This window comes from Pseudomonas sp. GW822-FHT02G04 (genome assembly GCF_058802085.1).
On sequence record NZ_JBXANU010000007.1, the window covers coordinates 115034 to 172704 of the forward strand.

Annotated in this window: 47 protein-coding genes (2 of these 47 running past the window's edge); 19 read left to right on the forward strand and 28 right to left on the reverse strand. The window is 59.3% G+C overall.

Going from position 1 to position 57671, the window contains the following annotated elements; translation table 11 throughout:
- Both AC1RO5_RS12275 and AC1RO5_RS12280 read left to right on the forward strand, forming a co-directional pair.
- Positions 1 to 1302, forward strand: partial view of a PTS fructose-like transporter subunit IIB gene (locus AC1RO5_RS12275; protein WP_493175079.1) — the 3' portion only. 450 nt of this gene lie to the left of the window's left edge; the window shows 1302 of its 1752 coding nt (coding positions 451–1752); its start codon lies beyond the left edge, outside the window; it ends in the stop codon at positions 1300 to 1302.
- A 94-nt stretch (positions 1303 to 1396) separates the two neighbouring features.
- Positions 1397 to 2938 carry an alkaline phosphatase D family protein gene (locus AC1RO5_RS12280; protein WP_493175081.1) on the forward strand — a complete coding sequence of 514 codons (1542 nt, stop codon included), beginning with the start codon at positions 1397 to 1399 and terminating at the stop codon, positions 2936 to 2938.
- A gap of 137 nt (positions 2939 to 3075) precedes the next feature.
- On the opposite strand, the gene AC1RO5_RS12285 is transcribed toward AC1RO5_RS12280, so the two are convergent.
- Positions 3076 to 5604, reverse strand: coding sequence for a PepSY domain-containing protein (locus AC1RO5_RS12285; RefSeq protein WP_493175083.1), 2529 nt, complete (start codon positions 5602 to 5604; stop codon positions 3076 to 3078).
- Positions 5605 to 5753: 149 nt separating this feature from the next.
- Positions 5754 to 8012 (reverse strand): TonB-dependent receptor, encoded by a 2259-nt coding sequence (locus AC1RO5_RS12290; RefSeq protein WP_493175084.1) that lies wholly within the window; start codon positions 8010 to 8012, stop codon positions 5754 to 5756.
- A gap of 206 nt (positions 8013 to 8218) precedes the next feature.
- On the opposite strand from AC1RO5_RS12290, the gene AC1RO5_RS12295 reads away from it, so the two are divergent.
- Together AC1RO5_RS12295 and AC1RO5_RS12300 are read left to right on the forward strand one after the other, a co-directional pair.
- A complete protein-coding gene (locus tag AC1RO5_RS12295; RefSeq protein WP_493175086.1) occupies positions 8219 to 8899 on the forward strand; it encodes a Fe2+-dependent dioxygenase in 681 nt (226 codons plus the stop codon).
- Positions 8896 to 9657, forward strand: a complete 762-nt coding sequence (locus AC1RO5_RS12300; protein ID WP_493175088.1) for a tetratricopeptide repeat protein — start codon at positions 8896 to 8898, stop codon at positions 9655 to 9657. The genes AC1RO5_RS12295 and AC1RO5_RS12300 overlap by 4 nt, the downstream gene beginning before the upstream one ends.
- On the opposite strand, the gene AC1RO5_RS12305 is transcribed toward AC1RO5_RS12300, so the two are convergent.
- From AC1RO5_RS12305 to AC1RO5_RS12335, 7 genes are all read right to left on the reverse strand, one after another.
- Positions 9654 to 10655 carry an alpha-xenorhabdolysin family binary toxin subunit B gene (locus AC1RO5_RS12305; RefSeq protein WP_493175089.1) on the reverse strand — a complete coding sequence of 334 codons (1002 nt, stop codon included), beginning with the start codon at positions 10653 to 10655 and terminating at the stop codon, positions 9654 to 9656. The two genes, AC1RO5_RS12300 and AC1RO5_RS12305, sit on opposite strands and share 4 nt — an antisense overlap.
- 39 nt (positions 10656 to 10694) lie before the next feature.
- Positions 10695 to 11804 (reverse strand): alpha-xenorhabdolysin family binary toxin subunit A, encoded by a 1110-nt coding sequence (locus AC1RO5_RS12310; RefSeq protein WP_493175091.1) that lies wholly within the window; start codon positions 11802 to 11804, stop codon positions 10695 to 10697.
- A 168-nt stretch (positions 11805 to 11972) separates the two neighbouring features.
- Complete coding sequence (locus AC1RO5_RS12315) at positions 11973 to 13136, reverse strand: type III PLP-dependent enzyme (RefSeq protein ID WP_493175093.1); 1164 nt, start codon at positions 13134 to 13136, stop codon at positions 11973 to 11975.
- A 408-nt stretch (positions 13137 to 13544) separates the two neighbouring features.
- The gene (locus tag AC1RO5_RS12320; RefSeq protein ID WP_493175095.1) at positions 13545 to 14702 is read right to left on the reverse strand and encodes an osmoprotectant ABC transporter ATP-binding protein OsmV; all 1158 of its coding nucleotides are present in this window, start codon (positions 14700 to 14702) and stop codon (positions 13545 to 13547) included.
- Positions 14699 to 15352, reverse strand: a complete 654-nt coding sequence (locus AC1RO5_RS12325; RefSeq protein WP_493175097.1) for an ABC transporter permease — start codon at positions 15350 to 15352, stop codon at positions 14699 to 14701. The genes AC1RO5_RS12320 and AC1RO5_RS12325 overlap by 4 nt, the downstream gene beginning before the upstream one ends.
- A 13-nt stretch (positions 15353 to 15365) precedes the next feature.
- Positions 15366 to 16259 (reverse strand): glycine betaine ABC transporter substrate-binding protein, encoded by an 894-nt coding sequence (locus AC1RO5_RS12330; RefSeq protein ID WP_493175099.1) that lies wholly within the window; start codon positions 16257 to 16259, stop codon positions 15366 to 15368.
- A 20-nt stretch (positions 16260 to 16279) separates the two neighbouring features.
- Positions 16280 to 16996 carry an ABC transporter permease gene (locus AC1RO5_RS12335; protein WP_493175100.1) on the reverse strand — a complete coding sequence of 239 codons (717 nt, stop codon included), beginning with the start codon at positions 16994 to 16996 and terminating at the stop codon, positions 16280 to 16282.
- A gap of 399 nt (positions 16997 to 17395) precedes the next feature.
- Here AC1RO5_RS12335 and AC1RO5_RS12340 point away from each other — a divergent pair, with 399 nt between their 5' ends.
- From AC1RO5_RS12340 to AC1RO5_RS12350, 3 genes are all read left to right on the forward strand, one after another.
- Positions 17396 to 18979 (forward strand): peptide chain release factor 3, encoded by a 1584-nt coding sequence (locus AC1RO5_RS12340; RefSeq protein ID WP_493175101.1) that lies wholly within the window; start codon positions 17396 to 17398, stop codon positions 18977 to 18979.
- A 214-nt stretch (positions 18980 to 19193) separates the two neighbouring features.
- Positions 19194 to 20432 (forward strand): MFS transporter, encoded by a 1239-nt coding sequence (locus tag AC1RO5_RS12345; RefSeq protein WP_493175103.1) that lies wholly within the window; start codon positions 19194 to 19196, stop codon positions 20430 to 20432.
- A gap of 146 nt (positions 20433 to 20578) precedes the next feature.
- A complete protein-coding gene (locus tag AC1RO5_RS12350) occupies positions 20579 to 20794 on the forward strand; it encodes a hypothetical protein (protein WP_258672356.1) in 216 nt (71 codons plus the stop codon).
- Positions 20795 to 20906: 112 nt separating this feature from the next.
- Here AC1RO5_RS12350 and AC1RO5_RS12355 read toward each other — a convergent pair whose 3' ends face one another.
- From AC1RO5_RS12355 to AC1RO5_RS12395, 9 genes are all read right to left on the reverse strand, one after another.
- Positions 20907 to 21887 carry a peptide ABC transporter ATP-binding protein gene (locus AC1RO5_RS12355; protein WP_253416812.1) on the reverse strand — a complete coding sequence of 327 codons (981 nt, stop codon included), beginning with the start codon at positions 21885 to 21887 and terminating at the stop codon, positions 20907 to 20909.
- A complete protein-coding gene (locus AC1RO5_RS12360) occupies positions 21887 to 22855 on the reverse strand; it encodes an ABC transporter ATP-binding protein (RefSeq protein ID WP_007941106.1) in 969 nt (322 codons plus the stop codon). Before AC1RO5_RS12360 ends, AC1RO5_RS12355 begins: the two co-directional genes overlap by 1 nt.
- A 10-nt stretch (positions 22856 to 22865) precedes the next feature.
- On the reverse strand, positions 22866 to 23777 hold the full coding sequence (locus AC1RO5_RS12365) for an ABC transporter permease subunit (protein WP_493175106.1): 912 nt from the start codon (positions 23775 to 23777) through the stop codon (positions 22866 to 22868).
- 11 nt (positions 23778 to 23788) lie between these two features.
- Positions 23789 to 24799, reverse strand: a complete 1011-nt coding sequence (locus AC1RO5_RS12370; protein ID WP_493175108.1) for an ABC transporter permease subunit — start codon at positions 24797 to 24799, stop codon at positions 23789 to 23791.
- A gap of 73 nt (positions 24800 to 24872) precedes the next feature.
- Complete coding sequence (locus tag AC1RO5_RS12375) at positions 24873 to 26468, reverse strand: ABC transporter substrate-binding protein (protein ID WP_493175111.1); 1596 nt, start codon at positions 26466 to 26468, stop codon at positions 24873 to 24875.
- A 77-nt stretch (positions 26469 to 26545) separates the two neighbouring features.
- Positions 26546 to 27979: an OprD family porin gene (locus tag AC1RO5_RS12380; protein WP_493175114.1), complete on the reverse strand. Its 1434-nt coding sequence runs from the start codon at positions 27977 to 27979 to the stop codon at positions 26546 to 26548.
- Positions 27980 to 28150: 171 nt separating this feature from the next.
- The gene (locus AC1RO5_RS12385; RefSeq protein WP_493175117.1) at positions 28151 to 29752 is read right to left on the reverse strand and encodes an ABC transporter substrate-binding protein; all 1602 of its coding nucleotides are present in this window, start codon (positions 29750 to 29752) and stop codon (positions 28151 to 28153) included.
- Between the two features lie 302 nt (positions 29753 to 30054).
- On the reverse strand, positions 30055 to 31680 hold the full coding sequence (locus tag AC1RO5_RS12390) for an ABC transporter substrate-binding protein (protein ID WP_493175122.1): 1626 nt from the start codon (positions 31678 to 31680) through the stop codon (positions 30055 to 30057).
- A 258-nt stretch (positions 31681 to 31938) separates the two neighbouring features.
- Positions 31939 to 33549, reverse strand: a complete 1611-nt coding sequence (locus tag AC1RO5_RS12395) for an ABC transporter substrate-binding protein (RefSeq protein WP_493175124.1) — start codon at positions 33547 to 33549, stop codon at positions 31939 to 31941.
- 194 nt (positions 33550 to 33743) lie between these two features.
- Between AC1RO5_RS12395 and AC1RO5_RS12400 the strand changes: the two genes are divergently transcribed.
- Positions 33744 to 34094 (forward strand): NIPSNAP family protein, encoded by a 351-nt coding sequence (locus tag AC1RO5_RS12400; protein ID WP_493175127.1) that lies wholly within the window; start codon positions 33744 to 33746, stop codon positions 34092 to 34094.
- A gap of 251 nt (positions 34095 to 34345) precedes the next feature.
- Here the strand turns inward: AC1RO5_RS12400 and AC1RO5_RS12405 are convergent, their stop codons facing one another.
- Positions 34346 to 35065 (reverse strand): SIMPL domain-containing protein, encoded by a 720-nt coding sequence (locus tag AC1RO5_RS12405; protein ID WP_493175129.1) that lies wholly within the window; start codon positions 35063 to 35065, stop codon positions 34346 to 34348.
- A 394-nt stretch (positions 35066 to 35459) separates the two neighbouring features.
- Here AC1RO5_RS12405 and AC1RO5_RS12410 point away from each other — a divergent pair, with 394 nt between their 5' ends.
- From AC1RO5_RS12410 to AC1RO5_RS12425, 4 genes are all read left to right on the forward strand, one after another.
- The gene (locus AC1RO5_RS12410) at positions 35460 to 36722 is read left to right on the forward strand and encodes an ATP-binding protein (RefSeq protein WP_493175131.1); all 1263 of its coding nucleotides are present in this window, start codon (positions 35460 to 35462) and stop codon (positions 36720 to 36722) included.
- Entirely contained in the window at positions 36715 to 37275 is a 561-nt protein-coding gene (locus AC1RO5_RS12415) for a response regulator transcription factor (protein WP_017336511.1), read from the forward strand. The genes AC1RO5_RS12410 and AC1RO5_RS12415 overlap by 8 nt, the downstream gene beginning before the upstream one ends.
- Positions 37276 to 37371: 96 nt before the next feature.
- Complete coding sequence (locus AC1RO5_RS12420) at positions 37372 to 39099, forward strand: ABC transporter ATP-binding protein/permease (RefSeq protein ID WP_493175134.1); 1728 nt, start codon at positions 37372 to 37374, stop codon at positions 39097 to 39099.
- A gap of 106 nt (positions 39100 to 39205) precedes the next feature.
- Entirely contained in the window at positions 39206 to 39955 is a 750-nt protein-coding gene (locus AC1RO5_RS12425; protein ID WP_493175136.1) for a FadR/GntR family transcriptional regulator, read from the forward strand.
- A 59-nt stretch (positions 39956 to 40014) separates the two neighbouring features.
- Here AC1RO5_RS12425 and AC1RO5_RS12430 read toward each other — a convergent pair whose 3' ends face one another.
- Together AC1RO5_RS12430 and AC1RO5_RS12435 are read right to left on the reverse strand one after the other, a co-directional pair.
- Positions 40015 to 40206, reverse strand: a complete 192-nt coding sequence (locus tag AC1RO5_RS12430) for a hypothetical protein (RefSeq protein WP_493175138.1) — start codon at positions 40204 to 40206, stop codon at positions 40015 to 40017.
- A 14-nt stretch (positions 40207 to 40220) separates the two neighbouring features.
- Positions 40221 to 41552 (reverse strand): phospholipase, encoded by a 1332-nt coding sequence (locus AC1RO5_RS12435; RefSeq protein WP_493175142.1) that lies wholly within the window; start codon positions 41550 to 41552, stop codon positions 40221 to 40223.
- Between the two features lie 235 nt (positions 41553 to 41787).
- Here AC1RO5_RS12435 and kdgD point away from each other — a divergent pair, with 235 nt between their 5' ends.
- From kdgD to garD, 4 genes are all read left to right on the forward strand, one after another.
- On the forward strand, positions 41788 to 42699 hold the full coding sequence (kdgD, locus tag AC1RO5_RS12440) for a 5-dehydro-4-deoxyglucarate dehydratase (protein WP_493175144.1): 912 nt from the start codon (positions 41788 to 41790) through the stop codon (positions 42697 to 42699).
- 73 nt (positions 42700 to 42772) lie between these two features.
- Positions 42773 to 44218 (forward strand): aldehyde dehydrogenase family protein, encoded by a 1446-nt coding sequence (locus AC1RO5_RS12445; RefSeq protein WP_493175146.1) that lies wholly within the window; start codon positions 42773 to 42775, stop codon positions 44216 to 44218.
- 183 nt (positions 44219 to 44401) lie between these two features.
- Positions 44402 to 45769 (forward strand): MFS transporter, encoded by a 1368-nt coding sequence (locus tag AC1RO5_RS12450; protein WP_096481114.1) that lies wholly within the window; start codon positions 44402 to 44404, stop codon positions 45767 to 45769.
- Positions 45770 to 45780: 11 nt separating this feature from the next.
- Positions 45781 to 47334, forward strand: coding sequence for a galactarate dehydratase (garD, locus tag AC1RO5_RS12455; RefSeq protein WP_477813785.1), 1554 nt, complete (start codon positions 45781 to 45783; stop codon positions 47332 to 47334).
- A 117-nt stretch (positions 47335 to 47451) separates the two neighbouring features.
- Here the strand turns inward: garD and mksF are convergent, their stop codons facing one another.
- From mksF to mksB, 3 genes are read right to left on the reverse strand one after another with little or no spacing between them, the layout of a single operon-like run.
- Positions 47452 to 50292 carry an Mks condensin complex protein MksF gene (gene mksF, locus AC1RO5_RS12460; RefSeq protein ID WP_493175148.1) on the reverse strand — a complete coding sequence of 947 codons (2841 nt, stop codon included), beginning with the start codon at positions 50290 to 50292 and terminating at the stop codon, positions 47452 to 47454.
- Complete coding sequence (gene mksE / locus AC1RO5_RS12465) at positions 50289 to 50990, reverse strand: Mks condensin complex protein MksE (protein WP_493175150.1); 702 nt, start codon at positions 50988 to 50990, stop codon at positions 50289 to 50291. The genes mksF and mksE overlap by 4 nt, the downstream gene beginning before the upstream one ends.
- On the reverse strand, positions 50980 to 52257 hold the full coding sequence (gene mksB, locus AC1RO5_RS12470) for an Mks condensin complex protein MksB (RefSeq protein WP_493175152.1): 1278 nt from the start codon (positions 52255 to 52257) through the stop codon (positions 50980 to 50982). The genes mksE and mksB overlap by 11 nt, the downstream gene beginning before the upstream one ends.
- 220 nt (positions 52258 to 52477) lie before the next feature.
- Between mksB and AC1RO5_RS12475 the strand changes: the two genes are divergently transcribed.
- Both AC1RO5_RS12475 and rimI read left to right on the forward strand, forming a co-directional pair.
- Complete coding sequence (locus tag AC1RO5_RS12475) at positions 52478 to 53224, forward strand: energy transducer TonB (protein WP_493175241.1); 747 nt, start codon at positions 52478 to 52480, stop codon at positions 53222 to 53224.
- Entirely contained in the window at positions 53217 to 53669 is a 453-nt protein-coding gene (gene rimI, locus AC1RO5_RS12480; protein ID WP_018929537.1) for a ribosomal protein S18-alanine N-acetyltransferase, read from the forward strand. The genes AC1RO5_RS12475 and rimI overlap by 8 nt, the downstream gene beginning before the upstream one ends.
- 22 nt (positions 53670 to 53691) lie before the next feature.
- On the opposite strand, the gene AC1RO5_RS12485 is transcribed toward rimI, so the two are convergent.
- The gene (locus AC1RO5_RS12485) at positions 53692 to 54096 is read right to left on the reverse strand and encodes a serine kinase/phosphatase (protein ID WP_493175154.1); all 405 of its coding nucleotides are present in this window, start codon (positions 54094 to 54096) and stop codon (positions 53692 to 53694) included.
- Positions 54097 to 54279: 183 nt separating this feature from the next.
- Between AC1RO5_RS12485 and can the strand changes: the two genes are divergently transcribed.
- A complete protein-coding gene (gene can / locus AC1RO5_RS12490; protein ID WP_493175156.1) occupies positions 54280 to 54924 on the forward strand; it encodes a carbonate dehydratase in 645 nt (214 codons plus the stop codon).
- Between the two features lie 7 nt (positions 54925 to 54931).
- Here can and AC1RO5_RS12495 read toward each other — a convergent pair whose 3' ends face one another.
- The 3 genes from AC1RO5_RS12495 to AC1RO5_RS12505 form a co-directional block, all read right to left on the reverse strand.
- Entirely contained in the window at positions 54932 to 55456 is a 525-nt protein-coding gene (locus tag AC1RO5_RS12495) for an SET domain-containing protein-lysine N-methyltransferase (RefSeq protein ID WP_493175158.1), read from the reverse strand.
- A gap of 181 nt (positions 55457 to 55637) precedes the next feature.
- Positions 55638 to 56810, reverse strand: a complete 1173-nt coding sequence (locus AC1RO5_RS12500; protein WP_493175161.1) for a hypothetical protein — start codon at positions 56808 to 56810, stop codon at positions 55638 to 55640.
- 117 nt (positions 56811 to 56927) lie between these two features.
- Positions 56928 to 57671, reverse strand: partial view of an acid phosphatase gene (locus tag AC1RO5_RS12505; protein ID WP_493175163.1) — the end only. The gene runs 954 nt beyond the window's last position; the window shows 744 of its 1698 coding nt (coding positions 955–1698); the start codon falls outside the window, past its right edge — the gene reads right to left on this strand; the stop codon is at positions 56928 to 56930.

A 57671-nucleotide genomic window follows, 5' to 3' on the forward strand; every position in this document is an offset into this window, starting at 1 on the left:
AAACGTCTGGGTTACGACCTGCAAGTGGAAACCCAGGGTTCGGTCGGCGCACGCAATCCACTCAGCGCAGCGGCGATTGCCGATGCTGATGTGGTGCTGCTGGCGGCCGATATCGAAGTCGCCACCGAGCGTTTCGCCGGCAAGAAAATCTATCGTTGTGGTACTGGTATCGCCCTGAAACAGGCCGAAGCGACGCTGAACAAAGCCCTGGCCGAGGGCAAGCAGGAAAGCGCTGCGACCGGCGCCAAAGGCCCGGCGAAGCAAGAGAAGACCGGCCTCTACAAACACCTGCTGACCGGTGTCTCGTTCATGTTGCCGATGGTGGTGGCGGGCGGTCTGATGATTGCCTTGTCCTTCGTGTTCGGCATCACTGCGTTCAAGGAGCAAGGCACGCTCGCGGCGGCGCTGATGCAGATCGGCGGCGAGACCGCGTTCAAACTGATGGTGCCGCTGCTGGCGGGTTACATCGCCTACTCGATCGCTGACCGTCCGGGCCTGGCGCCGGGGATGATCGGTGGTTTGCTGGCAAGCACCCTGGGCGCCGGTTTCATCGGCGGGATCATTGCCGGTTTCATCGCTGGCTATGCAGCCCAGGCGATCAATCGCTATGCGCGCTTGCCGCAAAGTCTTGAAGCGCTGAAACCGATCCTGATCATTCCGTTGCTGGCGAGCCTGTTCACCGGTCTGGTGATGATCTACGTGGTCGGCAAACCGGTGGCCGGGATGCTCGCGGGGCTCACCCACTTCCTCGACAGCATGGGCACCACCAACGCGATTCTGCTCGGTGTGCTGCTGGGCGGCATGATGTGCGTCGACCTCGGCGGGCCGATCAACAAGGCGGCTTACGCGTTTTCGGTGGGGCTGCTGGCATCGCAGAGTTATGCACCGATGGCCGCGACCATGGCCGCCGGCATGGTGCCGCCGATCGGGCTGGGCATCGCCACGTTCATTGCCCGGCGCAAGTTCGCCCAGACAGAACGCGAGGCCGGTAAAGCGGCGCTGGTGCTGGGGCTGTGCTTTATCTCCGAAGGGGCGATTCCGTTCGCGGCCAAAGACCCGTTGCGGGTGATTCCGGCGAGCATCGCTGGCGGCGCGCTGACCGGTGCGTTGTCGATGTACTTCGGCTGCAAACTGATGGCGCCACACGGTGGGTTGTTCGTGATGCTGATTCCGAATGCGATCAACCATGCGCTGTTGTATCTGCTGGCGATTGTCGCCGGGAGTTTGCTGACGGCGGTGGTGTATTCGGTGCTCAAGCGGCCAGAAACAGTGGAACTGGCGCTGGAGCCGGCTAACGCTTAAAGGCAAAAAATCGACCCTGTGGTGTTGGTTGATTTTTGTGTCATACCTGCTTCATGCGGCCATGCTTTAGTTTTCCTTTTTCAGGGAGAGCACCATGAGCGAATTCGACCTCGGCCGCCGTCGTGTCATACAAGCTGTCGGGGCCGGGCTATTGCTGCCCGGCCTGGCGCCGGCGGTGATTGCTTCGGTCAATGATCGGCCGCAACTCACCGACGGTGTGCAGTCCGGCGATCTGTTGGGCGACCGGGCGATGATCTGGAGCCGTAGCGACCGTGCGGCGCGGATGGTGGTGGAATGGGACACGCGCAGCCTGTTCAGCAACCCTCGTCGATTCGTCTCGCCATTGGCCGATACCCGCACCGACTTCACCGCACGGGTCGAACTCACCGGTCTGCCCGCCGATCAGGCGATTTTCTACCGCGTGACGTTCGAAGACGCCCAGAGCGGTGTCGCCAGTGAACCCTGGTTCGGCCATCTGCGCAGTGTGCCAAGCGCTCGGCGGGATATTCGGTTCGTCTGGAGTGGCGATACCGTCGGCCAGGGCTTCGGCATCAACCCGGACATCGGCGGCATGCGCATCTACGAAGCCATGCGTCTGCGCCTGCCGGACTTTTTTATCCACAGCGGCGACACCATCTACGCTGACGGCCCGGTGCCGGCGCAACTGACCACCGAAAGCGGCCGGGTGTGGCGCAACATCACCAGCGAAGCCAAGAGCAAAGTTGCCGAAACCCTCGACGAGTATCGCGGCAATTACCGCTACAACCTGATGGACGAAAACGTCCGCCGCTTCAACGCCGAAGTGCCGCAGATCTGGCAGTGGGACGACCACGAAGTGGTGAACAACTGGTCGCCGGGCAAGCAACTGGATGATCGCTACAAGAGCAAAGATATCCACAGCCTGGTGGGCCGTGCGCGGCAGGCCTGGCTTGAATACGCGCCGATGCGTTTGCAGAGCGCCGATGCTGGCGGGCGGATTTATCGCAAGCTGAGTTATGGGCCGATGCTCGATGTGTTCGTGCTCGACATGCGCAGTTATCGCGGTGCCAATGACGACAACCTCGGTGCCGCGAAACCGTTCCTCGGTCGAGAGCAATTGGATTGGCTCAAACGTGAATTGAAAGGCTCCCAGGCCCAATGGAAAGTCATCGCCGCCGACATGCCCATCGGCCTCGGTGTACCCGATGGCGAAGTCAGCCCCGGTGTGGCGCGTTGGGAAGCTGTGGCCAACGGTGATCCGGGCCCGGCTCAAGGCCGTGAGCTGGAGATCGCTGAATTACTGGGCTTTCTGCGGGCGCAGCAGGTACGCAATTTCGTCTGGCTGACGGCGGATGTGCATTACTGCGCGGCGCACCATTATCACCCGGAGCGTGCGGCGTTCCAGGACTTCGAACCGTTCTGGGAGTTTGTCGCGGGGCCATTGAATGCGGGGAGCTTCGGGCCTAATGCGCTGGATAAAACTTTCGGCCCCGAGGTGGTATTCCAGAAGGCACCCGCGGCGCAGAACACTTCGCCGTTTGCCGGGTTTCAGTTTTTTGGCGAGGTGAACATCGATGGGCAGTCGGGGGAGTTGAGTGTCGTGCTGCGGGATCTGGATGGGGTGGGGGTGTTTGAGCGTAAGTTGCAGCCGGTTTGAGGGCTTGATGCTTGATCGTTCCCACGCTCTGCGTGGGAATGCCTCAACGGACGCTCCGCGTTCGGCTCTGGAAGGGACGCGGAGCGTCCCAGGCTGCATTCCCACGCGGAGCGTGGGAATGATCATGTACCGCGCTATTAGTAGACGTCGCGGCGGTAGCGGCCTTGTTCGATCAGGCGCTCGACTTCATCCGCACCCAGCACTTCATTGAGCACTTGGTCCACCCCTGACGCCATCCCCTGCAAACTGCCGCAGATGTAAATTACGGCGCCATCGGCCAGCCATGTCTTCAACTCATCGGCAGACTCGCGCAGGCGATCCTGCACATAAACCTTCTCGGACTGATCGCGGGAAAACGCCAGGTCCAGACGCGCCAGATCACCGTTGATCAACCACTCTTCCAGCTCCGCACGGCACAGGTAATCGTGTTCCCGATGACGCTCACCAAACAGCAGCCAGTGACGCTGCTGCCCATCGGCAATCCGTGCCTTGAGCAAGCTGCGCAACCCGGCCAGGCCGGTGCCGTTGCCCAGCAGGATCATCGGCACCGGTTCGTTCGGCAGATGGAAACCACTGTTGCGCCGCACCCGCAGGCTGATGTGGTTACCCACGGGGACGTGTTCGGTCAACCAGCCGGAACCGATGCCCAGACTGCCGTCTGGGTGCAGTTCCTGACGCACGATCAATTCCAGTACGCCGTCGGCGGCGATCGAGGCGATGGAGTATTCGCGCAGGGCCAGCGGCACCAACGCGCTCACCAGCGCTTGCGCGTGCAGGCCGACCAGATGAGCGCGGTTCTCGGGCAGTTGGCGGCTGGCCAGGGCTTGTTCCAGAGACTGCGCCAAGCCATCGAGTTCAACCGTGGCCCGACCGTCAATTCCCAAGCCGTCGAGGAAATGCTCGATCGCCCACGCACCATTGCGCGGCAGCACTTCTACCAGATCACCGGCCAGCCAACTGCTGGTAGTGGGGGCGGTGAGGCCCAGCAAATACACGGGCGAACCGCTGCTGTCCGGGTTCATCAGCTCGCGACGGGCCAGGGTCCAGTTGTCGTAACTTGGCGCTTGCCAGGTGTCGACCGGTGCCTGGCCCGTCAGCAGACCGAGTTGCTGTTGCCAGTGACGCAGGGCGTAAGGGTCGCCACCGTCGACTTCAACCGGGGCGAACAAGGTCTTGCCGCCGTGCTCGCCCAGCCAGGTGTGCAAGCGGCGGGCGAAGCCGCAGAAGTGTTGATACTGGCGATCGCCGAGGCCGAGCACGGCATAGTTCAGGCTTTCGAGGCTCGGCGCACGCCCCAGCACTTTGCGTTCGAAACCACGGGCGCTGTCCGGCGCTTCGCCGTCGCCAAAGGTGCTGACCACAAACAGTGCGTTGCTGGAATCTCGCAGGTCCTGTTCGCTGACATCGGCCAGCGGCTGAACCTTCACCGGTAATCCGGCAGCCTGCAATTGCCCGGCAGTCTGCCAAGCCAGTTGTTCGGCAAATCCGCTTTGACTGGCGAAGCCGATCAGCCATGCCGGTGCGTCGCTACCCGGTTGCTCAAGGCCTTTACGGGCATTCTTGATCTGACGTTTCTTGCGTCGACGGTCCAGGTACAGCAACCAGCCTGTGACGAAAAACAGCGGCATGCTCAGCGCGGCGATGGTCAGGATGATCCGCCCGATCAGCCCGAAATAACTGCCGACGTGCAGTGCATAGATGCTGGTCAGCAGTTGCGCCTTGAGACTCTTGTCGCTGTAACGGTCATGACGGCTGACCGCGCCGGTCACCGGATCGAGGGTGATCTGGTTCCGCGCCTGGTCGTGGGGCGAATCTTTCAGCAGGTAGAACACGGTTGCCGGTTGCCCGGCCACTGGCGGCATCCGAACGTTGTAGGACGAAAGACCAGGGCCGGCGGCGCTGTAGATGCTGCTCCACATCGCGGCGTAATCGGCGGTGGGGGCCGGGCCGCTTGGCGCAGGGCCGCGACCACCACGAGCTCGCTCGTTTTGTGGCGAATCGGAAAGTAGCCTGGTCAGCCCTTTGTTGTACCACTCGTACGACCAGGACAACCCGGTCAACGCCGCCAAAAGGTAGAACACCAGGCACCAGGTACCGGCCACCGAGTGCAGGTCCCAGTTGAAGCTGCGACCCTTTTTCTTCCAGTCCAGCGTCAGCCAGGCGCGCCAGCTCTTCCACTGGCGCGGCCAGCGCAGGTACAGGCCGGACAGGCAGAAGAACACCAGAATCAGCGTACAGGCGCCGGTGATTTGCCGGCCGACATCACCCATGGCCAGGACCCGGTGCAGTTGCAGCATCAGGCCAAAGAAGTCCTGGCCCGTGGCGTCGCCCATGAACTCGGCGGTGTACGGGTTGAAATAACGCATCTGCCCGCGACGTTCGCCTGGCGGCGCTGTGAAGATCACCCGCGCAGCGTTGCCACTGTCGATCTCGACCCAGAGCATCGAGACGGTCTTGCCCGAAGCGCCTTCGATTTTTTCCACCAGTTCGGCCGGTGGCAGCACGCCGGCGATCTGCTTCTCGACGTGCAGTACAGAGGGGTTCAGCGCCCGCAGGATTTCATCCTGAAACGATACTGCCGCCCCGGTAATGCCCATCAGGGCCAGGACCAGTCCGGCGCTGATGCCGAAAAACCAGTGCAACTGGAACAGGGATTTCTTCAACACGTCGCTCGCCTTGTTCGTTCAAATGTCATCATCACGGCGCGCATTATGCCGTGAGTTGTCGAGAAGCATTCTTTTTTACACACAAAAGCCCCGTTCACATTGATGAACGGGGCTTTTACCTGAGCGCTTTGGTCTTCACGCTTCTGTTATCAGAAGTGGAAGTTGGCACTCAGCAGAGCAGTGCGGCCCGGCGCCACGTGGGCGTAGTGCGTCTGGAATACCTGGTCGAAGTAACGCTTGTCGGCCAGGTTTTGTACGTTGAGTTGCAGGTCGACGTTCTTGGTCAGGCGGTAGCTGGCCATCGCGTCGTAACGCCAGTAGGACGGGATCTCCACCGAGTTGGCGACGTTGCCGAACTGGGAATCGACGAAGGTCGCACCGGCACCGACGGTCAACTTGTCCGGCACCAGGTCGTAGGTCGACCAGAACGTGAAGTTGTTCCGTGGGGTGCTTGGCATGTGGTTGCCTTCATCGGCGGCGAGGGTGGTTTTGACCACTTCGCTGTCCATGTAGGTGTAGCCACCGAAGACTCGCCAATTGCGGGTCAGCTTGCCGGTGTAGGTCAGTTCCAGGCCATTGACCTGCTGTTCGCCGTCCAGCACTTGGGTAGCGCCGCCATCCGGATCGTTGATACGCGCGTTGGTTTTCTCGGTGCGAAACAGCGCGGCGGTCAGCGACAGGTCGTCACCGAAGAAGTCCCACTTGGTGCCGATCTCGTAGTTGCGGTTCTTTTCCGGGTCCAGACTGCTGTTGTTCGCAGCCAGTTCCAGGCCACCGTTGCCGCTGGTTTCGCCAGCCGGGTTGCTGGACGTCGAGTAGGCGGCATAGATGCTGCCGTTTGGCAGCGGGTTGTAGACCACGCCGATCTGGTAGTTCACCAGGTCGCTGGTGTTCTGACGGGAGAAACTGCCCGCGGGAGCCGTGCTGCTGGCGTTGGCGAAGCCGCTGGATTCGACCTGGTAGTTGTCATAACGCAGGCCCAGGTTCAGGGACCATTGCTCGTTGAACTTCAGGGTGTCGAACACGTAGGCCGCGGCGGTCTTGGTGTCTGTGTCGGTGAAGGCTTTGCCGTCGGTGATCGTGCCGTTCCAGTTATCCCCAGGCGTCGGGTTGTACAGGCTGGTGCAGTCGCCGGAGTTGAACAGGGCACGGTTGCACCGGGTGCCGCTGGCGCTGGAGGTCAGGAGGTACGGACGGTTGTGGGTGTCCTGATAGGAAAACTCCAGGCCGGTCACCAGGCTGTGCTCGATGGCGCCGGTGTTGAATTTGGCGCTCAGGTCGGTCTGGTTGATCCAGCCGCTGGACGTCGAGTTACGGCTCTTCGCGCCACGGTAGGCGCTGCCGTTAGCCACGTTGCCCTTGCTGTCGTCAGGGTTGGTGACGATGTAGTCCAGGGTCGAACGGGACATGCGGAAGCTGTTCGACACGGTCAGGCTATCGTTCAGATCGTGTTCGAGCTTGATCGTGCCGCTGTCGTTGCTGGTCTGGCGATAATCGCGACCGGTGAGGCCGTAGAAGTTATCGCGGTTAACGTTGGCCGGCTTGTCGACGTTGTACTTGCTGCGGTTGGGGCTCGAGGTCAACGGGATGCCGTAGTCGGGCATGTCGTCGGTTTCGACGTGGTAGTAGCCGACGGTCAAGCGGGTATCGGTGCCCAGGCCGAAGGCAAAGGAAGGTGCCACGCCCCAGCGGCTGACGTCCACGGCATCACGCCCGGCAACGTTGGCTTCGTGCTTCATCAGGTTCAACCGGAACGCTGAGGTGTCGGTTATCTGCTGGTTCAGATCGAGGGTGGTGCGCTTGGTCTGGTCCGAGCCCCAGGTGAAGCCGCCGTTGTAGGCGTTGCCCAGCTTGGCGGTCTTGCTCACCAGGTTCAGGCTGCCACCGGTGGAACCGGCGCCGGTGAAAGCTGACCCCGGGCCTTTGCTGACTTCGATCGATTCAACGTTGAAGATCTCGCGGCTCTGGGACGCCACGTCGCGCATGCCGTCGATTAACACGTCGCTTTCGGCGTTGAAGCCGCGAATGATCGGACGATCGCCGGCCGGGTTGCCGCCCTCGCCGGCACCAAAGGTGATACCCGGGGTGGTGCGCAGGGCGTCGACCAGGCTGGTGGCGCCGGTGTCGCGAATCACTTGTTGCGGGATCACGGTGACGCTTTTCGGTGTCTCGCGCAGTGGCGCGGTGTACTTCTTGGAGGCCGAGGTATCGGTCTTGTAGGAGGTGTCATCCTGCTCGCCTACAACGCTGGTCGCGTCCAGGGATATGGCATTGCCGGGTGCTTTTTCGTCGGTCTTTTCTGCCGCGAAAACCATGTGGCCCGCGGAGCCTGCAGTGATCGCCACGCCAATTGCTGACGCGAGTAAACGCGGTGAACTGACCGTTGATTGTGGTTGTTGGCGTGACATGTGAATTCCCCTCCCCAAGGATTTGAGGCCGCGGAATGTAGAGTAAATACGTATTTGTATCAATTGCGAAACGTTACTATTCGCGACAAATTTACATTCTTTACAATTTGCCTTTACGGTTTTTGCGGTTTCATTCGTCTCTCGGGTTTTACATCGGCAATAAGAATCAATACCATTAGCGCTCCTTTGCCTTCAGGTGTCTTTCCATGTTGCTGCACATTCCCGGCGTGTTCGCGAAAGAAGAGGTGCCGCGCATTCGCGAGGCCCTGGCGCAGGCGGATTGGGCTGATGGCAAAATTACCGCCGGTTACCAGTCGGCGAAGGCCAAGCACAATCTGCAATTGCCTGAAGGGCATCCGTTGGCCAAGGAAATCGGTGCCGCGATGCTCGAACGGTTGTGGAAAAATCCGCAGTTCATGTCGGCGGCGCTACCGCACAAGGTCTTCCCTCCATTACTGAACTGTTACACGGCCGGTGGCAGTTTCGACTTCCACATCGACAACGCTGTGCGTCAGCCCAAGGGCAGTATCGAGCGGGTGCGCACCGACCTTTCGGCGACGCTGTTCTTCAGTGAGCCGGAGGACTACGACGGCGGCGAACTGGAAATCCAGGACACCTTCGGCACCCAGCGCGTGAAGTTGCCGGCCGGCGACATGGTCCTGTATCCCGGCACCAGCCTGCACAAGGTCAACGCCGTTACTCGTGGCGCGCGGTATGCGTCGTTTTTCTGGACCCAAAGCCTGGTCCGCGATGACAGCCAGCGCGCCTTGCTGTTCGAGATGGACGGGGCGATTCAGCAGCTGACCCAGGACATGCCCGACCATCCTTCATTGATCCGCCTGACTGGCACTTACCACAACCTGTTGCGTCGCTGGGTCGAGGTATGAGTTATCAATTGCGCCGCGAGGAAGTCCTCGACGGTGATCGCCTCAAATCGATGCTCGAAGAAAGCCCAGCGCGGGCGGCCCAGGCGATTCTGATTGCTGCTCGCGAAGGCGTACTCGATGCCCAGGCATTGCTCGGGCAGATTCTGCTGGACGGGCAGGGCATCGAGCAGGACCAACCGCTGGCCGTGCGCTGGTTCGAAATCGCCGCACGGCGTGGGCATCTGATGGCGCGTAATATGCTCGGCCGTTGCCATGAACATGGCTGGGGTTGCGTCGCCGATGCCTCGATAGCCGCGGGGCATTATCGTGTCGCAGCTGAAGCCGGGCTGGATTGGGCGATGTACAACTACGCCAATCTGCTGGCCACCGGACGCGGGGCGATCGAGGATCAGGCGCAAGCATTGAATCTCTATCGGCGTGCCGCTGAACTGGGCCACGCGAAATCGATGAACCTGCTGGGGCGTTATCTGGAAGAAGGCGAGTCTTGCCTCGCCGACCCTCTCGCGGCGCGACTCTGGTATCGACGATCTGCCGAAGGCGGGGATTTTCGAGGTCAGTTCAGTTATGCGGCACTCCTGGCCGATGAGGGGCATGTTGACGAAGCGCTGTCCTGGTTACGTCGGGCATTGGCCACCGGTAACCAGAACTTTTTGCGGGTAAGTGGGGCGGCGCTGAATAACGCCCCCCACCTCAGGATTCGAGAGATGGCTGGGGAATATCGGCAGCGTGCGTCCGATCTCGCTCAACCGTTGGGTTAGCCGCGCAGCCACTGGCCTTTAAGGTTTTCCAGGTAGCGCTTGAAAGGCTTGGCCTGCGCGATCAGCTTTTGACCCTTTTTGAAGATGTCGTTTCCAGCACCCTCGGTGATGGTTTCGAGAAACAGTGACACGGCTTCGACAATGCTGCTCGTTTCATCCGCATACGAGTCGCGCGGTTCGATCACCTTTTTCGTGTCGTTCAGCTGTTTGACTTTCTTGTCGATGTCGCTCATTTGGGTAACGAGAGAGTCCAGGCGACCTTGTCGATCTTTAAGGCGAACCCGCAGTGTGGTTCGAGCTTTAATCAGGTCCTGGTATTTGATCAGTTCGTTTGCTTCATCAAGAAACTTGTTCGCGACCACAATGCCAGCTTTCAACGCGGCGGATTGAGGCGTTTCAGGTTGATTGCCGATCATCCCTGTCAGTTGCTCCAGCAGAGGTTTCAGGCGATCAATGAAACTGAGGCTTTCAAACAAGCTGATCGCTTCGCTCAAGACCTTTTCATCTTCGAGCAGCTTATCCACGGGTGGCTTTTCTTTGTCCAGCTCAATGGTCAATGCCTCGCGAACTTGCGCCAGTTCGGCAATCTTGAATCGATTATTGCTGATGGAGGAATACCGGACACTGTGGATAGCGTCGCTGAGTTCTGTCTGAGCTTCATTAAGCTTGTTAGTGCACATCGAGATCAATTGTGTGGCTATTTTGGTATAGGACTCAATGGCGTTTTTGGTTTGTGCATTCATTTCGCCGGCTGACAGAACGGTCAGCGCTTCCAGCGTCTCGTTGAGTGCCGTGGTTTCCAGGCTGATGATTGCAGAAGTTAATGTCTTGGACGTGACCAGATCTGTCTCGGTGATTTGAGCATTAAGCTTGATCAGCTCATTGCGCAGGGCTTCGATATACAGGTCAGCGGAGCCGATAATGGCCTGATAGCGAATGATTTCTCGGCTATCGCGAATAATCGACATGTCAGGTGCGGTATACGATGGGGTGGTCATAAATATCCTTATTTATAGTGTGGTAAATTGGCTTTGGTATCAGTCGAATGCTTTGGTTAACGCTTTGGCGTTGGATTCAATATTTTTCCAGTTGCTGAGCACAACTTTAAGGCTCGAAACAAAGGACCTGAGTGTGAGGAATTCGTGAATGCCATCAATTTTGTTTTTTGACGAGTCGATGTATTCGGAAATCGTGATCCACAGAGTTTCTAGAAGTGCAGTACTTTCCACCGCTCCGATGATGTAAGAGTCGACGCTGTACAAACGGTCGTGGAGGGCTAACAAGGTGCCCGTCAAAACATTTTTCTTGCGTACTTGCTCGGTGAGCTCATCCCGGCTTCGGATCAAGGGAGCTACATGGGCATCTCGCAGTATGGCTTTGACTCTTAAATATTGGGATCCCAGCGGGTCGGTGAAAGCCATGAAGTAATCGAAGAAGTTGGGTTCGTTTTCTTTGGTTTTTTCATCGACCAAGCGTTGAGCTTCATCAATTTCAGCATTGAGTTTAGTGATCTCGGCATTCAATTCGTGGTTGCCGGCAAGCTTGAGCTTTTCTCCGATCAATACCGCGACCACATTCGTCAGTTCGGTTTTGAAGAGTTTCAGGCGAAGCTGGATGTCAGTGCTGCTGGTTTTCTTTTGTTCGATGGAGCTGGCAATGAACTGGATAGAGTCCTTGATGGACGGAAATCTGTTTTTCTCGTCTCGCCCAATTTTAAGTTCAGGAAGTCTGGCAACCTCTTCGTCAGTCAGGCCTTCAATTGTGCCAATGTAATTTTGGTAGCCGGGCATTGTTTCAATGGCGGCGATAATGTCGTCTCCGAAATACCGCAGGTCTTCAGAAAATGTCTGGAGGCTGCCAGCGACTCTTTTCATCGACAACTCGATGTCGTTCCAGCTATTGGCATTAGTGACGATTTTGGCACAGGCATTTGCAATGTCATAAGGCTCCAGTCCCGCGATGCCAGTATGTTCGCTTTTTAACAGGGTTTTAACGTCGTCAATGTTCACTGGAAGTGACTTGGCGGCAGTAATATATTCTTTGATCCGTTGGATGTCTTTTTTGTCAACAATTGGCGGAGAAGTGCTAAAGGCGAAGCCTTTGCTAATTGGTTTGGCGGTATAGGATGGTGCTTGATTAAGTAGCATGTTTGAAGTCCATTTCAAGTTAGTGAGCACGCAGCATAACTTTACTTTGGGCTTGGGTGGTCGAAGGGTGTGTAACGATATATGGAGTTAGTGGTTGAGTTGGTTTAACTGTAAGCAGAAATAAAAAACCCGTGAAGTTCACGGGTTTTTTTAGTGGGCGATTGCTTGTTAAACGTAAAACGACTTCAGCGGCGGGAAGCCATTGAATTCAACCGCGCTATAACTGGTGGTGTATGCACCAGTCGACAACCAGTACAAACGATCACCAATTGCCAGGTTTAGCGGCAAACCGTACTTGTAGTTTTCGTACATGATGTCGGCGCTGTCGCAGGTCGGGCCGGCGATGACCACTTCTTCCATCTCGCCTTTCTTCTCGGTCCAGATCGGGAACTTGATGGCTTCGTCCATGGTTTCGATCAGGCCGGAGAACTTGCCCACATCCGTGTACACCCATCGCTCTACAGCAGTACGGGATTTACGCGCCACCAGCACCACTTCGCTGACCAGAATGCCGGCGTTGGCGATCAGCGAACGGCCCGGTTCCAGGATGATTTCCGGCAGGTCGTCGCCGAAGTCTTCTTTCAGGAAGCGGATGATTTCTTCAGCGTAGGTTTCCAGGCTGTTGGTGCGGGTGATGTAGTTGGCCGGGAAGCCGCCACCCATGTTGATCAGCTTCAGGTGGATGCCGTCTTCTTCTTTCAGACGTTCGAAGATCACTTTGACCTTGGCGATTGCCGCGTCCCAGACGCTGATGTCGCGCTGCTGCGAACCGACGTGGAACGAGATGCCGTACGGCACCAGGCCCAGGTCGCGAGCGAGGATCAGCAGGTCCATGGCCATGTCGGTCTGGCAGCCGAATTTGCGCGACAAAGGCCAGTCGGCAGTGGTCGAGCCTTCAGTCAGGATACGTACGTAGACTTTCGCGCCTGGAGCTGCCTTGGCGATGTTGCGCAGGTCGGCTTCGGAGTCGGTGGCGTACAGGCGAACGCCTTTATCGTAGAAGTAACGAATGTCTTTGGATTTTTTGATGGTGTTGCCGTAGCTGATCTGGTCGGCGCTGACGCCACGGCTCAGCACTTTGTCCAGCTCATAGATCGAGGCGATGTCGAAGCTCGAGCCTTTTTCTTTGAGCAGGTCGATGATTTCCACGGCCGGGTTGGCCTTTACCGCGTAGTAGACCTTGGCGAATTCGAAACCGGCACGCAGGTCGTCATAGGCCTGGCTGATCATCGCGGTGTCGATCACCACGAACGGGGTTTCTTGTTTGTCGGCGAAGGCCTTCATTTTCTGGAAGGTATCGCGCGCGAAATAGTCTTCGACGTTGATCGACATGCTGGGAACTCCTACTGGCAAACTGAAATTATCAATGGGTGCAAATGAACGCCCTCCGTATCCCCACTTTGGTTCGCCTACTTCCCAAGGCATGTCGCCGAAAGCAAAAAGGCCATGGGAGGCGGTGCTTCCCTTGGCCTTGCTGTCTCGTCGTCAGTACTTGAGCCGGATGGATCGTTTCCAGCATGGACGTTCGGCGCGAACTTTAGGGCGTGAGGGGCTTGAGATCAACAAAAAATGTCGCGTTTTTGCACGCTTCCGTCGTGCGGTCCCTGACAGCTACTGATGTAACCGACCTGCGTGACAGTGTGATGTTCCCAAGACAAGGATTTTAGAAGGGAGCTTGCTTGGCTTTTGTGGCGAGGGAGCTTGCTCCCTCGCCACAAAAGCACTAGAGCCTCATACAAGTCAGGCCAACGCAGTTTCCGCTGGCGAAACAATGCTGGTCTTGCCGCCACGGGACTTACCGGAGCTCAAATACTCGGCAATCGATTCCTGAGTCACTTCCCCAAGGAACACCCGCTCCGCATCCATCACCGGCAACCACGAGCGGTTGAACTCGTACATGCGCGACAGCAGGATGCGCAAATGTTCGTCATACGCCGCGGTGGCGTTGAACTCGCGCCGGTATTGCTCGCAGGTGCCGGTCTGGCGATGCAGGTCGCGCCGACGCACGTAGCCCAAGGCCTTGTTCTCGGCGCAGGTCACCACCACGTAGCGACGGTCCAGTTCGTCCATCAACTCCAGCGCTTCGGCCACCGGGGTTTGCGGGCTGACCGACGGCGCGTTGTCCGCCGCATCTTCAGCCTTCACCAGCAGCAGGCGTTTGAGCGTGCTGTCCTGGCCGACGAAGTTGCTGACAAAGTCGTCCGCAGGATGCGCGAGCAAGGTGTCTGGGTGGTCGATCTGCAACAACTTGCCGGCGCGGAAAATCGCGATCTTGTCGCCGAGCTTGATGGCTTCGTCGATGTCGTGGCTGACCATGATCACGGTCTTGTTCAGCGCCCGTTGCATTTCGAAAAACTCGTTCTGGATCATCTCGCGGTTGATCGGGTCGACCGCACCGAACGGTTCGTCCATCAACAACAGCGGCGCATCCGCCGCCAGTGCACGTATCACGCCGATCCGCTGTTGTTGGCCGCCGGACAATTCACGGGGGTAGCGAGTCAGGTATTGCTTGGGCTCAAGCTTGATCATGCTCATCAACTCGCGGGCGCGGTCGTGGCATTTCTGTTTGTCCCAGCCGAGCAGGCGCGGAACGATGGTGATGTTTTCCTCGATGGTCATGTTCGGGAACAGACCGATCTGCTGGATCACATAACCGATGTTGCGGCGCAGCGTCACTTCGTCGAGGTCGGTGGTGTCTTCGCCGTTGATCAGGATCTTGCCCGAGGTCGGTTTGATCAACCGGTTGATCATTTTCAGCGTGGTGCTCTTGCCGCAGCCCGATGGCCCGAGGAACACACAGATCTCGCCTTCGTTGACGGTCAGGCTCACCGAGTCCACGGCTTGCACATCTTTGCCGTTGCTTTGGAAGGTCTTGCTGAGGTTTTGAAGTTCGATCATTTCAGGAGTCCTTTTGGAGTCAGCGTGCGTTGCAGCCATTGCAGAAGCAGGTCGGCGAAGATGGCCAGAAGGCTGACCAGCACCGCGCCGACAATCAGCATCGACATGTCGCTGCGGCTGATGGAAGCGAGGATGAGTACACCGAGGCCACCGGCGCCGATGGTGGCGGCGATGGTCATCACGCCGATGTTCATCACTACGGCGGTGCGTACGCCGGCGAGGATCACCGGCACGGCGATCGGCAGTTCAACCATGCGCAGGCGCTGGCCGAAGGTCATGCCGATACCGCGGGCGGCTTCGCGAATGCCGGGTTCCACGCCGCTCAGCGCCAGGTAGGTGTTACGCATGATCGGTAGCAGCGAATAGAGAAACACTGCGGTGATCGCCGGCATCGGGCCCAGGCCCTGGCCGAACTTGGAGTAGAACGGCAGCAGCAGGCCGAACAGGGCAATCGACGGCACGGTCAGCAACACCGTAGCGCTGGCTTGTAACGGGCCGGCCAGTGTCGGGAAGCGAGTCATAAGGATGCCCAGCGGCACGCCAACCAGAATCGCCAGCGTTACCGCGATGCCAACCAGGGTGATGTGCTGCCAGGTCAGATGCAAAACCTGCGGCCAGTCGAGATGGGAAAAGGCGTTGAGAAATTCCATGACTTTTCCTCTTTTAGTTCAACGGATGCTGGCGCAGGAAATCTGCGGCAACCGATGACGGGCTTTCGTGATCGACATCGACCCGTGCGTTGAGCTGGCGCATGGTGGCGTCGTCGAACAGTTCGGCCAGTGGCTTGAGCTCTTCGGCGAGTTTCGGGTGGGCATCGAGGTAGGCCTGGCGCACCACCGGCGCGGCGGTGTAATCGGGGAAGTAATGCTTGTCGTCTTCGAGCAACTTGAGTTTGAAGGCGTTCAAGCGACCGTCGGTGGTGTAGACCAGGCCGGCGAATACTTGGCCGTTACGCAGGGCGGTGTAGACCAGCCCGGCATCCATCTGGCGGATGTTGTTACGGGTCAGGTTCATGCCATAGAGATCAACCATGCCGCCCAGACCGTCGGAACGGTTGGCGAATTCGGTGTCCAAAGCGACGAGGTGATTAGTCTTCGCGTCGGCTTGCAACACCTCGTTCAACTGGCTGATGGTGTTGATCTGCGGATAAGCCTTCGCGGTTTTTTCCGGCAGGGCCAGGGCGTAGGTGTTGCTGAATTTCGATGGAGTCAGCCAGACCAGGCCTTTTTTTCCGTCGAGTTCTTTCACTCGGGCGTAGGACTGCGCGCTGTCGAGTTTTTCAGTGACATGGTTGTAAGCCACCAGCGAGACGCCGGTGTATTCCCAGAGCATGTCCAGTTGGCCACTTTCGTGGGCGCTGCGGGCCAGGTTGCTGCCCAGGCCGCCGGTCACCTGGGTGTCGTAACCCTTGGTGCGCAGGTATTGGGAAGTGATTTCCGCGAGCAGGGTTTGTTCGGTAAATACCCTGGCGCCGATGCGGATCAGCGGTTTTTCAGCGGCTTGGGCAAATCCTGCGAGCAGCAGAACGCAGCCTAGTAAAAAGCTTGATGTCTTCATGAGAATTCCTTTGCCGAGGCTTAAGACGGGCGCAGGCCGCGTTCGAGCCAGAGGCGGCTGGCGAGTGTCACCAGTCCGTCGAGCAGCAAGGCCAGCAGGGCGGTGCAGGCCGCGCCGAGCAGCAGTTGCGGCTGATTGTTCAGGGCAATGCCGGGGAAAATCAGGCTGCCCAGACTGTTGGCGCCGATCAGGAACGCCAGCGGCGCGGTCCCGACGTTGATCGCCAATGCCACGCGCACACCACCGATGATGATCGGTACGGCATTCGGCAGTTCGACCCGCCACAGCACCTGAGTCGGGGTCATGCCGATGCCGACGGCGGCCTCCTTGAGCGAACCCTGAACGTTTTTCAGCCCTTCATAGGTATTGCGCACGATCGGCAACAGCGAAGCCAGGAACAGAGCGAAGATCGCCGGGCCGCTGCCGATGCCGAGGATGCCCAGGGCGATGGCCAGTACGGCGAGCGGCGGCACGGTGTTGCCGATGTTGAAGATCTGCATGAAGCGTTCGGCGCGTCCGACCATGGTAGGGCGGCTTAAGACGATGCCGGCGGGGATGCCCACAACGAGGGCGGCCAGCATGGAAGCGAGGACAAGAATCAGATGAGCTTGCAGGTAAAACAACAAATCGTCGCGGTACAGTTCGATCGTGTTGATGCCAATCCAGTGGACCAGCAGGGCCAGAAGGGCGACGACAACCGCACCTCCTGTCAGCCCTTTGCCATAGCGAATAGCCACAGGCAGACTCCTTTTTCAGTCGGCGAACGCAGTCCCGTGTGGCATGCCATTCCTGGCTGCCGGGAAAACAACGTTCGCGAGAAGCAGCTCTACATGCTGATAAAACCGCATGAAATCGAGCCATAAGCGCAGCCTCGTCAGGCTAATTTGCTGATTTTTCAGCCCCTGACGATGGGTCGTAACAGGGGAGTGGACGCCTCCACCTTTTAAAAGGTTCCATAATTCGTAGGAGCTGCCGAAGGCTGCGATCTTTTGATGTTGCTTTATAGAAAGATTGCAGCCTTCGGCAGCTCCTACGTGGGATTACGGCCATCGGCGGCTGCTGTGGATGGTGGTCCGTAGATCACTTTTTAAGCTATACTCGCCGCCCTTTTTTGAATCACCGCCAGGCGATTTCCCATGACCAGACAGGCCGCCGAAGTCGCGAAACGCCGCACTTTCGCCATTATTTCCCACCCCGATGCCGGTAAGACCACCATCACCGAGAAGCTCTTGCTGATGGGCAAGGCGATTGCGGTTGCCGGCACGGTGAAATCTCGCAAGTCCGACCGCCATGCCACCTCCGACTGGATGGAAATGGAAAAACAACGGGGTATCTCCATTACCACGTCAGTCATGCAGTTCCCGTATCGCGACCACATGGTCAACCTGCTCGACACCCCGGGCCACGAAGACTTCTCCGAAGATACTTACCGTACCCTGACTGCGGTGGACTCGGCATTGATGGTCCTCGACGGCGGTAAGGGTGTAGAACCACGGACCATCGCCCTGATGGACGTCTGCCGTCTGCGTGACACGCCGATCGTCAGCTTCATCAACAAACTCGACCGTGACATTCGCGACCCGATCGAACTGCTCGACGAAATCGAAGCAGTCCTGAAGATCAAGGCCGCGCCGATCACCTGGCCGATCGGTTGCTACCGCGACTTCAAGGGTGTTTATCACCTCGCCGACGACTACATCATCGTCTACACCGCCGGCCACGGTCACGAGCGCACCGAAACCAAAATCATCGAGAAACTCGATTCCGATGAAGCGCGCGCGCACTTGGGTGACGAGTACGAGCGTTTCATCGAGCAGCTGGAACTGGTGCAGGGTGCCTGCCACGAGTTCAACCAGCAGGAATTCCTCGACGGCCAACTGACCCCGGTGTTCTTCGGTACCGCGCTGGGCAATTTCGGTGTCGATCACGTGCTCGACGCTGTGGTCGATTGGGCACCAAAACCACTGGCCCGTGTCGCCAACGAGCGCACCGTCGAGCCAGTGGAAGAGAAGTTCAGCGGTTTCGTGTTCAAGATCCAGGCGAACATGGACCCGAAACACCGCGACCGCATCGCCTTCATGCGCATTTGCTCCGGCAAATACGAAAAAGGCATGAAGATGCGCCATGTGCGCACCGGCAAGGACGTGCGGATCGGCGACGCGCTGACGTTCTTCTCCTCCGAGCGTGAGCAACTGGAAGAAGCGTTCGCCGGCGACATCATCGGCCTGCACAACCACGGCACCATCCAGATCGGCGACACCTTCACCGAAGGCGAAGCCCTGGGCTTCACCGGCATCCCGCACTTCGCCCCGGAACTGTTCCGCCGCGTACGCCTGCGCGATCCGCTGAAATCCAAGCAACTGCGTCAAGGCTTGCAGCAACTGGCCGAAGAAGGCGCCACCCAGGTGTTCTTCCCCGAGCGCAGCAACGACATCATTCTCGGCGCCGTCGGTGTGCTGCAGTTCGATGTGGTCGCCAGCCGTTTGAAAGAGGAATACAAGGTCGAGTGCTCCTACGAGCCGATCACGGTGTATTCCGCGCGCTGGATCGAGTCCGGCGACAAGAAGAAGCTTGAGGAATTCACCAACAAGGCCGTGGAAAACCTCGCCCTCGACGGCGGCGGTCACCTGACCTACCTGGCCCCGACCCGGGTCAACCTGGCACTGATGGAAGAACGCTGGCCGGACGTGAAATTCCGTGCGACGCGTGAGCATCACTAAGCGCTGAGTTGCAAACCCCAAAGCCCTGATGCGCGAGCCTCGGGGCTTTTTATTGTCCGGGCGGCGAGCCGCACCATGCCCCATGTAGGCTTTTTCCAGTTCGCCTGTGGCTTGCCTCCTGTTTTGCATATTCGGCGTTTTTACCCGCGACAACCTGAGCGCTGACGTCTAGTGTTCGAAGCTCACGCAAGCGGCCTTTTCAAGGATCAATGGAATGACGAGTCGGCTGACTCACCTGCTGCGGCTGGATGGCTATTTCTGCGCAATGGCCTGGGTGTTGGCGGCGTTGCTGTTCATCAATCGCTTGAGCAGCATGGTCAAGCTGTTCATGGCGTTGTACCTGCGCCAGGAACTGGGGCTGGCGATTGAAACCGTCGGCTGGCTGTTATCCGCTTATGGCGCGGGCTTGCTGGTCGGGTCGATGCTGGGCGGATGGCTGAGCGATCATGTCCGCACGGCGCGGCTGACCGCTGCACTGTTTTTTGTCTCTGTGTGGGTTCTGGTTTTGCTGGGGCTGATCACGCAAGTGCCACTGCTGGCCGGCCTGCTGTTGCTCAGTGGAATCCTCGACGGAGCGATTCGGACACTGCATCAACGGCTGATCATGGAGTATTGCGAAGTTGCACAGCGTCCGCGTGCACAGGCCTTGAGCCGTGTCGCCAGAAACCTCGGGATGGCCGTTGCCGGGGTATTGGGCGGAGTGTTGGCACAATCCGGTTTTCGCTGGGTATTTTTCGTCAGCGCGGCCATGACCTTGCTGGCATTGCTCTGGTTTGTCCGTACGACATGGCGTCGACCGGTGCTGATTGCTGACGAAACGCCCGATGCAGAGTCGGGTTCGGGTGTGCCGTATCACGACAAACCGTTCCTCTGGTTGTTGGCCGCAGCGGTCTTGCTCGGAATGGCGTTCGATACGGTCTACAGCATGTTGGGCAACTATCTGCGTGATTACTACCGGTTGAGCACCGAAGCCATTGGCTGGCAGTTCGGTCTCAATGCGACGCTGGTGGTGGTGCTGCAAATTCCACTGTCCCATTGGGGAGAGCGGTGGGGTGTACGGCGGCAACTAGTGGCGGGATGCTTGATGCTGGCGGTCGGGCTGGGCATGTTGCCACTGGGTTCCGGGCTGTTTTACGCCTGCCTGTCGACGATGATCTGGACGCTGGGGGAGGCGTTGTTCATGCCGCCGCTGAATGTGTTGGTGATGCAGCATGCCCAAGCCGGAAAAAGCGGCCAGTACTTTGGCCTGTTCTTCATGAGTTGGAGTGCGAGCGCGCTGGTTTCGCCTGTCCTTGGCGGCCAGCTGTATGGTCATTACGGCGGGCATAGCGTCTGGTTCGCAAGCGCGGTGCTGGCGATGTTGTCCATACCGCTGATTTATCAAGCGACGCGGTTGTCCGGGTATAAAAAGGCTCTTCCTTCCGTGCGCAGCGAGCCCGCATCACTTAGTTGATCTGGTTATAGGCATTATTCGAAACCAATCTCCCTTCTCACGGCATTTCCCGACCTTCGTTAGCGTCCTATCTGGAGAATCGCGCTAAATTTCTCTCTGCGCCATTCCGGCACCCATGCTTCACCCAAGAAAGGATGGAATCGGCTATGAGCATTATTCAACGCATTGTGTTGCTGCTGAAGGTTTTGGTGATGCTATCCCTCGGCACGTCAGCGGCGTGGGCGGAGTGCACGAACCATGATGAGCAGGCCTGGAGCGGGCAAGGCGTGCACAGCGAGCTGATGCTCGCCGCATCGGAATCGGGCAGCTCGGACGATGACGACACCGCCGACGACCCAGACAGCAACGAAGACGACACTTGAGCCTGAATGACAGGCAAAAGAAAACCCCGTCTGCCTGACTGATGCGCAGTCGGGGCAGAAGGGGTTTGGTCAACTCAGCAAAAGCGCGCCCCGGTATCCGGGGCGCGTTTTTTCAGGCCGCGCCGTCGAGGAATTGCTCGGCGTAGTGGCAAGCCACCTGGCGTGTGTCGAGCAGGCGCAGGGCCGGCTCTTCGATGGCACAGCGCTCGGTCGCGTACGGGCAGCGCTTGTGGAAGGCGCAGCCAGACGGCGGGTTCAGCGGGTTTGGCAGTTCGCCGACGATCTTGATTTTCGGCTTGTCCGGATCCGGGTGAATGGTCGGCGTCGCCGACAACAGCGCCTGGGTGTACGGGTGCAGGGGACGGGTGTAGATGTCCTCTTTCGGGCCCATTTCCACCGGACGGCCGAGGTACATCACCATCACGTGATCGGCAACGTGGCGCACCACCGCCAGGTTGTGGGAGATGAACACGTAAGCGGTGTTGAACTCTTGCTGCAAATCCATGAACAGGTTGAGTACCTGCGCCTGAATCGACACGTCCAGCGCCGAGGTCGGTTCGTCCGCCACCAGCACTTTCGGTTGCAACATCATCGCGCGGGCCAGGGCGATCCGCTGGCGCTGACCGCCAGAGAACATGTGCGGATAGCGCTGGTAGTGCTCGGGACGCAAGCCTACCTGTTTCATCATCGCCTGGACTTTCTCGCGACGTTCGGCGGCACTGAGGTTGGTGTTGATTAGCAGCGGCTCAGCCAGTTGATCACCTACTTTCTGCCGTGGGTTCAACGATGCGTAAGGGCTCTGGAACACCATCTGCACATCTTTGCGCAATTGCTTGCGCTGAGCCTTGTCGGCGCCGGCGACTTCCTGCCCGGCGATTTTCAACGAGCCGGAGGATGGCTCTTCGATCAGCGTCAGGGCACGGGCCAGGGTGGACTTGCCGCAACCCGATTCGCCCACTACGGCGAGGGTCTTGCCGGCTTCCAGTTCGAACGACACACCGTTGAGGGCGCGTACGGTCGCATGACCCTTGAACAGGCCGCGAGACACTTCGTAGTGACGGGTCAGGTTGCGGGCGGTAAGTACGACGGCCATTACGCCACCTCCTGGTTCAACGGGTAGAAGCAGCGGGCGAGGCTGTTGCTTTTCTGGTCAAGGGCTGGACGCTGGGTGCGGCAATTGTCTTGCACGTACGGGCAGCGCGGCGACAGCAGGCAACCTTGCGGACGGTCGTAACGACCGGGAACAATGCCCGGCAGCGTCGACAGGCGCGCAGCACCCAGGCTGTGTTCTGGAATGGCCTTGAGTAGCGCTTCGCTGTACGGGTGCGCCGGAATGTCGAACAGTTGTGGCACCTGACCGACTTCAACCGCTTGGCCGGCGTACATCACGCACACGCGCTGGGCGGTTTCGGCCACGACCGCGAGGTCGTGAGTAATCAGCACCAGGCCCATGTTCTGCTCTTTCTGCAGGGCCAGCAGCAGGTCCATGATCTGCGCCTGAATCGTTACGTCGAGTGCCGTGGTCGGTTCGTCGGCGATCAGCAGTTTCGGTTCGCCGGCAATCGCCATGGCGATTGCAACACGCTGGCTCATGCCGCCGGAGAGTTGATGCGGGTAGGCATCCATTCGGCTGGCGGCGCCCGGGATTTCCACTTTTTCCAGCAGTTCGATGGCGCGCTTGCGAGCGTCCTTCCTGGACATTTTCAGATGCAGGCGCAGCACTTCTTCGATCTGGAAACCGACGGTGTAGCTCGGGTTCAGCGCGGTCATCGGGTCCTGGAAGACCATGGCCAGGTCTTTGCCGACGATTTGCCGACGCTGACGGTTGCTGAGTGCGAGCATGTTCTTGCCGTCGAAATTCAGGGCGTCGGCGGTGACGATCCCCGGATGCTCGATCAGGCCCATCAGCGCCATCATGGTCACGGACTTGCCGGAACCCGACTCGCCAACGATGGCCAGCACTTCGCCCTTTTCCACGGAAATGTCGAGACCGTCGACCACCGGAACGGCGTTGGCGTCGCCGAAGCGAACGTTGAGATTCTTGATTTCTAACAGTGACATTTGAATCTCCTCAGGCGGCGTTCTTGAGTTTCGGGTCCAGCGCATCGCGCAGGCCGTCGCCCATCAAGTTGATTGCCAGCACGCTGAGCAAAATGGTCAAACCAGGCAAGCTCACCACCCACCAGGCGCGTTCGATGTAATCGCGGGCCGAAGCCAGCATGGTGCCCCACTCAGGGGTAGGCGGTTGTACGCCAAGGCCGAGGAAGCCCAGTGCCGCGGCATCGAGAATCGCCGAGGAAAAGCTCAGGGTGGCCTGAACGATCAGCGGCGCCATGCAGTTGGGCAGCACGGTGATGAACATCAGGCGTGGCAGACCGGCACCGGCCAGGCGCGCGGCGGTCACGTAGTCGCGGTTCAACTCGCCCATCACCGCGGCGCGGGTCAGACGAACATAGGACGGCAGGGACACCACGGCGATGGCGATCACGGTGTTGATCAGGCCAGGGCCGAGGATGGCGACGATCGCCACGGCCAGCAGCAGGGACGGCAGGGCCAGCATGACGTCCATCAGGCGCATGATGGTCGGGCCGAGCACGCGCGGGAAGAACCCGGCGAACAGTCCCATCAGGATGCCCGGAATCAGCGACATCACCACCGATGACAGGCCGATCATCAGCGACAGGCGCGAGCCGTGAATCAAACGCGACAGCAGGTCGCGACCGAGTTCATCGGTACCCAGCAGGAACTGGATATGCCCGTTTTCCAGCCAGGACGGCGGGGTCAGCAGGAAGTCGCGGTACTGTTCGCTCGGGTTATGCGGTGCGACCCATGGGGCGAAGATTGCGCAGAAAATCACCAGCAGCATGAACAACAGGCCTGCGACGGCCCCTTTGTTCCTGGAAAAGGCATGCCAGAATTCTTTGTAGGGCGACGGATACAGCAGGCTTTGATCGACTGCTACCGGTGTAGTGAGAGTGGTCATGGTCATTGATCTCAGCGCTGATGACGGATGCGTGGGTTGGCAAAGCCGTAGAGGATGTCCACTACGAAGTTGACCAGAATCACCAGGCAGGCGATTAACAGGATGCCGTTCTGCACCACGGGATAGTCCCGTGCGCCAATGGCTTCGATCAGCCATTTGCCGATGCCGGGCCAGGAGAAGATGGTTTCGGTCAGGACCGCGCCGGCCAGCAGCGTGCCGACTTGCAGGCCGACCACCGTCAGTACCGGAATCAGCGCATTGCGCAGGCCGTGCACGAACACCACGCGCGCCGGCGACAGGCCTTTGGCGCGGGCGGTACGGATGTAGTCTTCACGCAGCACTTCGAGCATCGACGAACGGGTCATCCGTGCGATCACCGCCAGCGGGATGGTGCCGAGCACGATGGCTGGCAAGATCAGGTGATGCAGGGCATCGAAGAACGCCCCGACGTCATCGGCCAGCAACGTATCAATGAGCATGAAGCCGGTGCGTGGCTCGATGTCGTAGAGCAGGTCGATCCGCCCGGACACCGGGGTCCAGCCCAGACTCACCGAGAAGAACATGATCAGGATCAGGCCCCACCAGAAGATCGGCATCGAGTATCCCGCCAGGGAGATACCCATTACCCCATGGTCGAACAGGGACCCTCGCTTGAGTGCCGCGATCACCCCGGCCAGAAGGCCCAGGATGCCGGCGAACAACATGGCGGCCGTGGCCAGTTCCAGGGTCGCGGGGAATAGAGAGCTGAACTCGGTCCAGACGCTTTCACGGGTACGCAGGGATTCGCCGAGATCGCCGTGGGCCAGTTTGCCAATGTAATCCAGGTATTGGGCATACAGCGGTTTGTTCAGACCTAGGCGTTCCATTGCCTGAGCATGCATTTCGGGGTCGACCCGACGTTCGCCCATCATCACTTCCACGGGGTCGCCAGGAATCATGCGGATCAACGCGAAAGTCAGCAAGGTGATGCCGAAGAATGTGGGGATCAATAACCCCAATCGGCGGGCAATAAAACTAAACATCTTGTGTGGTACCTCATCAGCCGGTTAGGCGTGCCCGGCATCACTGGGGTCAGCGATGCCGGGAGTTTCTTATCTACTTCACCTGGGTGGTGGCGAAGTTGTTAGTGGTGAGGGGGCTAATGTGATAGCCCTCTACGTTGGTGCGCATTGCAGTGAACATGCGGGTGTGCGCCATGCTGATCCATGGCTGGTCCTGATTGAAAATGTCCTGGGCCTGTTCGTAGAGCGCCTTGCGTTCGGCCGGGTTCACTTTGGCCCGTGCTTCGTCGATCAGCGTCTGGAACTTTTCATTGCACCAGCGAGCGTAGTTTTCGCCGTTCTTGGCCGCCTCACAACTGAGCATAGGCGTCAGGAAGTTATCCGGATCGCCGTTGTCGCCCGCCCAACCGGCGGACACCATGTCGTGCTCGCCGTTTTTCGCGCGCTTGAGCATTTCGCCCCATTCCATGACACGAATATCGACCTTGATTCCAACCTTGGCCAGATCTGCCTGCATCATTTGTGCGCCGAGCATCGGATTAGGGTTGGTCGGGCCGCCGCCGTTACGGGTGAACAGGGTGAACACGGTGCCATTCGGCACACCGGCTTCCTTGAGCAGGGCGCGAGCCTTGTCGAGGTCGCGAGGCGGGTTGGTCAGTTTATGGTTGTAGCCCAGCAGGGTGTCCGGGTACGGGTTGACCGCCACCGTCGCATTGCCTTTGCCGAACAGCGCGTTGACATATGCCTCTTTGTCGAACGCGATGTCGATGGCTTTGCGCACTCGCACGTCGCTTATGTACGGGCGTGCGGTGTTCATGGCGACGTAGGAGACGGTCATCGCGTTCAGCTCATCAACCTTCAGGTTGGTGTCTTTCTTGATGCTCGGGATGTCATCCGGTTTTGGATACAGCGCGATCTGGCACTCGTTGGCCTTGAGCTTTTGCAGGCGCACGTTGTTGTCGATGGCAATCGCCAGGACCAGCGCGTCAGCCGGTGGCTTGCCACGGAAGTAGTCCGGGTTGGCCTTGAAACGCACCTGAGCGTCTTTCGCATAACGCTGGAAGATGAACGGGCCGGTACCGACCGGTTTGTTGTTCAGGTCGCCGGTCTTGTTGGCTTTGAGCAACTGGTCGGCGTATTCGGCCGGGTAGATCGAGGAGAACGCCATGGCGATGTCTGCCAGGAACGGTGCTTCGCGGCGGGTCAGGGTGAACTTGACCGTGTTGTCGTCGACTTTTTCTACGCTTTTGAGCAGTTCCTTGAAGCCCATGCTTTCAAAGTACGGGAAGCCCACGCTCGATTTCTTGTGCCACGGATGGTTCGGGTCCAGCTGGCGCTGGAAGCTCCAGACCACGTCGTCGGCATTCATGTCGCGGGTCGGCTTGAAGTATTCGGTGGTGTGGAACTTGACGCCTTTGCGCAGGTGAAATGTGTAGGTCAGACCGTCGTCGCTGATGTCCCAGGACTCGGCCAGTGCCGGGATCACTTCAGTGGTGCCGGGCTTGAAGTCCGCCAGACGATTGAAGATGGTTTCGGCCACTGCATCGGCTGTGACTGCAGTCGTGTACTGGACCATATCGAAGCCTTCCGGGCTGGCTTCGGTACAGACCACCAAGGGTTTGGCCGAGACGCCAACAGCGACACTCAGCAATGCGGCAGCGATGGCCGCTCGTAGGGGAAGCATTTTCATCAAGAACCCTCTGCAATCGGTTGAACAGGAAAAAACCGAACGGCCGACTCATCATGAGTCAGCCGCCGGCGTGCGTTTTACAAAATGTTGAACGGGATGGTGGTCACGAGACGGAACTCGTTGATGCTGCCATCCGCCTGGTTTTCGCTGGCACGGTGCGCGGTGTAGGTTGCGCGAACAGTGGTGGCCTTCAGCGGGCCGCTCTGTAGGGCGTAGGTCGCACCGATACCGTATTCGTAATGGGTTTCGCCATCCTGGGCCTGGATACCGTCGTAACCCTTGCCTGCTACGCCGCCGTTGCCGGTGTAGTGAGTACCGTCGATACCCCAGCCGCGAGCCTGGTAGATGTTGAACTTCAGGCCTGGCACGCCGTATTCGGCCATGTTCAGGCCGTAGGCGATCTGGAAGGACTTCTCGTTCGGGCCGTTGAAGTCCGACAGCAGGGAGTTGGCCAGGTAGATGCCGTTGGTTTCATGCAGGTAGTCGAAGTACTCGTTACCGTTCACTTCCTGGTACGAGAAGGTCAGGCTGTGGGCCTGGTGGGTCAGGCCGAACGACAGGGAGTAGGTGTCGTTGTCAATTTTGCCTATGAGGGCTTTACCTTCTTCCTGGGTTTTGTAGTAGTTCAGGCCGGTGGTCAGGCTCAGGACCTGGCTGTCGCCCAGCACATGACTGGCGCCGAAGTAGTACTGGTTCCAGATGTCTTCGGCCTGGGTCGCCCAGAGGCTGGTGGTCAGGCTGGCGAATGGGGTGTAGGTGATACCGCCGGTGTAGATGTGATCGGTTTCAACGATGCCGTTGGCGTATTCGGTGCGGAATTTACGCTGGCTTTCTTCGGTACGCGGAGAGTTGCGATCGAAGGTGGCCAGGTCGAAAGCCAGGTTGTTCAGCTCTTCGCTGTGGATGGCCACACCTTCGAAGCTCGAAGGCAGCGCACGGTTACCGATGACATCGACCATCGGGCTGCTGAAGTTCATGCGGCCAGCGGTCAGGGTAGTGTTGGAAACACGGGCCTTGACGTTGGCCAGGCCCAATTTGCTCCACTGGCCGACGGCGTCGCCACCTTCTTCGGTCAGGGTACGGTTGTTGCCCGCGCCAGGACGGGTTCCCGGTGCGCCGCCGTTGTTGGACGCCAGATCCTTACGATCACGATCCAGAGCGATGGCATTGTAGGCCGCCACTTCAGTACTGAAGCCTACGGTGCCTTCAGTGAAACCGGAGTTGTACTTGACGATAGTGCCCTGAACCCAGTTGATACGACGATCAGTCGGGGTCGATACACCGTCCTTCTTGTAAGTGAAATTGCCGCCACGTTTCAATTGCTCGTTGGCGTACCAGTTACGCGTGCTGCCGGTGATCGACTGCCCTTCGACGAAGCCAGTGGCTTCACTCTGAGCATTTTTCTCATTCACGGTAACCGGGGTAAAAGCCTGGCTCTGGGATTCTGCATAAGCCGTGGCGGTCACGCTGCTGATGGCCAAGGCCAATAACGCGGTGCTGCTCAGTTTCATGTGTGAAGCTCCTTTCTTTCTTTTTTTAATGCCGGTCTTTTTTGGTGATCCGGCTATTTGGTTTAGAACTCATTCAGGCTTCGCAAACGTTTGCTGTAGGCCGATTTGACGAATTACGGCAATACGCTTGCGTGAGGGCGGAGTCCGCCCCCAGCGTTTATGGCTAATCGGTTATTGGTCGATACTGACGCCCGAGAACACGTTGCGACCGAAGGGACTGACCTTGAACCCTTCGACTTTGGCGCTCAACGGCTGGTTGACCGTCGAGTGGGCGACCGGCGTGATCGGTACCTGCTGCTTGAGGTACTGCTGCGCCTGTTTGTAGAGCACGGTGCGTTGGTCGCGGTCGGTGACGACCTTGGCCTGCTTGATCAGCTTGTCGTAGGCCGGATCACACCACATGGAGTAGTTGTTGCCGCCAATGGCATCGCAGCTGTACAGCGTGCCGAGCCAGTTGTCCGGGTCACCGTTGTCGCCGGTCCAGCCGATCAGGCTGATGTCGTGCTCGCCGTTCTTGGTGCGCTTGATGTACTCGCCCCATTCATAGCTGACGATCTTGACCTTGAGGCCGATCTTCGCCCAATCCGCCTGAAGCATTTCGGCCATCAGCTTGGCGTTGGGGTTGTACGGACGCTGGACCGGCATGGCCCAGAGGGTGATTTCGGTGCCTTCCTTCACGCCGGCAACCTTGAGCAGTTCCTTGGCTTTTTCCGGGTTGTAGGAGGCGTCCTTTATGGTGTCGTCATAGGACCACTGGGTCGGTGGCATGGCATTGACCGCCAGTTGACCAGCGCCTTGATAGACGGCGTTGAGAATGCCTTGCTTGTTCACCGCCATGTCCAGCGCCTGGCGCACTTCGAGCTGGTCGAAAGGCTTGTGCCGGACGTTATAGGCAATGTAGCCGAGGTTGAAGCCGGGTTTCTCGATCAGTTGCAGTTTCGGATCATTCTTCAGTGCGGTCACGTCGGCGGGGCGCGGGTGCAGGGTGATCTGACACTCATTGGCCTTGAGCTTCTGCACGCGCACCGAGGCGTCGGTGTTGATGGCAAAAATCAGGTTGTCGAGCTTGACCCGGCTCGGGTCCCAGTACTGCTTGTTGCCGCTGTAACGGATGTTCGAGTCTTTCTGGTAGCTCTTGAACATGAACGGCCCGGTGCCGATCGGCTTCTGGTTGATCTCGCTCGGCTTGCCGGCCGCCAGCAACTGGTCGGCGTATTCGGTCGAAAGGATGGCGGCGAAGCTCATGGCGATGTTCTGGATGAACGCGGCGTCGACGTTGTTGAGCGTCATCACCACGGTCAGCGGCCCGGTCTTCTCGACCTTGGCAATATTCTTGTTCAGGCTCATCCCGTTGAAATACGGGAACTCGGTCGGATAAGCCTTACGGAACGGGTGCTGCGGATCGAGCATGCGATTAAACGTGAACAGCACGTCGTCGGCGTTGAAATCGCGGGTCGGCGTGAAGTATTTGGTCGTGTGAAATTTCACCCCCTCGCGCAGGTGAAACGTGTACTTGAGGCCGTCCTCGGAAATATCCCAGCGGGTTGCCAGGCCAGGTACGACATTGGTGGCGCCTTTTTCAAACTCTGCCAAACGGTTGTACAGCGGCTCGGCGGCGTCGTTATCGGTCGCAGTGGTGTACTGCGCGGTGTCGAAACCGGCGGGGCTGCCTTCGGAGCAGAACACCAGGCTGTTATTGGCGGCCTGGCTGATGGAAGTGGCGGCCAGCAGGCCGGTGCCCAGTAATGCGGATAAAACCAAGGAATGGCGCATGACGCTCCCTCTTTTTGTAGTGTTATTCAATGCGCCGCGATCCCGTCCGGGGACGTTGTGGCGGCATTGAGCTCAAACCAATACGGGCAGCAAACCGATAGCCCACACAGTCACTGGTCAGAACCCGACGGTAGGTGCCGTGGGTCTGGCAGTAAATGCGCTGAGTCCTAAAGACTCGTAGGAAAAGGCAACGCGTCCTAACCCCTGGCTGCGTCAGACAGCGGATTTGGATGTAGGCAGATTCCTAGCTTCTCGGCAGAAAAAAGCAGCGGCGACGCTGAAAACGTCGCCGCTGCCTTTTCTTATTTGCTGACGCTGACGCCGTAGAAGGAGTTCAAGCCAAATGGGCTGATCTTGAAGTCCTGCACGTTGGCGCGCATGGGTTGGAACACCGTCGAGTGAGCGATAGGTGTGTATGGAACAGCATCTTTGAGGACGTGTTGCGCCTGTTTGTACAGTTCGGTGCGCTTGGCCTGATCGGTGGTGCGTTTGGCTTCCTTGACGAGGCCGTCGAATTTCTTGTCGCACCATTTGGAGAAGTTGTTGCCACTCAGCGAGTCGCAGCCGAACAGCACGTTGAGCCAGTTGTCCGGGTCACCATTGTCGCCGCTCCAGCCGATGATCATCGCCTGGTTCTCGCCGCCTTTGGAACGTTTGATGTACTCGCCCCATTCGTAGCTGGTGATCTTCACGTTCAGGCCGATCTTCTTCCAGTCGGACTGCAGCATTTCAGCCATCAGCTTGGCATTCGGGTTGTACGGACGCTGTACCGGCATCGCCCACAGAACGATTTCGGTGCCTTCCTTGACGCCGGCTTCCTTGAGCAGCTGCTTGGCTTTCTCAGGATCGTACTTGGCATCCTTGATGGTGGTGTCGTAGGACCATTGGGTCGGCGGCATGGCGTTGACGGCCAGTTGGCCTGCGCCCTGATAAACCGAGTCGATGATCTGCGGCTTGTTGACTGCCATGTCCAGCGCCTGACGAACGCGCAGGTCGGCCAGCGGGTTCGGCTCGTTGCTGCCCTTGACCTTGTCCATCACGTTGTAGGCGATGTAGCCCAGGTTGAAACCGGCCTGGTCAGGCAGCTTCAGATCCTTGTCTTCTTTCAGCGCTTTCAGGTCGGCTGGACGCGGGAACAGGGTGATCTGGCACTCGTTCTTCTTCAGCTTCTGGATACGTACCGACGGGTCGGTGGTGATGGCGAAGATCAGGTTGTCGATCTTCACGTCATCAGGCTTCCAGTAGTCCTTGTTCCCGGTGTAGCGGATGTTGGAGTCTTTCTGGTAGCTCTTGAACACGAACGGGCCGGTGCCGATCGGTTTCTGGTTGATGTCGGCAGTCTTGCCTTCCTTGAGCAGCTGGGCAGCGTACTCGGCGGACTGGATCGAGGCGAAGCTCATGGCCATGTTCTGGATGAACGCAGCGTCTACATCTTTGAGGGTGAACTTGACGGTGTGGTCGTCGACTTTATCGATCTTGGTGATGTTGGTGTCCATCCCCATGTCGGTGAAGTACGGGAATTCGGTCGGGTACGCCTTACGGAACGGGTCATCCTTGTTAATCATGCGATTGAAGGTGAACAGCACGTCGTCGGCGTTGAACTCACGCGTCGGCTTGAAATACGGGGTGGTGTGGAACTTGACGCCTTCACGCAGGTGGAAAGTGTAAGTCAGGCCGTCGCTGGAAATGTCCCACTTGGTCGCCAGGCCAGGAATCACGGCGGTGCCGCCGCGCTCGAACTGGGTCAGGCGGTTGAACATGGTTTCTGCAGAGGCGTCGAAGTCGGTTCCGGTGGTGTACTGACCTGGGTCGAAACCGGCCGGGCTTCCTTCGGAGCAGAACACCAGGTTAGACGCCGCTTGGGCGAAAGGTGCACTGGCTAACAGGCTTGCGCCGACTAAAAACGGAATGACCGCGTGTTTAAGCATGGTGGCCTCATGATTTGTTGTCATTTTTGGAATTAGAGGACGACCTCGTGAGTCGACCTGCGGATACTTATGCAGGGGCCGTACCCAATGCAAGATCCTGAATGGCCACAAGTCCTAAAGAGTGGCACGAACGTACCTTAATGTCGCATATGTATAAATAGTGACGTATTTGACCGTTTGCACAGGTTTTTTACGGTGCAAAACGCGCACCGATAAGGGGCAACCGGGGCGTCTGACGCACCCGGTTGGAGCCTGGTGTTACTTATTTATACCCACGCCATAGAACGGAGTGAGGCCAAACGGGCTGATCTTGAAGTCGGTGACTTCCTTGCGCAGTGGCTGGAACACCGTCGAGTTCGCAATCGGTGTGATAGGTACTTGTTGTTTAAGGATTTGCTGTGCCTGTTGGTACAGTTTGACCCGTTGCTGTTTGTCCGTGGACACCTTGGCTTGCTGCACCAGTTTGTCGTAGGCCGGGTCACACCATTTGGCGTAGTTGCTACCTTTCACCGCAGCGCAGCTGTAGAGCACGCCGAGCCAGTTGTCCGGGTCACCGTTGTCGCCGGTCCAGCCGTAGATCATCGCGTCATGCTCACCATTCTTGGCGCGCTTGATGTACTCGCCCCATTCATAGCTGACGATGTTGGCCTTGATCCCGACTTTCTCCCAATCCTGCTGGATCATCTGTGCCGACATCCGCGCATTGGGGTTGGAGGCGCGCTGCACGGTCATGGCCCACAAATCGATGGTGGTGCCGGGGGCAACCCCTGCTTCTTTCAGTAGCGCGCGGGCTTTGGTCGGGTCGTGCGGGGCGTCCTTGATGCTCGGGTCATACGACCATTGCGCCGGTGGCAAGGCGTTTTGCGCCAGTTGCCCGGCACTCTGGTAGACAGCCTTGATGATCGCCGGCTTGTCGATGGCCATGTCCAGCGCCTGGCGCACCTTGAGTTGGTCCAGCGGCGGGTGGGTCACGTTGTAGGCAAGGAAGCCGAGGTTGAAACCGGCTTGCTTGAGCACCCTTAGATTCGGGTCTTGCTCCATCACTTCGATGTCTGCCGGGCGCGGGTAGCCGCTGACCTGGCACTCGCCGGCCTTGAGTTTTTGCAAGCGCACGGCGGCGTCCGGGGTGATCGAGAAAATCAGGTTGTCGAGTTTCACGTCCTCGGGTTTCCAGTAGGCCTTGTTGGCGGCGTAGCGGATCTGCGAGTCCTTCTGATAGCGCTTGAACACGAACGGGCCGGTGCCGACCGGTTTCTGATTGAGGTCGGCGGCTTTGCCTTCCTTTAACAGTTGGGCGGCATATTCGGCGGACTGCACCGAGGCGAAGCTCATGGCGAGGTTTTGCACGAACGCGGCGTCGACGTTGTTCAGGCTGAAGCGCACGGTGTGGTCGTCGATCTTGTCGATGCTTTTGATCGTGGTGTTCAGGTCCATGTCGGTGAAATACGGCGACTCGGCGGGGTAGGCTTTGCGGAAGGCGTTTTCCGGGTCGAGCAGGCGCTGGAAGGTGAACAGCACGTCGTCGGCGTTAAAGTCGCGGGTGGGGGTGAAGTAGTCGGTGGTGTGGAATTTCACGCCGTCGCGCAGGTGGAAGGTGTAGGCGAGGCCGTCTTCGGACACGTCCCATTTTGTTGCCAGACCGGGTTCGATTTCGGTGCCGCCGCGTTTGAATTGGGTGAGGCGGTTGAAGACGGTTTCGGCGGAGGCATCGAAGTCGGTGCCGCTGGTGTATTGGCTGGGGTCGAAGCCGGCGGGGCTGGCTTCGGAGCAGTAGACCAGGGTGGTGGCGGCTTGGGCGGTTTGTGCGAGTGATGCGGTTGTGGCGAGGGCGAGTGCGAGCAGGAGTGGTTTGACGGTGGTTCTTTCCATGGAGTCCCCGGGGTTTGCGCGGTGATGTTTTTTTGAGGGTAGCGTTGTTGGCGGGGAGGGTGGAAATATCGTTTTTTGAGGGGGACCCCTCTATCTGGGCATAGTTGGGCGGGGCGAGGCTTGCCCGCGAAGGCGGCAGATCAGCCAGCATATATCCTTAGGCAGGAACTGAAATCCCACATGGAAGATTTGGAATGACTCGAATTGTTGAAATCCTGATGTACACCTTGAAACCGGGATCAGGATTGGATTTCCATCGAATAATGCGGGAAGCAAGCGTTCCGCTTCACTTAAAGGCGGGTATGGATGTTGTTTCTTATGGCGGCTCTTTGCATGACGATGACAGTTATCACTTAATTCGCTCCTACGAGAGCGAGAATCATCGCCAAGCCTCTCAAGATCTTTTTTACTCAAGTACTGATTGGAAGCAAGGTCCGAGGGCAGACATCATCAGTCGGATTGAAGTAAGCACAACGACTGTTATGACGCTCACTCAAGAGGCGATTGATGCCATCAGAGCTTCCCATAAATCTATCCAGAGCTGATGCTCAATCAGCATAGGCATTCACTGACATTCACCATGTTGTCGGTGAAACGTGCGTTGGACAAGGTCGATCCGCAGGGGTAAGCAGGCGTTCAGTCAGTTTTACCGGGTTATCGTTCTTCGCGGGCAAGCCTCGCTCCTACGGGGGGTAGGAGTACACAAATGCTGCGTACAACAAAATCCCGTAGGAGCGAGGCTTGCCCGCGAAGGCGGCGGATCAGTCACTACAAAACTGACTGACCCACCACTGCATCAAGGCATCAACACTTCAATCGCCCCATCCGCCGTCATGCTGACCTGGCTGGTGCCGGCTTCAACTTCTGGCGTCACCGGTGCCGAATCCATGCCGGCGGCGGCTTTCATCATCATCGGCCCGCGCATGTACGGTTGTGGATAACCGTTGCTGTTGAGGTTCAGATTGACGATTTTGTAGCTCTTGCCGCCCAGGGCGTCGGTGGCGAGTTGGGCGCGGGCCTTGAAGGCGCTAACGGCTTCTTTGAGCAGGGCGTCTTCGCTGGCTTTGCGGGTTGGGGTGGCGATGGCGAAGTCCATGCCGCCCATTTTCAGGTCGGTGAGCAGTTCGCCGGTGAGTTTGGACAGGGCGGCGAAGTCCGAGCTTTCCAGGCGCAGTTCGGCGCGTTCACGCCAGCCGGTGATTTTCTGGCCTTTGGTGTCGTAGATCGGGTAGCTGTTGCGGCTGCCTTGGCGCAGGGTGATGTCTTTGACTTGTTTAGCCTGGGCCAGTGCCTTGTTCATGGTGGTGCTGACGTCGGCGGCGAGTTTGGCCGGGTCGGTGTTTTGTTCTTCGGTGTAGAGGGTCACGATCATCAGGTCGCGGGCCACTTCCTGGCTGACTTCGGCGCGCAGGGAGATCTGGTTGTAATGCAGCTCGTCGACGGCCAGGGCCGGGAGGCTGGCGGCGGTGCCAACGCTTAAGGCAAGAAGGGCGGCGCTGCGGCGCAATGTGTGCATGAAAAGCTCCTTGGACGATGCGCAGGGGTTAGGGTCCGAACCTGCGTGAAACCATCAGACTCTAGCTTCAACGATACGGTTCGCCCAGTTACAACTTCTATACAGTCTCAACCGGTGCCGGGCTTTTGTGGCGAGGGAGCTTGCTCCCGCTCGGCTGCGAAGCAGTCGCAAAATCGGTATGCGTGGTTTGTCAGTTTCACCCGGTTGAATGGTTTGGGCCTGCTTCGCAGTCCAGCGGGAGCAAGCTCCCTCGCCACAGGGGGGCTCATCGGCGAAGCATTCACTTATAAATCCATGAGCCGCAACTGTGGTCGTTTGCCGCACTTTCGCCTCTCAGGCCCGCGGCTTGGTTATACTCCGTGCGATCCGCCTGGAGCGCTCATCAGGAGAGCTCATGCTCGCCCCCGTACAACTGACTTCCGCCACTCGCCAGAACCTCTGGCGGCTGACTTTCATCCGGATTCTGGTGCTCGCCGCCCAGGCCGGCTCCGTGGGCCTGGCCTACTGGCTCGAACTGCTGCCATTGCCGTGGGTGCAACTGGCAATGACACTGGGCTGTTCGACGCTGTTGTGTGTGTTCACCACCGTGCGCCTGCGCACTTCGTGGCCGGTCACTGAGCTTGAATACGCCCTGCAACTGGCCTGCGACCTGTTTATCCACAGCGCCTTGTTGTTTTTCTCCGGTGGCTCGACCAACCCGTTCGTCTCTTATTACCTGGTGCCGCTGACCATCGCCGCCGTCACGCTGCCGTGGCGCTATTCGGTGATTTTGTCGGGTATCGCCCTGGCGCTGTATACGTTGCTGCTGGCGCGGTTCTATCCGCTGGAAACCTTCCCCATCGCCCGGGAAAACCTGCAGATCTACGGCATGTGGTTGAGTTTTGCCTTGGCCGCCGCCGTCATCACCTTCTTTGCTGCACGCATGGCCGAAGAGCTGCGCCGTCAGGAAGAGCTGCGTGCGATCCGCCGCGAAGAGGGCCTGCGAGATCAGCAATTACTGGCCGTCGCGACTCAGGCTGCCGGTGCCGCCCATGAACTGGGCACGCCGCTGGCGACCATGAGCGTGTTGCTCAAAGAGATGCAGCAGGATCACCCCGACCCGATGTTGCAGGACGATTTGAAGGTTTTGCAGGATCAGGTCAAGTTGTGCAAGGAAACCTTGCAGCAGCTGGTGCGCGCCGCCGAAGCCAACCGTCGCATGGCGGTGGAAATGCAGGACGTCACCGACTGGCTCGACGAAGCGCTCAACCGCTGGCACCTGATGCGTCCTGAGGCCAGTTATCGCTTCCAGCGTCTGGGCCAGGGCACGGTGCCGCGCATGGCGCCGCCGCCGGATTTGACTCAAGCGCTGTTGAACCTGCTGAACAATGCCGCCGATGCCTGCCCTGAAGGCTTGCAAGTGACCCTGGACTGGACTGCCGAAGACCTGACCATCAGCATTCGCGACCATGGCGCCGGTGTGCCGTTGGCCATTGCCGAGCAGATCGGCAAACCGTTTTTTACCACCAAGGGCAAAGGTTTCGGCCTGGGCCTGTTTTTGAGCAAGGCCAGCGTGACACGCGCCGGCGGCTCAGTGAAACTCTACAGTCATGAGGAAGGCGGCACGCTCACCGAGCTGCGCCTGCCCCGTGTCGCCCGAGGAGACGAACATGAGTGACGAGATCCAAGTTGAAGGCGAAGAACTGCCGCATTTGCTGCTGGTAGACGACGATGCAACCTTCACCCGCGTGATGGCCCGCGCCATGGCCCGCCGTGGTTTTCGCGTCAGCACCGCAGGTTCCGCCGAAGAGGGCCTGACCATCGCCCAGGCCGATATCCCTGATTACGCCGCGCTGGACCTGAAAATGGACGGCGATTCGGGCCTGGTGTTGCTGCCCAAGCTGCTCGAACTCGACCCGGACATGCGCGTGGTGATCCTCACCGGTTACTCGAGCATTGCCACCGCCGTCGAGGCAATCAAGCGCGGCGCCTGCAATTACCTGTGCAAACCGGCGGACGCCGATGACGTGCTGGCCGCGTTGCTCTCCGAGCACGCCGACCTCGACACCCTGGTGCCGGAAAACCCGATGTCCGTGGACCGTCTCCAGTGGGAGCACATTCAGCGCGTCCTGACCGAGCACGAAGGCAACATCTCCGCCACGGCCCGCGCCCTGGGCATGCACCGCCGCACGCTGCAGCGCAAACTGCAGAAGCGCCCGGTCCGTCGCTGAACGAGCGCTGAACGGTTATCGCCAGCCCTCGCGATCACACGAGCCGATCATCTATGATCGGTTCGTGTGTGTTCTTTTCTTTATTGAGCCTTATCCATGAATCAGAACGCTGAATATTCCGCGGTCAATGATGCTGTGCGCGGGCAGTTTTTTCGCAAAGTCTGGGCGATGACCACGCCTTACTGGCGCAGCGAAGAGAAGGGCAAGGCCTGGACGCTGTTAATCGCGGTGATCGCGCTGTCATTGTTCAGCGTGGCGATTTCGGTGTGGATCAACAGTTGGTACAAGGATTTCTACAACGCCCTGCAGAAGAAGGACGAAGCGGCGTTCTGGCAATTGATCCTGTATTTCTGTGGCATCGCGGCCGTGGCGATTCTCGGCGCGGTGTACAGGCTTTACCTGACCCAGATGCTGACCATTCGCTGGCGGGCCTGGCTCACCGAAAAGCACTTCGCCCGCTGGCTCGGCAACAAGAATTACTACCAGCTGGAGCAGGGCGGTTACACCGATAACCCGGACCAGCGGATTTCCGAAGACCTCAACAAATTCACCACCAACACCTTGGGCCTGGGCCTTGGTCTGATCCGTAACGTCGTCAGCCTGGTGTCGTTCTCGATCATTTTGTGGGGCGTGTCGGGCAGCATTGAAGTGTTTGGCTTCACGATCCCCGGCTACATGTTCTGGTGCGCGCTGGTTTACGCCGCCGTCGGCAGCTGGCTGACGCATGTGATCGGTCGTCGCTTGATCGGCCTCAACAACAACCAGCAACGTTTCGAAGCCGACCTGCGTTTCTCCATGGTACGGGTTCGCGAGAATGCCGAAAGCATTGCGCTGTACAACGGTGAACCGAATGAGAACCGTCGTCTGAGCAGCCGCTTCGGCCTGGTCTGGCACAATTTCTGGGACATCATGAAAGTGTCCAAGCGCCTGACCTTCTTCACCGCCGGTTATGCGCAGATCGCAATCATCTTTCCGTTCATGGTCGCCGCGCCGCGTTACTTCGCCGGCAAGATCGAGCTTGGAGAGCTGATGCAAATCAACTCCGCGTTCGGCAACGTGCAGGAGAACTTCAGCTGGTTCATCAGCGCGTACCAGGACCTCGCCGAGTGGCGTGCCACCTGTGATCGTCTGCTGAGTTTCCGTCAGGGCATGACCGACAACGAAGAGCGCGCGCCGGCCATCGATGTGCAGAATCAGGGTTCGGCGCTACGGGTGCACAACCTTGGTCTCGACCTGGCTGACGGTCGTCATCTGCTGACCAATGCCGACATGATCGTGGAGGAGGGCGAGCGCGTCATGCTCAGCGGTCGTTCCGGCAGCGGCAAATCGACCTTGCTGCGGGCGATGGGGCACCTGTGGCCGACCGGCCACGGCAGCATCCGCCTGCCAACAGCGCGTTATCTGTTCCTGCCGCAAAAGCCCTATCTGCCGATCGGCAGCCTGCGCGAGGCGTTGAGTTATCCACAGCCGGGCGACACCTACCCGCACGAGCGCTACGTCCACGTGCTTGAAACCTGCCGCTTGCCGCACCTGGTTTCGCGTCTGGATGAAGCCAATCACTGGCAGCGCATGCTCTCGCCGGGTGAGCAGCAACGCCTGGCCTTCGCCCGTGCGCTGCTGTATGCGCCGCAATGGCTGTACATGGACGAAGCCACTTCGGCGATGGATGAAGAGGATGAAGCGTCGCTGTATCAGGCGTTGATCGATGAGTTGCCGGGCTTGAGCATTGTCAGCGTCGGCCATCGCAGCAGCCTGAAACGTTTCCATCCACGGCATGTGCGCATCGAGAATGGCCACCTGGTGGACCAGGCCGTCACTGCCTGAACCTGTGGGAGCGTGGCAGGCCACGCTCCCACAGGTCAACGGTGATCGTACAACCTGCATGCGCTATGATGCGGTTTCAGCCGCTTTTTCGAGACCGATGTTCACCATGGAAAACCCGATCGACGCACCTCGCCTCCCTCGCAAGCGCCGCAGCCTCGCACAGGAATTGGTGACGGTGTTGTCCGAGCAGATCCGCGACGGTCAGCTCAAGCGTGGCGACAAGTTGCCCACCGAGTCGGCGATCATGAATGCCCATGGCGTCAGCCGCACCGTGGTGCGTGAAGCGATTTCCCGTTTGCAGGCCGCAGGGCAAGTGGAAACCCGTCACGGCATCGGCACCTTCGTGCTCGACACCCCGAGCCCGAGCGGCTTTCGTATCGACCCGGCGACCGTGGTGACCTTGCGCGATGTATTGGCGATTCTGGAGCTGCGCATCAGCCTGGAAGTGGAGTCCGCCGGCCTTGCCGCGCAACGTCGCAGCCTCGAGCAGTTGGCCGCGATGCGTGAGGCGCTGGACGCCCTCAACGAAAGTGCCGCCCACGCCGGCGATGCCGTGGCGTCGGACTTCCAGTTCCATCTGCAAATCGCCCTGGCCACCGGCAACCGCTACTTCACCGACATCATGACCCACTTGGGCACCAGCATCATTCCGCGCACACGCCTCAACTCCGCGCGCCTGGCCCATGACGACCAGCAACACTACATGAGTCGTCTGAGCCGTGAACACGAAGAGATTTACGACGCGATTGCCCGCCAGGATTCCGATGCGGCGCGGGCGGCGATGCGCTTGCACCTGACCAATAGCCGTGAGCGGCTGCGCCAGGCACATGAAGAGGCGCAGGCGCAGCGAGGATAGGCTTGCAGGTTGGGGATTTGTTGCCTGACAGATGAGGTCAGTGGCCCTCCTGGAATATGTCAGTCAGTCCTCAAAATCGAACGATCCACTCTCACCGCCAACTCAGCAGCCCCAGGTTTGGCATCGAAGACCGCATGCCCCTGGTCATCCACGACCGCGCGAGCAACCGGCAAGCCCTTCGACAGCAACTCCAGCGGCGCACCTTTCAGCGATTGGCCAGAAGCCAATTCCAGTTTCAATTTGATAGTCATCAGTGATCTCCTTATCAGGCATTGGCCGCTGAATTCAGCACGCCGGTTGGTTTGTAGTCCTTGAGCAGCAGATATGTGCTCCAGCCCCACCAGTCATCCACGGTCGCGGTATCGTTGAGGTTGTTGACATCCTTGCGCCGCAACACCTTGCTGCCCTCGACCCTGAACAGTGGCGAGAAATTGCCTGCCGGGTTCAGCACCGCTTGCAGGTCCGGCAGCTTTTTCAGCGCAGCAAAGCTGCCGGGCGACGGCGCAAGGCCACTGAGATACGCCGCGAACACTTCATCCGCAGACACCTGAACCGCTTGATTCACCTGCGTGCGGTTAGCGCTGTCGATCGCGTCGAAATAGCGTTTGTCGCCGTAGGCGTGCCAGTGATCGCCGTCGCCATTGCGCACGTTGAGGCCGAACTTGCTGTCTTCGTCGTGCATGAAGCGGGTGATCAACGAGCCCAGATCACTCGGCGTGACCGCCGCCGCCAACTGTTTACGCGGCACTCGCAAATGCCCTGCGGAAAACAGGTCGGTGAGGGAGTGGTCGGCAAAAGCGTTCATCGCATAGGCCAGCTCCAACTGCTTTTCATCGCCGCTGTTGTGGGCCAGCACCGCTTGTTGCAACGCGGCCGTGTGCCCGGCGATGTAAGCCAGCAGCGCCCATTCGCCAAAGTGGTCGGCATTGTTGGCGGCCAGTTTCAGATAACGCCCCAAAGGGAATAACGCCGAGACGAAACTGCCGCCGCCAGTGATCTTGTTCCACTCTTCCGACAACGTATCTCCGAGGGCCTCATAAGCCTCGTGAGGCTGTTTGCCGTCCTTGATCGCCTGATTCACCGCGGCGATTTCCTTTTGCATCACACCAAGAATCAGCTTCGCCTCGGCGTTTGACGCCGGCAGCATCGCCAGGGAGTTGAAGGCGTTGGTAAAACGCTGGATTCGCTCCTGGGCTGTTGCACCTTCGCTGATTGGTTGCTCGGGAATTCCATAAAAATCACCCCCCAGCGCGATCACTTGACCATAGGTCAATGCCAGGCCATTGGGCAGATGCAACGGCACCTGCCAAGCCGGTTGCGCAGGCGCATCCTTGGCGAAACGCAGCAGGGTGCTGTCGCCGATCGCAGTATGTTCAGCACCCTCGAACCTCAACGAGGGCAAGCCTTTCAGCGGGTTTTTCGGTGGCGTCGGCAGCCGGCCACGGCGCTGATGCTTGAGGCTGTGATGACTTCCGGCGGTGAGTTTAAGCGTGGCGCCATCGCCGGAAACGGCGATGCCGTGCTCGGTAAAAAGATCATCCAGATCGGCGATGATCTGTCGGGTGTTTTCCTTCGGTTGTGCGTGTAGACCTGACATTTCTAGCTCCTTGATATGTCGTAGGCAAAGTTCAAATTAACTGTATGTATATACAGTTATCTGGATCGTAGATGAGAAATCTCCTACGTCAAGGAGTTACCTTTTCTGACTCAAATTCCGAGGGCAGCGATGAAATGCAGTTGACGGTTGTATTTTAAGTTGTACGATGACCTATAACTTCGGCGAAGGCTGAACGGTTTTCTCACACAATGTTGCTACCCAGGGTGTTCGAATAATGAATCCACAAGAACTGAAGTCCATCCTCTCTTCCGGCTTGCTGTCGTTCCCGGTCACCGACTTCAATGCCCAGGGCGACTTCCATCGCGCGGGCTACATCAAGCGTCTCGAATGGCTGGCCCCATACGGCGCCTCAGCGTTGTTCGCCGCGGGCGGTACCGGTGAGTTCTTCTCTCTGGCGGCCAGCGAATATTCGGAAATCATCAAGACTGCGGTCGACACCTGCGCCAGCAGCGTGCCAATCCTCGCCGGTGTCGGCGGTTCGACCCGCCAGGCTATCGAGTACGCTCAGGAAGCCGAGCGCCTGGGCGCCAAAGGCCTGTTGCTGCTGCCGCACTACCTGACCGAAGCCAGCCAGGACGGCGTTGCCGCCCACGTTGAAGCCGTGTGCAAATCGGTGAAGATCGGCGTGGTGGTCTACAACCGCAACGTCTGCCGCCTGACCGCTCCGTTGCTGGAACGTCTGGCCGAACGCTGCCCGAACCTGATCGGCTACAAGGATGGCCTGGGCGATATCGAACTGATGGTGTCGATCCGTCGCCGCCTCGGCGATCGCTTCAGCTACCTGGGTGGCTTGCCGACCGCTGAAGTCTACGCCGCGGCCTACAAGGCTTTGGGCGTGCCGGTTTACTCGTCGGCGGTGTTCAACTTCATCCCGAAAACCGCGATGGATTTCTACCACGCCATCGCCCGCGAAGATCACGCCACCGTCGGCAAGATCATCGACGACTTCTTCCTGCCGTACCTGGATATCCGCAACCGCAAGGCCGGTTACGCGGTGAGCATCGTCAAGGCCGGGGCAAAAATCGCCGGCTATGACGCAGGCCCGGTGCGTGCACCGCTGACCGATCTGACGGGCGAAGAGTTCGAAATGCTCGCCGCGCTGATCGACAAGCAGGGTGCGCAGTAACACTCGATAAAACCAGGGCCGCTGAGCAATCAGCGGCTTTTTGCGTGAGGACTTCTTTTAAAAGGTGCAAGCCGTGGCTGATTTGAAGCGTTACGACAACTACATCGGTGGCCAATGGGTCGCCGGCGCCGAATATTCCAGCAACATCAATCCGTCGGAGTTGACCGACACCATCGGTGACTACGCCAAGGCCGACCTGGCTCAAGTCAACGCCGCCATCGACGCCGCTCGCGCCGCGTTTCCGGCGTGGTCCACTTCCGGGATTCAGGCTCGGCACGATGCACTGGATAAAGTCGGCAGCGAAATTCTCGCCCGTCGCGAAGAGCTCGGCACATTGCTGGCCCGGGAAGAGGGCAAGACCCTGCCCGAAGCCATCGGCGAAGTGACCCGCGCCGGCAACATCTTCAAGTTCTTCGCCGGTGAATGCCTGCGCCTGTCGGGTGACTACGTGCCGTCGGTGCGTCCGGGCGTCAATGTCGAAGTCACTCGCGAAGCTCTGGGCGTGGTCGGCCTGATCACTCCATGGAACTTCCCGATCGCGATCCCCGCGTGGAAAATCGCTCCGGCTTTGGCTTACGGCAACTGCGTGGTGCTGAAACCGGCCGATCTGGTGCCGGGCTGTGCCTGGGCGCTGGCGGAAATCATCTCCCGCGCCGGTTTTCCGGCCGGCGTGTTCAACCTGGTGATGGGCAGCGGTCGAGTGGTCGGCGAGGCGCTGGTCAACAGCCCGAAAGTCGATGGCATTAGCTTCACCGGTTCGGTTGGCGTGGGCCGGCAAATCGCAGTCAATTGCGTGTCGCGCCAGGCCAAGGTGCAGCTGGAGATGGGCGGCAAGAACCCGCAGATCATTCTCGACGACGCCGACCTCAAGCAAGCGGTCGAACTGTCGGTACAGAGCGCGTTCTACTCCACCGGTCAGCGTTGCACCGCGTCCAGCCGCCTCATCGTCACCGCCGGGATTCACGACAAGTTCGTCGAAGCCATGGCCGAGCGGATGAAGTCGATCAAGGTCGGCCACGCGTTGAAGTCCGGCACCGACATCGGCCCAGTGGTGTCGCAAGCGCAGTTGGAACAGGACCTGAAGTACATCGACATCGGCCAGTCCGAAGGTGCGCGTCTGGTCAGCGGTGGTGGGCTGGTGACGTGCGACACCGAGGGCTACTTCCTCGCCCCGACGCTGTTTGCCGACAGCGAAGCTGCGATGCGCATCAGCCGCGAAGAGATCTTCGGCCCGGTGGCCAACATCGTTCGCGTAGCGGATTACGACGCTGCACTGGAAATGGCCAACGACACCGAGTTCGGACTGTCGGCGGGTATCGCCACCACGTCGCTGAAGTACGCCAACCACTTCAAGCGCCACTCCCAGGCCGGGATGGTGATGGTCAACCTGCCGACCGCCGGCGTGGATTACCACGTTCCGTTCGGTGGGCGTAAAGGTTCATCCTATGGCTCACGTGAGCAAGGTCGCTATGCGCAAGAGTTTTACACGGTCGTGAAGACCAGCTACATCGGCTCCTGACAGGAAACACCGCCGTATCGGCATCGATACCGCACCCCTGTAGGAGCTGCCGAGTGAAACGAGGCTGCGATCTTTGCTTTTAAAGATCAAAAGATCGCAGCCTCGTTTCACTCGGCAGCTCCTACACAGGGAACACAACAGTTTCACCCGCGCATAAAAATAATCAGTGGGAGTACATCTACAATGCAATCGACCAAGCCGACTCACGTCCGCTATTTGATCCTGCTCATGCTGTTTCTGGTGACCACGATCAACTACGCCGACCGGGCGACCATCGCGATCGCCGGCTCCAGCCTGCAAAAAGACCTCGGCATCGACGCGGTCACTCTCGGTTATATCTTCTCCGCATTCGGTTGGGCCTACGTGGCCGGGCAAATTCCCGGTGGCTGGCTGCTGGACCGGTTCGGTTCGAAAAAAGTCTATGCCCTGAGCATCTTCACCTGGTCGCTGTTCACCGTACTGCAAGGTTATGTCGGTGAGTTCGGGCTTTCCACCGCCGTCGTCGCGCTGTTCATGCTGCGCTTTCTGGTGGGCCTGGCCGAAGCGCCATCCTTCCCCGGCAACGCACGCATTGTGGCAGCGTGGTTCCCGACCGCTGAACGCGGCACCGCCTCGGCGATCTTCAACTCGGCGCAATACTTCGCCACCGTATTGTTTGCGCCGCTGATGGGCTGGATCGTCTACAGCTTTGGCTGGCAGCATGTGTTTATCGTCATGGGCGTGATCGGCATCATCTTCTCGGGGATCTGGCTGAAAGTTATCCACAGTCCGCGTCAACACCCGATGATCAATGACGCCGAGTTCAAGCACATCGCCGACAACGGCGGCATGGTCGACATGGACCAGGACAAGGGCAAAGGCAAAAAGGTCGACGGTCCGAAGTGGGACTACATCCGCCAGTTACTGACCAACCGCATGATGCTCGGTGTGTATCTGGGCCAGTACTGCATCAACGGCATCACCTATTTCTTCCTGACCTGGTTCCCGGTGTACCTGGTGCAGGAACGCGGCATGACCATCCTCAAGGCCGGTTTTATTGCCTCGTTGCCGGCAATCTGCGGGTTTATCGGTGGCGTGCTCGGCGGGGTGATTTCCGACTATCTGCTGCGCAAGGGCCACTCGCTGACCTTCGCCCGCAAAGCGCCGATCATCGCCGGCCTGCTGGTGTCCAGCAGCATCGTGGCTTGCAACTATGTCGATGTTGAATGGATGGTGGTCGGCTTCATGGCCCTGGCGTTCTTCGGCAAAGGCGTCGGTGCGCTGGGTTGGGCGGTGGTGTCCGACACCTCGCCAAAACAGATCGCCGGTCTCAGTGGTGGCCTGTTCAACACCTTCGGCAACATTGCGTCGATCACCACGCCGATCGTCATTGGCTACATCATCAGCTCCACCGGCTCGTTCAAGTGGGCGCTGGTGTTCGTCGGTTGCAACGCGTTGGTCGCGGTATTCAGTTATCTGGTGATCGTTGGCCCGATCAAACGCGTTGTGCTCAAAGAGCCGCCGGCCAGCGGTCCTGAAACGAACAGCAAGTTATCTGAAGCGCATTCCTGAGGAGCGGCGTCATGCAGTTGATTGAACATTCCGACTCGCCGCGCTACATCCGCCTGCACGAGCGGGACAATGTGGTGATCGTGGTCAACGATCAGGGCGTGCCGGCCGGCACCGAATTCCCCGATGGCCTGGTCACCGTGGATTTCGTGCCGCAGAGCCACAAGGTCACCCTCGAGGACATTCCCGAGGGCGGCCAGGTGATTCGTTACGGCCAGACGATCGGCTACGCGTTGCAGCCGATTCCTCGCGGCAGCTGGGTCAAGGAAGATCAACTGCGCATGCCCACCGCGCCACCGCTGGACAGCTTGCCGCTGTCCACCGAAGTGCCGGCCGCGCAGGCACCGCTGGAAGGCTTCACCTTCGAGGGCTATCGCAACGCCGACGGCACCGTCGGCACGCGCAACATTCTCGGCATCACCACCACCGTGCAGTGCGTCACCGGCGTGCTGGATCACGCGGTAAAACGCATCAAGGACGAGTTGCTGCCCAAGTACCCGAACGTCGATGACGTGGTGGCGTTGACCCACAGTTACGGCTGCGGCGTGGCGATCACCGCCACCGACGCGTACATCCCGATCCGCACCGTGCGTAATCTGGCGCGCAACCCGAACCTGGGTGGCGAGGCGCTGGTGATCAGCCTGGGCTGCGAGAAATTGCAGGCCGGGCAGGTGATGCATGACAACGACAGCTCGGTGGATTTGAGCGAGCCGTGGCTGTATCGCTTGCAGGATTCCAGTCACGGTTTCACCGAGATGATCGAGCAGATCATGGCGCTGGCCGAAACCCGTTTGAAGAAGCTTGATCAACGTCGCCGGGAAACCGTGCCGGCGTCCGAGCTGATCCTCGGCATGCAGTGCGGCGGCAGCGATGCATTCTCCGGGATCACCGCCAACCCGGCCTTGGGCTATGCCTCGGACTTGTTGCTGCGGGCCGGTGCGACGGTGATGTTTTCCGAAGTCACCGAAGTGCGCGATGCGATTTACCTGCTGACGTCCCGGGCGGAAACCGAAGAAGTCGCTCAGGAACTGGTGCGGGAAATGGACTGGTACGACCGTTATCTGGCCAAGGGCGAAGCGGATCGCAGCGCCAACACCACGCCGGGGAACAAGAAGGGCGGGTTGTCGAACATTGTCGAGAAGTCCTTGGGCTCGATCGTCAAATCCGGCAGCAGCGCGATCAACGGGGTGCTTGGCCCAGGGGAGCGGTTCAAGCGCAAAGGGCTGATTTTCTGCGCGACCCCGGCCAGTGATTTTGTCTGCGGGACGTTGCAGTTGGCGGCGGGGATGAACCTGCATGTGTTCACCACCGGGCGTGGTACGCCTTATGGGTTGGCGATGGCGCCAGTGGTGAAGGTGTCGACTCGCACAGAACTGGCGCAGCGCTGGCCGGACCTGATCGACATCGATGCCGGGCGGATTGCCACCGGGCGAGCGTCGATCGAAGACCTCGGCTGGGAGTTGTTCCACTACTACCTGGACGTGGCCAGCGGCAAGAAACAGACGTGGGCGGAGCAGCACAAGCTGCATAACGATATCACCCTGTTCAACCCGGCACCGATCACGTAAGGCCGCGTCCCGCGAAGGGGCCATGGAGCTCACCGAAGGTTTCAAGAATGTACCCATAAATAAAAAGGCCGCGATCCATATTGGATCGCGGCCTTTTTATTGGCTTCGATTCAGGCGTCAGACCGCATCCAGCTCCGGTTCATCCGCCTGGACGTTGACCGTTGCTTTCACTTCATCGTGGCGACGGATGTACTTCCAGTCCGCCTCGTCGATGTAGATGCCGTTCGGGCCGCTGCCGCCTTCCAGGTCGATGGCGACGCTGGCGCAGACTTGCGGCTTCACACTCGCCAGGATCGGCACGAAGCCCAATTGCAGGCTGGTTTCCAGCAATGCGGCCTGGTTCTTCTCATCGATATCCGCTGCCTCGTCGAGGTAGTACGGCAGGCGTACGCGGCCGGCCTGGTCGCGGTCCATCAAGTGCAGCAACAAGTACATGTTGGTCAGCGCCTTGATGGTCATGGTGGTGCCGTTGGACGCCGCGCCGTCGATGTCGGTGTGAATCACCGGTTGACCGTTGACCTTGGTGATCTCGAAGGCCAGTTCGAACAAGTCCTTGAGACCGAGCTGGTTGTGGTTCGCCGCCACCAGCCGCGCCAGGTATTCCTTGGCTTCTTCGTTCTTGTTGTCCTGCTCGGCGCTTTGGCTCAAGTCGAAGACGGAGAGGGTTTCGCCTTCTTCGTATTGACCGGCGCTGTGGATGATCTGGTCAATGTGCTTGAGCGCTTCCTTGTTCGGCGCGAGCACGATACGGAAGCTTTGCAGGTTGGAAACCTGACGCTTGTTGATCTCACGGTTGAACAGCGCCAGTTGATGTTCGAGGCTGTCGTAGTCGCTGCGGATGTTGCGCAGGGTCCGGGCGATGTCAGTGACTGCGGCGCGGCGCGCCTTGCCGAGGGTCAGGGCTTCATCGGTGCGGTGCGCGTATGCGTTGATCAGCAGTTGCAGGCGACGTTCCATATCGTCTTCGCTGTCGAACTTGGCCACGCCTTTGAGGCGGACCTGGGCGTACAGCGCTTCGATCTGACCGTCGCTGCGCAACAAACCTTGCCAGCTGTCCTGATAGTCGTTGAGCAGCGGCAGCAAGTTGTCCATGGAATCGTCGATCGGGTCCATGAACGGCGTGCCGAACGGCAGGTCAGCCGGCAACAGCTGACGGCGGCGCAGGGCATCGTCGAGGGTGCGTTGCTTGGCTTCCATGTCGCCGATCTGCCGGCCGACCAGTTGCAGCTTGGCCGACAGTTGCTGGACGCGTTCGGTGAACGCATCGCTTGAACGCTTCAATTCGTCCTGCGCCGCTTCCATCTGCGCCAGTTGCTCAAGCTTGTCGCCTTCCTCGGCGCTCAGGGTTTGCGCGCGGCGGAAGTCTTCCAGGGCTTTCTGCGCATCCAGCACCTGTTGGTACAGCGCCTCGGTCTGGGTCTTGCTGGCCGCACGGTCGGCTGCTACGGCTTGCTGGGTTTTCAGTTGCTTGAGTTCTTTGTCCAGACGCTCTTTCTGATCGCGCAATGCGGCACGGTCGGCCAGGGCTTGCAGCGCTGGCGGCTCGATGTGCGAGATGTCGATGGACAGGCCCGGCACTTCGAAGCGCTCGCCTTTGAAACCGTCGAGGATCAATTCCATGGATTTGACCCACTGACCGTCCTCGTCCAGCGTGATGCCATGTTCGCCCAGCGGCAGGCTGAACAGCGCGCTGTTGAACAGGCGCATCAGGCGCTCGACGTCCTGTTGCGAGAACTCTTCGCGCAGGCGGGCGTAGCTGTTGTTGTCGGCGTGATCGAGTTGTTGCTTCACCGATTTCAGGCGTTTTTCCAGATCCCGCAGACGCTCTTCCAGGTCTTCGGCAGAGAACTGCCGCGACTGTGCCAGCGCACCGGCCAGTTCGTCGTGCGCGTCCTTGGCGGCAAGCAATTGCTGTTCGAGGACTTTGACGTCATCGACCAGCGCGAAGCGATGCTTGAGCACCGACAACTCGCCGAGCCAGCGCTGGATACCGGTGATTTCCCGTTCCAGACGCATCAGCTCTTGAGTGCCGCCGCGTTGATCGTTTTGCAGGGCGTCCTGCTCGTTGCGGTAATGCTCGGCCTGAATCGTCAGTTCTTCCTTGCGCGCACTGGCGTAGTCCGACCAGGTGCCAAGCAAGGAGTCGAGCAGCGGAGAGATGCGGTGCAACTTGCCGCGCAGGATATTGCGCTGGGTCACGCCTGCCGCAAGGGCTTCGACCAATGGGCCGGCAGTGACCAGCGAGTTGTAATCCTGCTCCATGCGACGAACATCGCGGAACGCTTCTTCGCACGCGGCGATGTAGTCGACACTGCCGGAACGCAGGCTGTGTTCGAAGGCATCGAGGAACAGCTGCTTGAGCTTGGCCGCGGTGATTTCGCGCATGTGCAGCAGGTTGATGAACAGGGCGCGGAAGGTCTTCAGGCTCTGCTCGCTGGTGGAGCGCAGCGGGATCAGCGTCAGGTCCAGCGGAATCGAGGTGTGACCGCCGACCAGCAAGCGACGCAGCTCATCAGGCTTCAACTCGTAGGCTTTCAGGCCTTCGCGTTCAAGGTTGGTGAACAGTTCTTTCTGGCGCAGGCAGGTATCGTTCTTCTGGTAATGCGCCAGATCCAGTTTGCCGGCATAGGCAAAGAACTGGTGGCCGAAACCACCGCCCGGGCCGCGACCTACCACGCCGATGACGTGCGGGCCGTGGGGCAGCGACACTTCAACGAGGATGTAACTGGTGTCCGAGGCGAAGTAGAAGCGACGGGATTGTTCCAGGCTGTACTTGCCGAAACTCATGTCCGACATGCGCGCCAGGATCGGGAACTGCAAGGCGTTGATCGAGGCGGATTTGCCGAGGTTGTTCGCGCCGTAGACCGACAGCGGCTCTTCCAGCGGGAACAGGCCGAGGCTGTAACCGGCGGTGTTCAAAAGGGCAAAGCGGCGAATGCCGTAGCGTTCCTTGCTCATGCGTCGGTCTCCTGTTCTTCGGCAATGGCGCGGGCCAGGGCGTCTTCTTCGCTTTCACCTTCGAATTCACTGAGGTCCAGCGGGTCGTCGGTCTGCAGCAGTTTTTCGTCGCTGTCTTCGTCGATCAGTACCGGCGCCGGCAATGGCAGCACGCTGTGCAGGCTGGCGGCCAGGTCGCGGTCTTGCTGGACCGACAGGCAGACATCGAGGAAGCGGTGCATCGGCGGCAGGAAACGGTAGACACCGTTTTCTTCGCCGGCGAAACCGAGCTGGGTCATGCGGCGCATGATCTTTTCTTCGAGTTCTTCGACGGTCTGCACTTCGGCCTGGATGAACAGGTCGCGGTACTTCTCCAGCAACGACGGCAATTCATCGCGACCTAGGCTGCCGCCGTCGAGTACGGCGACCGGGTCTCGGCCCTGATCGGCCAGGTGCTCGACGAGGATGAAGGTGAACAGCGCCAGTCGTTGGGCAGTCTTGTTCACTGCGGCGGCGGCGAGGTCCGGCACGAAGTAGTAGAAACCACGGGTATCGCAGACCAGTTCAAAGCCCAATGCCTTGAACAGCGTGCGGTACTGGTCCTGGAAGTTCGACAGTTGCGCGTACAGTTCAGGGTCGCGGCGGCTGACGTGGTAGCCCTTGAACAGCTCGCGAAAAATCGGCGCCAGCTGGGACAGTTCGGATAGATCAAGATGCATTTGGGATGCTCGCAGAATCCTCGGCGGCGGTGTCGCGGGCCGAGAGCAGGGCGAAGGAGCACAGGCTGACCTGATGCTCGTGAGTGTGGTAATCGCGGCGTTCCAGACGCTCGCGCTTGAAGCGTTTTTCCCGCGACAGGCGCGAGAACCAGTAGAGCAATTCGTCTGTAGCGCCGTCCGGTTCCTGCTCCAGCAGCCAGCTCATCAGATCCGGCATCGGCAGGGCGTTTTCGCAGCGTTCGAGCATTTCGCGAACGGTACGTGGCGCGCGCGGGGCCTCGCCTTTCTGGGTCTTGTGGGCCTTGGGGAAGCGCGCCGGTTTCGGTTCGAACCGGGCCAGCGCATACACGTAGGCCTCGACCTGACTGGCGCTACCGAGGAAGGTGCTTTGCGGGCGGGTGAACAGCGGCATCGCGGCTTGTGGCACCGCATCGATGCCTTTACGACGAATGGCCGACAACGCCAGGGCTGCGCCACGGGTCACGGCGTTGTGCCGGCGGGCTTCTTCGCGCAGCGGCAGCAGCAGTTCGCGGGCGTGACGCAAAGTCAGCTGGGCGCTGGTCTGCATTTCGAGGATGCGCGCGTGGGTGCGCAGCAGCATGTCGTCGTCGACCAGATGGCCGAGGCGCTGCTGTTCGGTGAGCATGCGCAACAACACGTTCTCAACTTTACGCACGCCTTGTTCGAAGGCGCCGTCGGCATTCACCAGCTGGATCATCGGTTCGACGTATTCGTCCCAGGTCGCCAGCACTTCAGCATAACGCTGACGCAGCGGAATCTGCCGGTCGCTGGTCTTGGCCCGCTCGGCGACGGCCACCAAGGCCTGTTCGTCGTTGGCGAGTTTCTTCAGCACGTCCCGCACACGCATGTCGAGCAGGCGCAACTGGCGCGCGAGATCGTTGCCGTCGCGAATGTCGAAGGCGTCCTGGATGTAACCGGCCAGGCGTTCGAGGTGGCGCAGATAGGCTTCGATTTCCAGGCACAGGCCCAGACGGTGCTCACGGCGCAGGTAAGCGAGGAAGTCGTGAATCTGCGCGTTGAGCTCGAAACGGTTCGGACTTTTCGCCACGGGAACCAGAATGTCGAGGTGAATCCACACGTCCAGCAGGCTGGTGATGTCCTGCGGTGTGCTGTCCAGTTGCTGGGCGGCCAACTGTGAACGCAGTTCGTTGAGGCTCAGGGTGCCTTGGTCGAAGTGCTCGCACAGTGGCTCCAGAAGTGCCCAGTGTTCAGCGAGGGCGCGCAAGACGCGCTTGGGTTCGATCATCGGAATGGCCGGCTGGTTGGCAATTAAAAGCCGCGATTGTACTTCATCGCAGCCGTGTCGATTCACTCTCGGGATGGGCTGTCGCTTCTTCTATCGGTGAAGTCTATCGATCAAGCGTGGGCGATCTTGAGCGAAGGGCGGTAGAATCACCGCACTTTAGTTATCCACAAGTGGCCGACCTTTGCTTATCGAGTCCCGTCGTCGCGCTTATTTGACCGCCATGCAGGTGGTCAACTGGCTGCCGCGCACCGAATTGCCCTTTGCTGCGCCATCGCGGCCCGAGCTGCTGGAGACGCCTGAACCGTTGGTCGTCGTCCCGGTGACGCCTGCTCCGGTAGCGCAAACACCCGTGGAACCTGTGGTCAAACCGGCCGAGCGGGTGAAAATCGAGGTGCAACGGCCGACGCCATCGGCTGGAAAACCAGCAAGCAAAGCGACGCAAGAGAGCGAAGAGGCACCGCTCGTCGCCAAGGCTGCGCCAGTGCCGCCACCGCGTTTCGCTCTGCAATTGCTGCGAGCCGGTCGCTGCCTGTTGCTGGTGGAGTTACCCACAGGCGAAACTTTCCAGACCCGCGATCCCGCTTATCTGTTGCTAAAAGACATGCTGCGCGCCGCCGGCCTGCCGGACAGCCCGCAGATCGTCGGCGAGCCGGTGCGCTGGCCGCTGCTGGCTCGCGGCACGATGGACCAAGGGCCGGAAGCGGCTCGGGATTTCGTCCAGGGTTTTCTGTCGGCCCGCCTGGAAGACGCACCGTGCGTCTGCCTGTGGCTGATCGGCCTGCCGGCGGTGCGTTTTGCCGGTGAGGCTAACGCCGAATCCTTCAACCGTGAACTTCAGGTCGAAGGCCTGGGGTCGGTCTGGGCCTTGCCGGGCCTGGAGTTATTAATGGAAGAGCCACAGCGTAAGGCTGATGTCTGGCAAGCCATGCGTCGGCTGATGGCGCGTTGGAAAGAATCGAATGAGTGACGCTGTATCGTTCCGCCCGATGACCGAGGCGGACCTGGACGCTGTACTGAAAATCGAATACGCGGCCTACAGCCATCCCTGGACCCGCGGGATTTTTCTCGATGGCCTGGGCAAGTATCAGATCTGGCTGATGTTCGAAGGGCAGCAGCAGGTCGGTCATGGCGTAGTGCAGATCATCCTTGATGAGGCGCATCTGCTGAACATCACCGTCAAACCGGAAAATCAGGGCCGCGGCCTGGGCTTGACGCTGCTGGAGCATTTGATGTCGATTGCCTACAAGGCTGAGGCGCGGGAATGTTTTCTGGAAGTGCGCGACAGCAACCGGGCGGCGTTTCGGTTGTATGAGCGGTATGGGTTTAACGAGATCGGGCGTCGGCGGGATTACTACCCGGCGGTTGGCGGGCGAGAAGATGCCGTGGTGATGGCCTGCACCCTGGTTGATTGATCCCCCTGCATTGGCATCCAGATCAAGGCTTGCCGTCCAACGGATCCCGCCGGGCCAACTCCGCTTCATCCAGCCCGGTGCCTGCGCCGATATCATCCTCATCGACGATGCTCAAGTCCCAATCCGCCTGGCCGTCTTCACCCGCTTCGTGGGCATCCCGTGCGCCGTCTTCACGGATCAGGGTTTCCGGGCTCAAGTCATCGTCGGTGACGTCATTGTCGTTGGTCGAGGCCCCGGTCATGCCAGCTTTACGGATGCGCTCGTCGGGCATCTTCTGCGCACGCTCGCGTTCGGGGATCAGGTCGCCGATTCTGGTGCCGGGTTCTTCCTCGTCGAAATCCAGCTCATGCACCGAGCCCATGCGGTCTTCATCGTCGTCGATGGGCTCGGGTTGCTCCTTATCGAACGGACGTCGTGAATCAGTCATGGCTATTCCTCATACTGTAGGCCCTACTACAATTGACCCACTGGACTGCCGAGAATTCCCGCGGGCATGGAGCGCCGGCTAGCCGTTACATACATCAGGGCATCAGGGGGATCTGCATCTCGTGCGTGACCCCGACAGGCGGTTGTCTGTCAAAGCAGTGCATCATTCTCGAGGCTTCATTGCATGAACGACTTACAAGATCTGATTGATAACAACGAGCGCTGGGCTGATGCGATCACCCGCGAAGATCCTGATTTCTTTGCCAAGCTAGCCCGTCAGCAAACCCCGGAATACCTGTGGATCGGCTGTTCCGATGCACGCGTGCCAGCCAACGAGATCGTCGGCATGCTGCCGGGCGATCTGTTCGTGCACCGCAACGTGGCCAACGTGGTGCTGCACACCGACCTCAACTGCCTGTCGGTGATTCAGTATGCGGTGGATGTACTCAAGGTCAAACACATTCTGGTGACCGGCCACTATGGTTGCGGCGGTGTACGCGCCTCGATGCAGGATCGTCAGTTGGGCCTGATCGACGGCTGGCTGCGCTCGATTCGTGATCTCTACTATGAAAAACGCGACGAACTGGCCAAATTGCCCTCCGAAGAAGAGCGGGTCGACCGTCTCTGCGAGCTCAACGTGATTCAGCAGGTGGCCAACGTCGGTCACACCAGTATTGTCCAAAACGCCTGGCATCGCGGGCAGAGCCTGTCGATCCACGGCTGCATCTATGGCATCAAGGACGGTCGCTGGAAGAGCCTGAACGCTACCATCAGCGGTTTCGAGCAGTTGCCACCGCAGTACCGTTTGCGCCCGGTCGAGGCGTTGTAAAAGCCATTCAGATGAGACTTCGCCGACGCCAGTGTTGAAAGAACTGTTCTCCATTGGCATTCGGCGACTCGTCGTAGCCGATGATCCAGCCACGGCAGCAGGGACAACCGCAGCGGCAGGCGAACTGCCGCAGCAGCTTGTCTTCTGTCGCGGCGAAATCCATCGTCAGTCGGTCACCCTTTTTGATGTCTTTGAGCGCCCATAACCACAGCTCGCTCATATCGAGAAAGACGTTGGGGTCGCAGGAGTGACTCAGCAGACCACTGAAGCACGGATCGTAGACATGGATTCCCGGCGCCAACTGCCGGGTGTGTCGGCAGCGATAGGGCAATAGATGTCCGGAAACCCGGCAGATTCGGCTGATGCGGGGGAACTCGCGCAGTGCCGCGACCGCCATTGCCGATCCCTCAGCGTTGTAGATGATTTCAAAGTCGTCTTTGGAGGGGAATCCAAGGCGAAGGGGCAACTCTACAAAGGGATAGATGCCATTGGATGGCGGTAGGGTTATTTCTTGTTCGGCACGGGTTCTCATAACAATCCTTGTCGGCTGGGTGCTACGACGTCCTTTAGCTGACTTCCTGTCAGCTCTGCAGCACATGGGTACGCCCCAAGCCTCTCGCAAATGAAACAACCGGTCTACTGTCAGATATGACAGGCGAAAAAAGCCCTTTCCCGCGTCAGCCATGGCTCACGCGGGAAAGACTTTCAGCGTTTTACAAGTGTGGGGCAGGTGCGGATGTCACAAGAACCGGGGTCTGCAGCTGTTTCAGCTCGGATTTGACCGGCGCTGTTGCGCACTTGGCCACCGCCTGTTCAGGTGTCAGGTTGCGGATCGAGGTGTAGAACAGTTCACAGGTTTTTTCTTTCTGGGTCACTTGCCAGGTTTGAGTGCATCGTTTCAGCTGATCGGCTGGGTTGCTGCCCGGTTTGCTGCCCATCCCGGCTTGCCAGCACGCGGCACTCAAATCCTGCCCCATGACTTTCAGCCCCGCGGCGTCGGCCTTGGCCTGTGCATCATCGCCGCTATAGGCTTCGGGGTCGGCGGCGTACCAGATGTAGCTCGGGTGGTTGGAACCCAGTACGGGTACCGCAACACCCTTGCTCGGGATGATGGTTGCCAGGCCCAGCACGTCCACAGTCTGTCCGTATTGTTGCTTGATCCAGTTACGCACCGGTGAACCAAAGGCGACCATTGGCAATGCAGCGCCTTTGGCATTCTGGCTGACTTCCTTGACCATGGTGGTCTGGTAGTCCGTGAAGTAGTTGTAGACGCCTTCCAGATCCTTGCCAGCGGTGGACGGCGCGGCAATCGGCGCGATGTCGATGATGGTCTGATAGGCCGGCGTCTGGTCGGCAGGAATGTTGTTGGCGGTCAGCAGCGCGGCCCAGCGGTCGGTGGTCTTGGACTCCAGATAGTCCTGGGCCTGGGTCAGGGAATAATCCGGCGGGAAGTGCAGCAGTTCGACGCTTTTGCGGTTTTCCAGCGCCATGCCCAGCGGCAGGAACAGGTACCAGTTATAGGTCCATTTGCCATCGGCACTCAGCTTGTTGGCGCCGTTGTAGGCCAAATCCCCGGCATTGAGCAATGCGCTCAATGGCTTGTCATAGCCTTTGGGCACACCGCTGATATGGGCGTGGAGCTGCTTGTTTTCGGTTTTGACCAGCACTTTTGCGGTCTTGTAGCCATCGCGTTGTACGCTTTGGGTCAGGTAATGCTCGACGGTCTGCTCCAGTGTCCAGTTGCGGAAGCAGATGACGTTGCAGTTGTTGGGGTAGGCGAACAGCCGAGTGACGCGTTCGGTACTGCCCAGATTCAGATCGACATCGGCGTGAGCGGCGGCACTCAGGGTAAGCGCGGCGAGGGTGAATCCTGCGAGTTTGAACATGCTCAGATCCTTTTCAGCGTGAGCCCTCGGAGGTGGGGCGGGTACATACTGAAACTAGTTGTGTTGAACGGTCTAGTACACAAGTGAAAAGATCGCCAGTCAGAGCCCCCTCCTTCATCAGGCAAAGTGCAGTGCATTGCTCAAATCGCCCATGGGTTTCTGGCCACGGGCAATCATGGCATCGTCCCGCTGCCTGAGCCCATCGAGCTTTTCAAGCTGAAACACCCGGGTGATCAACCGCAGAATCGAGCCAGTGTCATAGACCGTGTGATCTACCATGCCCTTGCGCGCAAACGGCGAAACCACCAGCGTCGGTACCCGCGAGCCCGGCCCCCAACGGTCGCCCTTGGGCGGTGCGACGTGATCCCACCAACCGCCGTTCTCATCGACCGTGACCACGACCACCATGTTTTTCCACTGCGGGCTTTCCCGCAGCACTTTCAAGGCGCGGACGATGTGCCGGTCGCCGGACGCTACATCGGCGTAACCTGCGTGCATGTTCAGGTTGCCCTGGGGTTTGTAGAAACTCACCGCCGGCAACGTGCCCGCCTCGGCATCGGCGAAGAACTTGTTGGTATTCGACTCATCGCCCAACCCCGCATCCCGTAGACGTTTGTCGCGCTCCAGCGGGTTTTCCGGCCCCTGCTGCTTGAAGTAGTTGAACGGCTGGTGGTGATACTGGAAGTTCGGGATTTTCGGAATGCCGCCAGAGTCCTTGTACTGATCCAGCGTCGCCTGCCAACCTCCAGCGTACCAGGCCCAGTCGATGTTTTTCTTCGAGAGCTTGTCGCCGATGTGTTCGTGGGCCTGGGGGACCATGACATTCGGCAGGTCTGGCTTGGCGTACGCCGGGCGCTCGGG

What these genes read in the sequence shown, in the direction of transcription:
- AC1RO5_RS12280 (WP_493175081.1), top strand. Translation starts at nt 1,397, where the DNA reads ATGAGCGAATTCGACCTCGGCCGCCGTCGTGTCATACAAGCTGTCGGG.
- AC1RO5_RS12290 (WP_493175084.1), bottom strand. Translation starts at nt 8,012, where the DNA reads ATGTCACGCCAACAACCACAATCAACGGTCAGTTCACCGCGTTTACTC.
- AC1RO5_RS12295 (WP_493175086.1), top strand. Translation starts at nt 8,219, where the DNA reads ATGTTGCTGCACATTCCCGGCGTGTTCGCGAAAGAAGAGGTGCCGCGC.
- AC1RO5_RS12300 (WP_493175088.1), top strand. Translation starts at nt 8,896, where the DNA reads ATGAGTTATCAATTGCGCCGCGAGGAAGTCCTCGACGGTGATCGCCTC.
- AC1RO5_RS12305 (WP_493175089.1), bottom strand. Translation starts at nt 10,655, where the DNA reads ATGACCACCCCATCGTATACCGCACCTGACATGTCGATTATTCGCGAT.
- AC1RO5_RS12310 (WP_493175091.1), bottom strand. Translation starts at nt 11,804, where the DNA reads ATGCTACTTAATCAAGCACCATCCTATACCGCCAAACCAATTAGCAAA.
- AC1RO5_RS12315 (WP_493175093.1), bottom strand. Translation starts at nt 13,136, where the DNA reads ATGTCGATCAACGTCGAAGACTATTTCGCGCGCGATACCTTCCAGAAA.
- AC1RO5_RS12320 (WP_493175095.1), bottom strand. Translation starts at nt 14,702, where the DNA reads ATGATCGAACTTCAAAACCTCAGCAAGACCTTCCAAAGCAACGGCAAA.
- AC1RO5_RS12325 (WP_493175097.1), bottom strand. Translation starts at nt 15,352, where the DNA reads ATGGAATTTCTCAACGCCTTTTCCCATCTCGACTGGCCGCAGGTTTTG.
- AC1RO5_RS12330 (WP_493175099.1), bottom strand. Translation starts at nt 16,259, where the DNA reads ATGAAGACATCAAGCTTTTTACTAGGCTGCGTTCTGCTGCTCGCAGGA.
- AC1RO5_RS12340 (WP_493175101.1), top strand. Translation starts at nt 17,396, where the DNA reads ATGACCAGACAGGCCGCCGAAGTCGCGAAACGCCGCACTTTCGCCATT.
- AC1RO5_RS12345 (WP_493175103.1), top strand. Translation starts at nt 19,194, where the DNA reads ATGACGAGTCGGCTGACTCACCTGCTGCGGCTGGATGGCTATTTCTGC.
- AC1RO5_RS12350 (WP_258672356.1), top strand. Translation starts at nt 20,579, where the DNA reads ATGAGCATTATTCAACGCATTGTGTTGCTGCTGAAGGTTTTGGTGATG.
- AC1RO5_RS12355 (WP_253416812.1), bottom strand. Translation starts at nt 21,887, where the DNA reads ATGGCCGTCGTACTTACCGCCCGCAACCTGACCCGTCACTACGAAGTG.
- AC1RO5_RS12360 (WP_007941106.1), bottom strand. Translation starts at nt 22,855, where the DNA reads ATGTCACTGTTAGAAATCAAGAATCTCAACGTTCGCTTCGGCGACGCC.
- AC1RO5_RS12365 (WP_493175106.1), bottom strand. Translation starts at nt 23,777, where the DNA reads ATGACCACTCTCACTACACCGGTAGCAGTCGATCAAAGCCTGCTGTAT.
- AC1RO5_RS12370 (WP_493175108.1), bottom strand. Translation starts at nt 24,799, where the DNA reads ATGTTTAGTTTTATTGCCCGCCGATTGGGGTTATTGATCCCCACATTC.
- AC1RO5_RS12375 (WP_493175111.1), bottom strand. Translation starts at nt 26,468, where the DNA reads ATGAAAATGCTTCCCCTACGAGCGGCCATCGCTGCCGCATTGCTGAGT.
- AC1RO5_RS12380 (WP_493175114.1), bottom strand. Translation starts at nt 27,979, where the DNA reads ATGAAACTGAGCAGCACCGCGTTATTGGCCTTGGCCATCAGCAGCGTG.
- AC1RO5_RS12385 (WP_493175117.1), bottom strand. Translation starts at nt 29,752, where the DNA reads ATGCGCCATTCCTTGGTTTTATCCGCATTACTGGGCACCGGCCTGCTG.
- AC1RO5_RS12390 (WP_493175122.1), bottom strand. Translation starts at nt 31,680, where the DNA reads ATGCTTAAACACGCGGTCATTCCGTTTTTAGTCGGCGCAAGCCTGTTA.
- AC1RO5_RS12395 (WP_493175124.1), bottom strand. Translation starts at nt 33,549, where the DNA reads ATGGAAAGAACCACCGTCAAACCACTCCTGCTCGCACTCGCCCTCGCC.
- AC1RO5_RS12400 (WP_493175127.1), top strand. Translation starts at nt 33,744, where the DNA reads ATGACTCGAATTGTTGAAATCCTGATGTACACCTTGAAACCGGGATCA.
- AC1RO5_RS12405 (WP_493175129.1), bottom strand. Translation starts at nt 35,065, where the DNA reads ATGCACACATTGCGCCGCAGCGCCGCCCTTCTTGCCTTAAGCGTTGGC.
- AC1RO5_RS12410 (WP_493175131.1), top strand. Translation starts at nt 35,460, where the DNA reads ATGCTCGCCCCCGTACAACTGACTTCCGCCACTCGCCAGAACCTCTGG.
- AC1RO5_RS12415 (WP_017336511.1), top strand. Translation starts at nt 36,715, where the DNA reads ATGAGTGACGAGATCCAAGTTGAAGGCGAAGAACTGCCGCATTTGCTG.
- AC1RO5_RS12420 (WP_493175134.1), top strand. Translation starts at nt 37,372, where the DNA reads ATGAATCAGAACGCTGAATATTCCGCGGTCAATGATGCTGTGCGCGGG.
- AC1RO5_RS12425 (WP_493175136.1), top strand. Translation starts at nt 39,206, where the DNA reads ATGGAAAACCCGATCGACGCACCTCGCCTCCCTCGCAAGCGCCGCAGC.
- AC1RO5_RS12430 (WP_493175138.1), bottom strand. Translation starts at nt 40,206, where the DNA reads ATGACTATCAAATTGAAACTGGAATTGGCTTCTGGCCAATCGCTGAAA.
- AC1RO5_RS12435 (WP_493175142.1), bottom strand. Translation starts at nt 41,552, where the DNA reads ATGTCAGGTCTACACGCACAACCGAAGGAAAACACCCGACAGATCATC.
- kdgD (WP_493175144.1), top strand. Translation starts at nt 41,788, where the DNA reads ATGAATCCACAAGAACTGAAGTCCATCCTCTCTTCCGGCTTGCTGTCG.
- AC1RO5_RS12450 (WP_096481114.1), top strand. Translation starts at nt 44,402, where the DNA reads ATGCAATCGACCAAGCCGACTCACGTCCGCTATTTGATCCTGCTCATG.
- garD (WP_477813785.1), top strand. Translation starts at nt 45,781, where the DNA reads ATGCAGTTGATTGAACATTCCGACTCGCCGCGCTACATCCGCCTGCAC.
- mksF (WP_493175148.1), bottom strand. Translation starts at nt 50,292, where the DNA reads ATGAGCAAGGAACGCTACGGCATTCGCCGCTTTGCCCTTTTGAACACC.
- mksE (WP_493175150.1), bottom strand. Translation starts at nt 50,990, where the DNA reads ATGCATCTTGATCTATCCGAACTGTCCCAGCTGGCGCCGATTTTTCGC.
- mksB (WP_493175152.1), bottom strand. Translation starts at nt 52,257, where the DNA reads ATGATCGAACCCAAGCGCGTCTTGCGCGCCCTCGCTGAACACTGGGCA.
- AC1RO5_RS12475 (WP_493175241.1), top strand. Translation starts at nt 52,478, where the DNA reads ATGCAGGTGGTCAACTGGCTGCCGCGCACCGAATTGCCCTTTGCTGCG.
- rimI (WP_018929537.1), top strand. Translation starts at nt 53,217, where the DNA reads ATGAGTGACGCTGTATCGTTCCGCCCGATGACCGAGGCGGACCTGGAC.
- AC1RO5_RS12485 (WP_493175154.1), bottom strand. Translation starts at nt 54,096, where the DNA reads ATGACTGATTCACGACGTCCGTTCGATAAGGAGCAACCCGAGCCCATC.
- can (WP_493175156.1), top strand. Translation starts at nt 54,280, where the DNA reads ATGAACGACTTACAAGATCTGATTGATAACAACGAGCGCTGGGCTGAT.
- AC1RO5_RS12495 (WP_493175158.1), bottom strand. Translation starts at nt 55,456, where the DNA reads ATGAGAACCCGTGCCGAACAAGAAATAACCCTACCGCCATCCAATGGC.
- AC1RO5_RS12500 (WP_493175161.1), bottom strand. Translation starts at nt 56,810, where the DNA reads ATGTTCAAACTCGCAGGATTCACCCTCGCCGCGCTTACCCTGAGTGCC.